Here is a 57,218-nt window from a genome sequence, read left to right on the forward strand (position 1 = left end):
CAGATGCTGGAGACGGGGTATCAACATATCTGGCGTTGATTTTTGGCACGCTGTTGAGTTCTCAAGGAACGGTCGCTTCCTTTGTACTCACCCTCTCGGGCTTTCCTCTGGGCGCTTCCCTTCGGTGTTCCAAACTCTATCAGTGTTTTTCCGACTCCCTGACCGCCTCTCCGCGAACATGCGGAAGCGATCCCGAGAGAGGATCTGACCAGTTTGGTTGCTGCCGGGCTGCGACACTTTCGCGCCGCACCGCCCCAAGCAGGAGTACGACAGTACACGGGGCCTCAGAGGCCATGCAAATCGGCGGTGTTGGTGGTCTAGACCACTTGCTGGTAGGTTCCATACGGAACCGTCACTTCCTTTGGCATACGCTGCTGCTCAGCGCGCCGTTTACGGGACAGGCAGTGACGGCCCCACCCGCAGCTCCACTCCTGGGAGGCTTCCCATGACCACCGTGACGTCCCCTCTCGCCGGTCGGGCCATCGGACTGGCCGAAGTGCCGGATCCCGTCTTCTCCGGGGCCATGGTCGGCCCGGGTACCGCGATCGATCCCGTGCGTGAGCCCTCCGAGGCCGTCGCGCCGGTGGACGGCGTCATCATTTCCCTGCACCCGCACGCCTTCGTCGTGGTCGACGGATCCGGGCACGGTGTGCTCACCCACCTCGGCATCGACACCGTTCAGCTCAACGGCGAGGGTTTCGAGCTGCTCGTCAGCAAGGGCGACACCGTGACGCGTGGGCAGAGCATCGTGCGCTGGGACCCGGCCGCGGTCGAGGCTGCCGGCAAGTCGCCCGTGTGCCCCGTCGTGGCTCTGGAGGCCACCGCCGAGTCCCTCTCCGAACTGCGGGACAGCGGTGACGTGAAGGCCGGCGACAGCCTCTTCTCCTGGAACTGACGGCAGGGCCGCCGTCCGGCGGCGTACTGGAAGACCACCGCGGCGGCGGTCCCGCCGCACTATCGGAGACGGTGAGATGGAGACAACGCTGCGAGGCGTCGGCGTGAGCCACGGTGTGGCGATCGGCGAGGTTCGGCACATGGGAACGGCGGTACTCGAACCGCCTGCCAAGCAGATACCCCCGGACGAGGCGGGTCGCGAGCAGGGACGGGCCCGCCAGGCGGTGGACGCCGTGGCGGCCGATCTGATGGCACGCGGCAATCTGGCCGGCGGCGAGGCCCAGGCGGTGCTCGAGGCGCAGGCCATGATGGCCCAGGACCCCGAGCTGATGGCGGACGTGGAACGGCGGATCGCCGTCGGCAGCACGGCCGAGCGTGCCGTGTACGACGCGTTCGCCGCGTACCGCGAGCTGCTGGCCGGCGCCGGGGAGTATCTCGCCGGGCGGGTGGCCGACCTGGACGACGTCCGGAACCGGATCGTCGCCCGGCTGCTCGGCGTCCCGATGCCGGGAGTCCCGGACAGTGACAGGCCCTATGTACTGGTGGCGCGCGATCTGGCGCCCGCCGACACGGCGTTGCTCGACCCCACACTCGTCCTCGGTTTCGTGACCGAGGAGGGCGGGCCGACCAGCCACAGCGCCATCCTGGCCCGCGCCCTGGGCGTGCCGGCCGTCGTGGCGCTGCCGGGCGCCGGGGAACTCGCCGAGGGGAAGGTGATCGCGGTCGACGGCAGCAGCGGTGACGTCTTCGTCAACCCGAGCGCCGAGAAGAGGGCCGAGCTGGAGTCGGCGGCCGCCGAGCGCAAGGCGGCGCTGGCGGCTTCCACCGGTCCGGGTGCCACGGCCGACGGGCACAAGATGCCGCTGCTGGCCAATGTCGGCGGCCCCGCGGACGTGCCGGCCGCCGTGGAGGCCGGCGCCGAGGGTGTCGGTCTGTTCCGCACGGAGTTCCTGTTCCTGGACGACAGCAAGAACGCGCCGTCCGAGGACAAGCAGGTGGAGGCCTACCGGCAGGTGCTGGAGGCGTTCCCCGAGGGCCGTGTGGTGGTCCGGGTGCTGGACGCGGGCGCGGACAAGCCGCTCGAGTTCCTGACCCCGGCGGACGAGCCGAACCCGGCTCTGGGCGTGCGGGGTCTGCGGACGCTGCTGGACCACCCCGACGTCCTGCGCACCCAGCTCACCGCGCTGGCCAGGGCGGCGGAAGGGCTGCCCGTCTATCTCGAGGTCATGGCGCCCATGGTGGCGGACCGTGCGGACGCCAGGGCGTTCGCGGACGCCTGCCGCGCGGCGGGGCTCCGGGCGAAGTTCGGCGCGATGGTGGAGATCCCGTCCGCCGCGCTGCGGGCGCGTTCGATCCTTCAGGAGGTCGAGTTCCTCTCGCTGGGGACCAATGACCTCGCGCAGTACACCTTCGCCGCTGACCGCCAGGTCGGTGCGGTGTCGCGGCTCCAGGACCCGTGGCAGCCCGCGCTGCTCGACCTGGTGGCGCTGTCCGCCGAGGCGGCCAAGGCCGAGGGCAAGAGCTGCGGCGTGTGCGGCGAGGCGGCGTCCGATCCGCTGCTGGCCTGTGTGCTGACCGGTCTGGGTGTCACCTCCCTGTCCATGGGCGCGGCGTCGATTCCCTACGTCCGGGCGACGCTGGCGAAGTACACGCTGGCGCAGTGCGAGCGGGCCGCCGCCGCGGCGCGGGCGGCTGACAGCGCCGACGAGGCCCGCGGTGCCGCGCAGGCGGTACTGTCCGGGGAGTAGTCGGTCCCGGCTCGTACCGGATGGCCGGTTCAGGGGCGTCCCGCCGTCGGTGGGGCGCCCCTGGCGCGTTCAGTGGCGGTGTTCCGGTGGCGTGTCCTCCTGTCCGAGGTCGGGCGGTGCGCAGTAGTCGACGCCGGGTTCGGGGCTGATGAGGTCGCCGGACTCGGCGTCCGTGCAGTAGGCGTCGAAGACCTCGGCGGCGCTGAGGGCCACGAGGCCGCCGCCGCGCAGTCGCCAGCCGTGCACGCGGTCGGCCGTGCCGGGCGAGCTGACGCGCATGACCAGGCCGCCGGGACTCCTGGTGGCCAGGCCGAGGGCGAGGACACCGATGAATTCGAGGGCTTCCGCCTCGTCGAGTTCGGTGGCGTCCCCGGTGCCCTGGTCGGCGTGGAGGACGGCGACGAGGGTCTCCGCCGGCGCCGAGACGCTGCAGACGAGGTGGCGGTCGCCGGGCGGGGCGGTGTCGAGCATGCGGGCGACGAGGTCGGAGGCCCGGGTGAAGGCGGCGCGGCCGATGTCCTCGCCGCAGGTGGCGCAGGGGCCGAGGCGGGTCAGGAGGATGGTGGCGTACTCCCAGGTGGCCTGTCGTACGGCCTCGTCGACGAGGTCGGGCAGGAGTGCGGTGAGAGGACGGCCGTCGTAGGGGACGGTGGGGCCGGTGGCGGCAAGCCGCGCGGTGAACCGGGCACGGCTGGCGGATGCTTCGGGGTCGAGGCCGGTTTCCGCGCAGAACGCCGCGTAGTCCTCCGGGTCGAACAGGGCCAGCGTGGTGTGGCCGCCCCGGGCCGCGCGGCTTTTCAGCAGGGACTCCACCTGTCGCAGGTAGGTGGAGTGGTCGTCGAAGACGAAGCTGCGGTAGCGCCGCATGACGCTGAAGTCGTGTTCGTCGGTGAGCAGGCCGATGGTGCCGGCGATCTCGCGGTGCAGGACGCGTCGCATCGCCCGCTGGTCGGTGTGCGCCATGTTTCCCCCAAGTGCGCTGTCGATCAATGCTCACTCACAGTAACCGTGGGCACTGACAGCGACCTTCAGGGAGGCGTCGGGCCCCGGACTTCGCCGCCTTGCGGGCGGTCCGGGGCCGGACGCGGGTGCACGCGGGGTCAGGCGCGCTTGCGGGCCAGTTCCTCGTAGAAGCCGAGCAGCGTGAGGTTGTCGATGGAGCCGGGGTTGACGGCCTTCTCCAGGGGGGTGCCCTGCAGCAGGCGCTTGACCGGGACCTCGATGCGCTTGCCGGTGAGGGTGTGCGGGATGCCGGGGACGGCGATGACCTCGTCGGGCACGTGGCGCGGGGAGAGCTGTTCGCGGATGGCCTGCTTGATCCGGGTCAGGAGCGCGTCGTCGAGGACGGCGCCGGGTGCCAGGTGCACGAAGAGCGGCATCCAGTAGCCCCCGTCGGGCTGCTCGATGCCGATGACGAGGGACTCCTTGATCTCGGGCAGCCGTTCCACCACCTCGTAGATGTCGGCCGAGCCCATGCGTACGCCCTGCCGGTTGAGGGTGGAGTCGGAGCGGCCGTGGATGACCACCGATCCGCGCGAGGTGAGGGTGATCCAGTCGCCGTGCCGCCAGACGCCCGGGTAGGTGTCGAAGTAGCTGTCGTGGTAGCGGTTCCCGTCGGGGTCGTTCCAGAAGTGGATCGGCATGGACGGCATGGGGTTGGTGACGACCAGTTCTCCCACCTCGTCGACGAGGGGTTTGCCGCTCGGGTCCCAGGACTGCAGATCGGTGCCGAGACCGGGCGCCTGGAGCTCGCCGGTGTACACCGGCAGGGTCGGTACGGCGCCCGCGAAGCAGGAGCAGACGTCCGTGCCACCGCTGACGGAGGCGATCCACAGGTCGTCGCGGACCTCGTCGTGCAGCCAGCGGAATCCGTCCGGCGGCAGCGGTGAGCCGGTGGTGGCGACGCACTTGACGCGGGAGAGGTCGAAGTCGCGGGAGGGGTGCACGCCCGCCTTGCGGCAGGCCATGACGTAGGCGGCGGAGGTGCCGTAGAGGGTGGCGCCGGTGCGCTCCGCGATGCGCCACTGGGCGCCGGTGTCCGGGTAGCCGGGGCTGCCGTCGTACAGGACGATCGTCGTTCCCGTGAGCAGGCCGGAGACGAGGAAGTTCCACATCATCCAGCCGGTCGAGGTGTACCAGAAGAAGCGGTCCTCGGGGCCGAGGTCGCAGTGCAGGCCGAGCTGTTTGAGGTGCTCCACCAGGATGCCGCCCTGGGACTGGACGATGGCCTTGGGCAGGCCGGTGGTCCCGGAGGAGTACAGGACCCACAGCGGATGGCCGAACGGAACCTGTTCGAAGACGGGCTCGGTGTCGGCGGCCGTCAGGGCCGACCACTCCAGGGCGCCCTCGGGTGCTTCGGTGCCGAGGAGCGGGACGTGGACGACGGCGCGCAGGGTGGGCAGCTCCCGGCGCAGTTCGGCGACGGCCTCGCGGCGGTCGTGCTCCTTGCCGCCGTAGCGGTAGCCGTCGACGGTGAACAGGACGACGGGTTCGACCTGCTGGAAGCGGTCGAGGACGCTGCGGGCGCCGAAGTCGGGGGCGCAGGAGGTCCACACGGCGCCCACGGCGGCCGTGGCGAGGAGGGCGACCACGGCCTCGGGGATGTTCGGGAGGTATCCGCTGACCCGGTCGCCGGGGCGGACGCCGAGGTCGCGGAGTTCGGCGGCGAGGGAGCCGACCTGGCGGCGCAGCTCGGCCCAGGTCACCGGGCGCGGTTCGTGGGTCTCGTCGACGTGGAGAAGCGCCGGCTCGTCGGGGCGGGCGGCCGCGGCGCGCAGGGCGTGCTCCGCGTAGTTGAGGGTGGCGCCTGGGAACCACTCGGCGCCGGGCATCGAACGGTCGCCGAGCACGCGCGTCCAGGGCGTCGAGAATCCGACGTCGAACCAGTCGGTGACGGCTTTCCAGAACGTGTCCAGCTGCTCGACGGACCACTGGTGCAGTGCGGCGTAGCCGCCTTCGGCCGGGGCACCGTGGTGCTCGGCGGCCCATGCCTGGAACTCGGTGATGCGGGCCTGGGCGATCCGCTCGGGATCGGGCTGCCAGAGCGGTTGGGGGTTCGCTGTCGACATGGGGCGGCTCCCGGGCTGTGCGCGTCGTGTGCGTCGGTCCGCGCACGGGCTGGGGTGTGCGCGTGACGCGGCTGACAGGGACGATGCCATGTGATCGACTTCCGCACCAGGGCGGACCCCACATAGTCCGTGTCGTGAAGATGTGGCCGGGGCACGGGTGAACGGCAGTTGAACGACACGCGCGCGCGGGGCGATCAGTGGCAGGGTGAACAGCATGGACGGTCGTGACCTGGTGCGTTCGGTGAGTGCGGGTGGTTCGGGGCGGGCGGCTCAGGGGTTGCGTACCGTGCGGGCGGCGTGGCGCAGACGGCGGATCGACGCCGCCGGGCTGCCCCCGCGGGGGGCCGAGCGCGCTCGGGTCCCGGGCCGGGTGCGGGGGGCGGAGCCGGGGCCGGGGGGCGGTCTGATCCGGTTCAGCCGGTCCGAGCTGCGGATCACCGTGACGGTCAGCGGAGCGGTGTTCTGGGGCTGGGACGGGGCGGCTCCGGAGCCGTCGTACGCCCTTGCCGGGGTGTGCCCGGAGCCCGATCCGCGGGCCGTGCTGGAGCCGGACAAGGACGGCGGCTGGCGGGTGGTGGCCGAGCGGGTGACCGTCGTCGTCTCCCGGCACGGGGCGCTGCAGGTGTGCACCCCGGGCGGTGTCGTGCTGCGGCGGGAGATGCCGCCTCGCTGGTGGGAGCCGGAGGCCGGGGGGCCGGCGCGGTGGACGCAGCGGTCCGAGGTCGCGGCGGACGCTCGGTTCTTCGGTCTGGGCGGGCGCGCGAGCGGCCCGCGGTTGCGCGAAGGCACCTACCGGCTGTGGAACACCGATCCGGGCCGTGCGTTCGGTCCGGGGGACGATCCGCTCTACGTGACCATGCCGGTGCAGCTGGTCGTCGCGGACGCCGCGACCCATCTGATGTTCCACGACACCACGTGGGACGGCACGGTGAGCCTGCGGGAGGGCGAGGAGGGCGCCGGGTCCGGACACGACCGGGCGGGACGCTGTGAGCTGCGCATGGACGGGGGGCCGCTGCGCTGCTGGGTGATGGTGGGCACGCCCGCGCGCGTGCTGCTCACCTGGGCCTCGCTGACCGGAGCGCCCGCCCTGCCGCCCGCTTGGGCGCTCGGCCACCAGCACGCGCGGTGGGGCTTCGGCGATGAGCAGGAGGTGCGCCGGATCGTCGCGGGGTACCAGGAGCGCGATCTGCCGCTGGACGCCGTGCACCTGGACATCGACCACTTGGACGGCCATCGGACGTTCACCGTCGACCAGGAGCGGTTCCCGAAGCTGCCGGTGCTCGCGGAGGAGCTGCGCCGGGGAGGGATCCGGCTGGTGTCGATCGTCGACCCGGCGGTGAAGGCCGTGCCGGGTGGCGCCGTGTACGACAGCGGTTCGGCCCTGGACGCGTTCGTGCGGGACGGCTCGGGGCGGACGGTCCGGGGCGAGGTGTGGGCCGGCGAGTCGGTCTTCCCGGACTTCACGCACGCGCGCGTGCGGAAGTGGTGGGGCGGGCTGTACGAGGAGCGGCTGGCGCAGGGCTTCGCCGGGTTCTGGCACGACATGAACGAGCCGACGTCGTTCAGCGCCTTCGGTGAGACGACGCTGCCCCGTTCGGCGCGGCACGCGGTCGAGGGGCGCGGTGGCGACCATCGCGAGGCGCACAACGTGTACGCCCTCTGCATGGCCAGGGCGGGCTACGAGGGGCTGCGCGAGCTGTCACCCCGCGAGCGGCCGTTCCTTTTCTCCCGGTCCGGCTGGGCGGGCATGCAGCGCTACGGCGGCACCTGGTCCGGGGACGTGGCGACGGGCTGGCCGGGGCTGCGGGCCTCGCTGGCGCTGGTGCTGGGGCTGGGTCTGTGCGGGGTTCCCTACTCGGGGCCGGACGTGGGCGGCTTCGACGGCAGTCCGTCGCCGGAGCTGTATCTGCGCTGGTTCCAGCTGGGCGCGTACCTGCCGCTGTTCCGGACGCACGCCGGTCTGCGCGCGGGGCGCAGGGAGCCGTGGGAGTTCGGTGCCGAGGTGCTGGGGCACGCGCGCGCGGCGCTGCTCGAACGCCGGCGTCTGCTGCCGTACTTCGTGACGCTGGCGCACCTGGCGCGGCGCACCGGCGCGCCCTACGTGCGGCCGGTGTGGTGGGGGGCGCCCGAGGACCGCGCGCTGCGCGACTGCGAGGACGCCTTTCTGCTCGGTGACCAGCTGCTGGTGGCGCCGGTCCTCGATCCCGGTACCGGCCGGCGCGCGGTGCGGCTGCCGCGGGGCCGGTGGTACGACACGGTGACGGAGCAGGCGTACGAGGGTCCGGGGCGGGTCTTCCTGGACACGCCGCTGTCGCGGATACCGGTGCTCGCGCGCGCGGGGGCGGTCGTTCCCGTGCGGGGCGAGGACGGCGGGCTGGGGCTGGAGGTGTGGGCGCCCGTCCACGGGCGGACCGGGGGCGGGCTGGTCGTCCAGGACGCGGGGGACGGCTGGGACGAACCGGTGATCGAGCGCTATACGGCCCGCCGGCAGGGCCGGCGGGTGGCGGTGACCTGGGAGCGGGAGGAGGGCTCGGCGGAGCCGCCCCACCCGGTGCGGGTACGGGGACTCGGCTGAGCGGGCGGCTCAGATGTAGCGGCCCTCGAACCAGCCTCGTACGGCGAGCGTGTGCAGCGGGAAGGCGAGTTCCTCGGGGCGGCGCAGCAGGTGCCAGCCCTCGGTCTCTTCCGTGGCGCCGGACGGCGGGAGTCCTTCGGCCGGGCGTTCGGGCAGGAGCCCGAACAGCAGCAGGTGCCCGTCGGGTGAGCTCATGGCGTCCACGAGGCGGACGTCACGGGCGGCGGCGTCGATGCCCGTCTCCTCCTTGAGTTCGCGCACGACGGCCTGTTTCCAGTCCTCCCGGTCGTCGATGTAGCCACCGGGCAGGGCCGTTCCTCCGCGCGCGGGGGCGATGGTGCGGGTGATGACGACCAGGGCGGTGCCGGTGGTGTCGTAGACGGGCTGGAGCGCGACGGCGACCGGCAGCGGGTTGCGGTAGGCGACGGTGCCGCAGGAGGGGCAGGTGCGCGGCCAGCCCGTCACGCCCTCTCCGTAGGGCGCCCCGCAGCTGGAACAGTGGGATCCAGGCGCGGAGTTGGCGGTTGAATGCTGATTTTCGGACACGCGCGGACTGTATCCGATCAGAGGAGCGACTTCTTCCGGCACTGACGAACAGGCAGCCGACGTGGAACCGGGGAGCCCGGTCGGCAGGTCACGGGCGCGCTCCCACCGCCCGCCCTCCACGCTCCGTGATCGCCCTGGAATGCTGCGTGAACGTCTCATGAACTGGGCCTGGGCGCTTTTCGGCGGCGCCATCATGCTCCCGTGCACTCCTGGACGGATACTCTCCGCTTCGCCTTCCAGCCGGTGGTCAACCTGAGGACCGGCGCGGTCGCCGCACTGGAGGTGCTCGCCCGCCCGGAGACCGGCGACGTGCTGGCCGAGGCTCGCCGGGACCCCGAACTCGACGCCGTGCTGGCCGTGCTGGCGCTGCGCGCGGCGACACGCAAGGAGACGCTGCTGCCGCTGCACCTCAACGTCTTCGCGGCCACCCTCGCCGACCTCGGCGGCCTCGCCCGGCTGCACGACGCCGTCCGCGCGGCGGGCCGGATGCCCTGGGAGGTGACCCTCGACATCGTGCCGCCCTGCACCCATGTGCCGCAGCGGGCGCTGCTGGAGGCGGTGGGCGCGCTGCGCGAGCAGGGGTTCCGGATCAGCGCGGACGGCATCGGGGACGGGGACGTGCCCCTGCGGCTGCTCACCGACCTCTCCCCCGACCTGGTCAAGCTCGACGCCTCGCTGCTGGCCCGGCCGGCCGCCGTGCGGGCGATGCGGACCCTGTGCGAGCAGCTGGGCGCCCTGGTGGCGGTGGAGGGCGTGGAGACCGAACTGCACTGCACGGCCGCGCTGTCGGCCGGTGCGCAACTCGCCCAGGGCCAGCTGTTCGCGCCGCCGGCCCGGATTCCGGCGGCGGACGTGTACGTTCCGCCCCACTCCCCCGCGGCTCCGGCCCGGCAGCGGCCGGGGCCGCCGGTGCGGGAGTTCGTGCGCCCCGCGGCCGTTCTGCCCGTGACGGCTTCGGCGGGGCAGGTCCGCGCGCTGCTGACCGGTACGCCGGAGGTCTCCGGGGTGCTGCTCGTGGACCAGGCCGGGGTGCCGGTCCGTTCGGTGCACCGGTCGCGCTTCCTGCTGTCGATGTCCGGCCGGTACGGGCACGCCCTGTACGCGGACCGGCCCGCGTACAAGCTGGGCGACGCGCCGCGCGCGGTCGGCGTGGACGCCACCGCCTGGGAGGTGCTGGACGTCGTCGCGGTCGGCGGCAGCGACCGCACCTCGGACGACGTGGCCGTCGTCGACCACCGCGGCCGGTGCGTGGGCGTGGTGCGGCTCGCGGACCTCGTCCGGGCGCTGGCCGAGACCCGGGTGGAGGAGGCGGCCGGTCTGAATCCATTGACCCGGCTGCCCGGTTCGGACGCCATCACGGGCGAGGTGGACCGGCGGATCGCCGAGGGACGGGCGTTCGCGCTCAGCTGGCTGGACATCGACCACTTCAAGCAGGTCAACGACGGGGCCGGATTCGCCGCGGGCGACGAGCTGATCCGCTCGGTGGGCCGGGCACTGCAGGAGGCCGCGGCGGGGCACGCGCGCGTGGGCCACATCGGCGGGGACGACTTCCTGGTACTGGCCGAGGAGGAGGCCCTGGAGCCACTGGCCGAGGCCGTGCTCGACGCTCCCTGGTCGGCCGGCGGCCGACCGGTCACGCTGTCCCTCTCGACCGTGGTGTGCCGGCCCGGGAGCGTGTCCGACCACCGGCAGGCCGCCGCTCGTCTGGCGCCGGTGAAGAGGGCCGCGAAGGCACTGGCCGGGACGAGCTGGGTGCTCGCGCGCGCGGGGCTGCCCGGGCAGGAGATCCGGCGCGGCCGCGGCGCGGCACCGGCCCGGGCGGGCCGCGCGACGGCCGAGCCGCTCGGGTGAAATACCCGGCCGTACACGGCCGTTCGAGCCCCGACCTGCGGGAAGGGAGCCGCCGGAACGCACGCCTGGGCGACCGCTGTCACCGTTGCCGTCGGCGACCTTGACGGCCTCCCGGCGCCGGTGAACACTTCCCGGTGTCAGCCGACATCGCCGTACATTCATGGCGTATTCAGGCACTGCGCCACGGGTGTTTTCCCTGCCCACCGGCCTGCCCCTGGAGGCGATACGGCTGCGACGGCACGCTCGTCACGGACGCCGGGCGGGGCGCGGGGCCCTCCCTGCTCTCGGCTGAAGTCGCCAAAGGAACCGTTCCTGCACGGAGGGCCGGGGCTGTTCGCCCCAGGCCGGCGTCAAGGGAGCCGCCATGAGCAACGGAGACATATTCGTCGGCGAAGTCATCGGAACCGCGATCCTGATCCTGTTCGGTGCCGGTGTCTGCGCCGCCGTCACCCTCAGACACTCCAAGGCGCGCGCCTCCGGGTGGGTGGTCATCGCGTTCGGCTGGGGATTCGGCGTGCTGGCCGGCGCCTACACCGCCGCTCCCCTGTCCGGCGGGCAGCTCAATCCCGCGGTCACCATCGGCATCGCCGTGGACACCGGCAAGTGGGACAAGGTCTGGGTCTATCTGCTGGGCCAGATCGTCGGCGCGATGCTCGGCGCCGTCCTCGCCTACCTCGTGTATCTCGCGCAGTTCCAGGCCAATGTCCGCAAGGAGGGCACGACGGAGGGAAGCGGCGACGAACCGGTGCCCACGCTGGGCATCTTCTCGACCATCCCGGAGATCAGGAGTCCGGTCGCCAACCTCGTCACCGAGATCATCGCGACCATGTCGCTCGTGCTGCCCGTCCTCGCCTTCGGGCTCACCAAGGGGCTCGGCGAGTCCGGCACGACGGTGCTGATCGTCTCGCTGCTCGTCGTCGGTATCGGGCTCTCCCTCGGCGGCCCCACCGGATACGCCATCAACCCGGCCCGCGACCTCGGCCCGCGCATCGTGCACGCCTTCCTGCCGATCCCGAACAAGGGCACGTCCGACTGGGGTTACTCCTGGATCCCGGTCGTCGGCCCGCTGATCGGCGGCGCGCTGGCGGGCCTCGTCTACAACGTCGCCTTCTGACCGGGCGACCCGACCGCGCACCGCGCGCGGGGCCCGGCCGTGAAGGCCCGATCCAGCGACCCGACCCAGCGACCCAGGGACACCCATGACGGACACCGCCGAGAAGTACGTCGCCGCCATCGACCAGGGCACCACGTCCAGCCGCTGCATCATCTTCGACCACGATGGCGCGATCGTCGCCGTGGACCAGCGAGAGCACCGTCAGATCTTCCCCAAGCCGGGCTGGGTGGAGCACGACGCCACCGAGATCTGGTCCAAGGTGCAGGCCGTGGTGGCCGGGGCGCTGGCCAAGGCCGGGCTGCGCGCCGACCGGCTCAGCGCGCTCGGCATCACCAACCAGCGGGAGACCACGGTCCTGTGGGACCGGGCCACGGGCAAGCCCGTGCACAACGCGATCGTCTGGCAGGACACCCGTACCGCCGCCCTCTGCCGTGAACTGGGCGGCACCGACGGGCAGGACCGCTTCCGGGAGCCGACCGGGCTCCCGCTGGCCAGCTACTTCTCCGGGCCGAAGGCGGCCTGGCTGCTGGACAACGTGCCGGGGCTCAGGCAGCGCGCCGAGCGCGGTGAGATCGCCTTCGGCACCATCGACTCGTGGCTGATCTGGAACCTCACCGGCGGTCCGGACGGCGGCCGGCACGTCACCGACGTCACCAACGCCGGCCGCACCATGCTGATGAACCTGAACACGCTGCAGTGGGACCCCGCCATCCTCTCGGCGATGAACGTGCCGGAGGCGGTCCTGCCGGAGATCAGGTCGTCCGCCGAGGTGTACGGCACCGCGGTCGGTCCGCTCGCCGGGGTACCGGTCGCCTCGGCGCTCGGCGACCAGCAGGCGGCCGTGTTCGGGCAGGCCTGCTACGACGTCGGCACCGCGAAGAACACCTACGGCACCGGCAGCTTCCTGCTCCTCAACACCGGCGACCGGCCGGTGGCGTCCAAGAGCGGTCTGCTGACGACCATGGGCTACAAGATCGGCGGGGAGGCGCCGGTGTACTGCCTGGAAGGGTCCATCGCGATAACGGGCGCCCTGGTGCAGTGGTTCCGCGACCAGCTCGGCATCATCCGCGACGCCGACGAGATCGAGACCCTCGCGGCGAGCGTCGAGGACAACGGCGGCGCCTACATCGTGCCGGCCTTCTCCGGACTGTTCGCGCCCTACTGGCGCTCCGACGCGCGCGGTGTCGTCACCGGCCTGACCCGCTACGTCACCCGCGCCCACCTCGCGCGCGCGGTGCTGGAGGCGACGAGCTGGCAGACCCGGGAGGTCGTGGACGCCATGTACCAGGACTCCGGGGTGCGGATCACGACCCTGAAGGTCGACGGCGGCATGACGAAGAACAACCTGCTCATGCAGCACCAGGCCGATGTGCTGGGGGTTCCGGTGATCCGGCCGCGGGTCTCCGAGACCACCTGCCTGGGAGCCGCCTACGCGGCCGGTCTGGCGACCGGCGTGTGGAACGACTTCGACGAGCTGAAGTCGCACTGGCAGCGGGACGCCGAATGGATCCCCGCGATGGAGGCACAGGCGCGCGACCGCGAGTACCGCAACTGGCGCAGGGCGGTGGAGAAGAGCTTCGGCTGGCTCGAGGACGACGACGTGTAGGGGCGAGGACACCCGGCACGCGCGCGTACGAGGCGCGTGAGACCCTCACGCGCGTGCCGGGCGTCCGCGGGGACCGCGGCCCGTACCCCTGTCGGCGGGGGTACGGGCCGTGCCGCGGTCCGGGGCGGCATCAGGTGGCGACGGACCGTCGACGACCGGCCGCGTACTCCATCGCGTGCTGGACGACGCCGATGAGCACCTCCTTGACCGACTCCCGGTCGCGTGCGTCGCACAGCACGACCGGCACCTCCTCGTCCAGGTCGAGGGCCTGCCGCACGGTGTCCGCGGGGTAACGGTCCGCGCCCTCGAAGCAGTTGACGCCGACGACGAAGGGGATCGAGCGCCGTTCGAAGTAGTCGACGGCGGCGAAGCAGTCCTCCAGGCGGCGTGTGTCCGCGAGGACCACGGCACCGAGCGCGCCCTCGGACAGCTCGTCCCACATGAACCAGAAGCGTTCCTGTCCGGGTGTCCCGAACAGGTAGAGCACGAGGTCCTCGCGCAGGGTGATGCGGCCGAAGTCCATGGCCACGGTGGTCGTGTGCTTGCCCTCCACGCCGCTGGTGTCGTCGACCGGACGCCCGGCCTCGGTGAGCAGTTCCTCGGTGCGCAGCGGCCTGATCTCGCTGACCGCGCCGACGAGTGTCGTCTTGCCCACGCCGAAGCCGCCGGCCACCAGGATCTTGAGCGTGACGGGCTCGACCGGTGGCTTGCCGCGTTCAGAACGCCCGAAGATCATCCGTCTCTTCTCCTGCTTGATCGTGTTCGGGTGACGGCCGGCCGTAACCGCCGCCACCAGGGGTTTCGATGACGAGAACGTCGCCCGGACCTACGTCCGTCGAGCCGCTCCCACCGAGATCGGTGACCGTGCCGTCAGCCCGTTCCACCCGGTTGGCGCCGAGCGCTCCGGGCTCTCCGCCGGCCATGCCGTACGGCGGTACGCGGCGGTGCTGGGAGAGCGTGGAGACGGTCATGGGCTCCAGGAACCGGATGCGGCGCACGGCACCGTCGCCGCCGCGCCGGCGCCCCGCACCGCCGCTGCCCCGCCGCACGGTGAACTCCTCCAGCCGGACGGGAAGCCGCCACTCCAGCACTTCGGGGTCGGTGAGCCGCGAGTTGGTCATGTGGGTCTGCACGACGTCGGCACCGGGGAAGCCGTCGCCGGCGCCGGATCCGGAGGCCACGGTCTCGTAGTACTGGTGGCGTTCGTTGCCGAAGGTGACGTTGTTCATCGTTCCGGAGCCCTCGGCCTGCACGCCGAGCGCGGCGTAGAGGGCACCGGTGATCGCCTGGGACGTCTCCACGTTGCCGGCGACGACGGCGGCGGGCGGCTCGGGGGCGAGCATCGAGCCGGGCGGTACCACGATGTCCAGCGGGCGCAGACAGCCGTCGTTGAGCGGGATCTCGTCGGCGACCAGCGTGCGGAAGACGTACAGGACGGCCGCGTCGACCACCGAGGAGGGGGCGTTGAAGTTGGTCGCCAGCTGGGCGGAGGTGCCGGTGAAGTCGATGGTCGCGCGCCGCTCTGCGCGGTCGACTCGCACCCGGACGCGGATGACGGCGCCGGAGTCCGTCTCGTAGGCGCACTCCCCGTCGTCCAGGGCGTCGACGACCCGGCGGACCGCCTCCTCCGCGTTGTCCTGGACGTGCCGCATGTAGGCCTGGACGACGTCGAGGCCGAACTCCTCGATCATGCGCCGGACCTCGTCGACGCCCTTGCGGTTGGCGGCGATCTGCGCGCGCAGGTCGGCCAGGTTGGTGCGGACGTTGCGGGAGGGGTGGGGGGCCTCGGTGAGCAGGCGGCGGGTCTCCTCCTCGCGGAAGCGGCCGTCCTGGGCGAGCAGCCAGTTGTCGAAGAGGACGCCCTCCTCGTCGATGGTCCGGCTGTGGGCGGGCATGGAGCCGGGGGCGATGCCGCCGATCTCGGCGTGGTGGCCGCGGGAGGCGACGTAGAAGAGGATCTCGGGCGCACTCCGCGTGACCGTGACGTCCTCGGTGTCGAAGACCGGGGTGATCACGGTGACGTCGGGCAGATGGGTGCCGCCGTGGTACGGGTCGTTGACGGCGTAGGTGTCGCCAGGGCGCATCGAGGTGCCGCAGCGGCGGACGACCTCCTTGACGCTGGTGCCCATGGAGCCCAGGTGGACCGGGATGTGGGGCGCGTTGGCCACCAGGTTCCCGAGGGGGTCGAACAGGGCGCAGGAGAAGTCCAGCCGCTCCTTGATGTTGACGGACTGGGCCGTGGACTCCAGCCGCGCACCCATCTGTTCGGCGATCGACATGAAGAGGTTGTTGAAGACCTCGAGCAGAACGGGGTCCACTTCCGTGTCGGATTCGGAACTCTCCGTGACCGTCGTGCGTTCCATGACCAGATGCCCGTCGTGTCCGGCCGCGGCCCGCCAGCCGTCGTCGACGACGGTCGTCGCGCCGGGCTCGGTGATGATCGCCGGTCCGGTGACGGTCTCGCCGGGCGGGAGGGCCTCCCGGCGGTGGAGCGGTACGTCGTGCCAGGCGCCGCCGGTGTGCAGCCGGACGTCTCGCGGTGCGGCGCGGTGGCCCTCGTAAGGGGCGAGGGAGGAGAGATCGGGGGGTGCGGTGATGCCGGTGGCTTCGACGGAGAGGGCCTCGACGACGACCGGGCGGTCCAGGGTGAAGGAGTACGTGGCGCGATGACGTTCTTCGAAGGCGTGCGTCATGGCGCCGGGTTCGGTCAGCTCGACGGTGAGGGTGGTGTCGGTGCCGTCGTAGCGGAGCTGGGCACGGCGGGTGACCTCGATGCGGTCCTCCGGGACGTCCTCGGCGCGCAGTTCGGCGCGGGCGGCGCGCTCCAGGGCGTCGGCCATCTCACGGACGCCCGGCATCGAGGCGGCTTCCAGGGGGGTCTCGACGGACTGTTCGCGCATGGCCGTGGTGTCGGCGAGGCCGATGCCGAGCGCGGAGAGCACACCGGCCATGGGGGGTACGAGAACGGTGCGGACGCCCAGGGAGTCGGCGACGCGGCACGCGTGCTGGCCGCCCGCGCCCCCGAAGGTGGTCAGGGCGTAGCGGGTGACGTCGTGGCCCTTCTGGACGGAGATCCGCTTGACGGCGTTGGCGATGTTGGCGACGGCGATCCGCAGGTAGCCCTCGGCGACCTGCTCGGGCGTGCGGTCGTCGCCGGTCCGCTCGCGGATCTCGTGCGCGAGGGCGGTGAAGCGGTCGCGTACGACGGCGGCGTCGAGGGGCTGGTCGCCGCCCGGGCCGAACACCGCGGGGAAGTGGGCGGGCGGGATGCGGCCGAGCATCACGTTGGCGTCGGTGACGGTGAGCGGTCCGCCGGCGCGGTAGCAGGCGGGCCCGGGGGCGGCGCCTGCCGAGTCGGGCCCGACGCGGTAGCGGGAGCCGTCGAAGTGGAGCACGGAGCCGCCGCCGGCGGCGACGGTGTGGATGTCCAGCATCGGGGCGCGCAGCCGTACGCCGGCGATCCGACTGGTGAAGACGCGTTCGTACGCGCCGGCGAAGTGCGAGACGTCGGTCGAGGTGCCGCCCATGTCGAAGCCGATGACGCGGTCGAAGCCGGCCCGCTGCGACATGCGGGCCATGCCCACGATGCCGCCGGCCGGTCCGGAGAGGACGGCGTCCTTGCCGCGGAACTGCCCGGCCTCGGTGAGCCCGCCGTTGGACTGCATGAACATCAGCCGCACACCGTGCAGTTCGTCGGCGACGTGACGTACGTAGCGGCGCAGCACCGGGGACAGGTAGGCGTCGACGACGGCGGTGTCACCGCGCGGGACGAGCTTCATCAGCGGGCTGGTCTCGCTGGACAGCGAGATCTGCGGGAATCCGGTGCGGGCGGCGAGGTCGCCGATGGCGCGTTCGTGGGCGGGGTAGAGGTGGCTGTGCAGGCAGACGACGGCCACCGCGCGGATCCCGTCGTCGTACGCCTGCCGGAGCGGTCCGGCGAGCGCGTCGAGGTCGGGGGCGCGCAGCACGGTTCCGTCGGCGGCGACGCGTTCGTCGGCCTCGACGACCCGCTCGTACAGGAGCCCGGGCAGCCGGATGTGGCGGGCGAAGATGGCGGGGCGGTTCTGGTAGGCGATGCGCAGCGCGTCGCGGAAGCCGCGGGTGATCACCAGCAGGGTGCGCTCGCCCTTGCGTTCCAGCAGCGCGTTGGTGGCGACGGTGGTGCCCATGCGCACGGCGTCGACGGGCTCCCGGGAGCCGTGCAGCAGCTCCCGTACGCCCGCGACCGCCGCGTCGGCGTACCGCTCGGGGTTGTCGGACAGCAGTTTGTGCGTGAGCAGCCGGCCGTCCGGGCGTCGCGCGACGATGTCGGTGAAGGTGCCGCCTCGGTCGACCCAGAACTGCCAGCCAGTCACGTCGTCACTCCGCTTCCGCGCCGGTCACAGCGCCCGGAGGCCGTTGATCACATCGCGCAGAATACTCTCGTCCGGCAGCTCGGCCGGGGGCACCGGGCGCGTCACGTGGACGAGTTCCGCGTGCACGAGATCCCCGATCAGGACGCGCACGACGCCGATGGGCAGGTCCAGTTCCGCGGCGATCTCGGCGACGGACTGCGGTGCCCCGGCGCAGAGCCCGACGATCTCCACGTGCTCGGGGGCGAGCGTCGGGTCCGTCTCCGGGTCCTCCGCGCCCGGCTCGGTGACGACCACCGCGATCAGATCGAGGCGGTGCTGTCCCTCGCTCGTGGTGCGGCCGCGCGTCATGGCGTACGGGCGGACGACCGGCCCGGCATCGTCGTCGAACCAGTGGCTGCTTCCCTGACCGTCTCCGCTCATGTCATCCCACTACCCGCCTGCGGGCAGATCGGTGCGCGGTGCGGTGATGAGGTGCACGCCGACCCGCTTGACCAGCAGTGTCATCTCGTAGGCGACCTGTCCGACGTCGGAGTCGGCGTCGGACAGGACGGCGAGGCAGCTGCCGTCCCCGGCGGCGGTGACGAACAGGAAGGCGTCGTCGAGCTCGACCACGGTCTGCCGGACGCTGCCCGCCTCGAAGTGGCGGCCCACGCCCTTGGCGAGGCTGTGGAAGCCGGACGCGACCGCGGCCAGGTGTTCGCTGTCCTCCCGGGTCAGGTCCTTGGAGACCCCCGTGGGCAGGCCGTCGCCGGAGAGCACGACGGCCTTGCGGATGCTGGCGACCCGGTCGACGAGCTCGTCCAGGAGCCAGTTCAGCTCGCCCTTGTTCGGCTCCGTGTGGCCGGTGGCCTTCGGTGCGGTCATCGACCGTCCCCCTTAGTCGTTCCTTGTGCTGTGCCGTTGCGTGTGTCGTCGCCCGAGGTGTTCTCCTCCCGGCCGCGCTGCCAGCCGCGCTGCAGCGACGCCATCCGGTTGCGGACCTCGTCGGCGTCGCGGTCGGCCGGTTCCTCGGCGCGCTCGGGGCGCGGCGTGGGTTCCTGCTTCAGCTGCGGGGCCAGGCTGGCCTGCCGCACGCGCCGGGGCAGTGGCCCGGCACCGCCCGCGGTCTCCGGGCCGGGGCCGTCGCCCGCGGGTGGGGCGCCCCCGCCGGGACCGCGGCCGGAAGCGGCCGGCGCGGGCCGGGGCCGCCGGGGCAGCGCCGGGACCTCGGGGGTCCGCTCCGCCCGGTCACCGGGGAGGACCGTGTATTCGTCCGCGCCCTCGGGGAATGCGGGCGCTCGCCGGGCCGCCGCGCCGCGCCGGCGGGCGGGCAGCGGGGCCGGACCCGCGGCGTCCGTGCGGCGCGGGCCGGGCCCGGGCTGGTCGTCCGGGTCGCCGCGCCGGTCGCGCTGTTCGACGACGGGCCGGCCGTGCGAGCTGACCAGCTTGGGCGTCTGGCGCCGCGGCGGCGGTACGGGGCCGCCGGTGCGGTCGGGGTCCGGGCTGTCGGCGGCGCGCGGCGGGACCGGCTGGTGCGGCTCGTCCGCCAGTGCGATCCGCCGTTCGTCCGCGTGGTCGCGGGTACGGCGGGAGCGGAACAGGCCGCCGCGCTCGCTCTCCTCGTCCGTCAGGGCACCGGGGAAGTCGTCGACGATGGCGTCCAGGTCCACCGGCGCCTCCAGCTCGACCGGGCCGTCCAGCAGCGAGGTCGGCAGGCCGGGGAGCTGTACGGCGGTCTGGGACCGGGCGGGGCCGAGGCCCAGGGCCGGTCCGGCCTCCTTGGCCGGGCGTTCGCGGTCGAGGCGGAAGCCGATGCCGTTGGTGTCCGGCACGTCGTCGGACAGCAGCAGGTCGGGGATGAGGACGACGGCGGTGGTGCCGCCGTAGGGAGAGGGCTGCAGGGAGACCCGGACGTTCTGGCGCTGGGCGAGACGGCTGACCACGAACAGGCCGAGCCGGTCCGTGTCCGAGAGCTCGAACTCGGGTGTCTCGGCGAGCCGGAGGTTGGCGTCCAGCAGCGCCTCGGCGGTCATTCCGAGACCCCGGTCGTGGATCTCCAGGGTGAAGCCGTTGGCGACGCGCTCACCGAGGACCTGTACGGCGGTGTGCGGCGGGGAGAAGACCGTGGCGTTCTCGAGGAGCTCGGCCACCAGATGGGTGACGTCGGCGACGGCCGGGCCGGTGACGGCGACCCGCGGCAGGCGCCGGACCTCGATGCGCTCGTAGTCCTCCACCTCGGCGACGGCGGCGCGGACGATGTCCATGAGCTGCACGGGGCGCCGCCACTGCCGCGACGGTGCAGCGCCGGAGAGGATCACCAGGCCCTCGGCATGGCGGCGCATGCGGGTGGTGAGGTGGTCCAGACGGAAGAGGTCGGCGAGTTCGTCGGTGTCCTCGGTCCTGCGCTCCATGGTGTCGAGCAGGGTGAGCTGCTTGTGCAGCAGGACCTGGCTACGGCGGGCGAGGTTGACGAACACCTCGGAGACGCCGGAGCGCAGTTCGGACTGCTTCACCGCGGCCTCGACGGCGGCGCGCTGGAGGGTGTTGAGGGCCTGGCCGACCTCGCCGATCTCGTTCTTGTCGTACTCCAGCCGCGGTACCTCGGTCTCCACGTCGACGTGCTCACCGGCGGAGAGGCGGCGCATCACGCTGGGCAGCCGCACGCCGGACGCCTCGTGCGCCTCCAGGCGCAGCTTGCGCAGGTCCCGTACGAGGCTGCGGCCGACGCGCACGGAGAGGACCAGGGACAGGAGGAGGGCGACGAGGCCGAGGACGCCCGCGACGGCCGCCTGCACGATCACGCCGACCGCGACGGGCCGCATCCGGTCCTGGAACCGGTCGCCGGCCTGGTCGTCGAGGGTGCCGAGTTCGTCGAGGACGCCCGCCGCGGTGGAGTCCCAGCTCCGGGCGGTGACGCCGCGCGGGGTTCCGGGACCGGTGCCGGTGACGGACTGTTCGGCCGCCAGCAGCGGGGCGGTGGTGGCGTTCTCCCAGAAGCGCTCGTACCGGTCGCGTTCCGGTGCGGGGAGCAGCGGCAGGCTGATGTCGTAGAGCAGGTCGCGCTGGGCGACGAGGTCGGAGATGTCGCGGGCCTCGTCGCGGGAGACCTTGCCCACCACCAGCGCGGAGCCGAGCAACGCGTCCTCACGGGAGAGGAGTTCGCGGGCGCGGGAGAGGTTGACGAGGGCGCGGGCCTGCTCGTTCATCTCGACGCTGTCGATGCCGTCGAGAGAGGCCAGCAGGGTGTAGCAGGGGTCGACGAGGCGGTTGTAGCGGTCGAAGGCCTGGGCGCGGCTGACGGTGCGCGCCTCGACGCCGCGGCGCAGGGAGTCGAGGCCGTCGAAGGCGTCCAGGACCGTGGTCAGACGCTCGCTGTCGTCCCCGTCCATGCCGTCGCGGACGTCCCGCTCCCGGGCGTGGTCGCGGATCTCCGCGAGGGAGCGGTCGGTCGCGGTGCGGGTGCGATTCAGCGCCGAGAGGGCGTCGGCCGCGCGCGGGTCGGCGAGGTAGACGAGGGTCTGACGGCGTTCCTGCTGCAGGCCGCGGGCGGCGTCCTCGGTGGGATAGCCGATGTCCTGCACGATGTCGGACACGGTGAAGAGCCGGGTGACCTCACGACCCGTGAGTACCGTGGCGAAGCCCCAGATGGCGGTCAGGGACACCAGCGGCACGAGAAGCAGCGCCACGATCTTCCGGCGGATCGACTTCCCGCGAAAGCGCATGGCCTCCCCCAGCTCGACCCCCGGCGGTCGGGGGTGCACATGTGCGTCAACAAACGGCGCGAGCCTACTACCGCCGCACGGATAACTCGAAGACGCGTGTGGCGTGCGAACTTCCGCACCGGAGGCGGTAGATGACGAGTTGTCCGGGCATTGCGGGACTTTGCGCCCGGGGTGCGGGGGCCCGCCACCGTACCGGCCGGAGCAGTACGGACAATTGGTTGGCCGGAACTTTTCGCCGAAGGGAATCTTCGCGGCTTGTCACGCGTCTTTCCTCATGGGAAATGGGGGCGGAATCGGACGCAGGAGCCGCATCCCGCATCCCGGCGGCGTAAATGTGCGCATGCCGGGCAGCCAATGGGAGTCGGCGTCTTCGGACATCGGGGCAAGGGGCCCGCCGGCGGTGGGGAGTGACACGGTGATGGGCACGGCGGAGCGGCGCGGAACGACCGTGGAGAGCGTGGCGGAGCGCTCGTCGGCGCGGCGGCACCTGGAAGCACCGGATCGCGACATTCCGGCACAGGAGCGCGCCGAGGAGCACACCGGCGAATTCCGGCAGCGGCAGTTGTGGGTCGACGAGCCGGCGAAGCGACGCCGGCTACCGGATCCGGTGCGTACGGCGGCGGTGCGAGCGGTGCTGATCGCCTCGGTGACGCTGATCCAGGCGGTGGTGGCGTTCCTGTGCACGATGGCCGGCTCGTGGCTGGCCTTCCCGATGGTGATCAGCACTGTGGCCAGCACGATCGTCGCCACGTGGGGCGTCGCCGACGTCTGGGTGACCCGTCAGGTGTGGAACCAGCGGTACGGCGTCGTCTCCGAGCCGAGCAGCACGGCCCGGGCGCTGCGCCGTGAGCGCCGGTCCCGCCGGCGCCAGGAACGGGCCACCCTGCGGGAGCAGGCGCGGATACGCCGGAGGGGCGGCGCCGGGCAGCTGTCCCACTCCTGACGGAGCCGTCGGCCGGTGCGGGGCCGGTCCGGCCCCGCACTTCCGGTCAGGAGCTCGCGGAGGCCGGCCGTTTGAACATGCGGGTGGCCGTGATCTCGCTGTGCACCGCCTCACCGGCCCGCGGCTGCTGCGGCAGACCGGGCCGGAGGTGCTCCTCGACACTGATGTACTTCAGCCCCGCCCTGAGGTCGGCGTCGTTGCGGAGCCGGATGACCAGGGGGAACTCGGCCAGCGCGGTCGTGTCGAACAGGCCGGTGGTGTACAGCAGTTGCACGCCCAGGGCGTCGGACACCGCGCGCTGGAGTTCCAGCAGGTAGGTGGCGTTCGCGCGGCCGATCGGGTTGTCCAGGAACAGCGTCCCCGCGTGCCGGTGCTTGTCCCGCCCCCGGTCGTTGGAGCGCAGGGCGGCCATCGTGCAGTACAGGGCGATGGCGGCGGTGAGGAGCTGCCCGCCGGAGAACACGTCGCCCATCTGACCGACGGGGACGCGTTCGGCGCGCAGTACGGCGTCCGGCTTGAGGATCTCCACGGCCACACCCTTCGGCTGCAGCGCGGCGGCCACTCCGCGCAGCAGCAGCGACATGCCGTCGCGCCGCAGGTCGGAGTTCTTCTTCACGGCGGCGCGGGTGGCCTCGTCGATGACCTCGCCGAGCCGTTCGGTGAGCGTCGCCTGGTCGGGCTCCTCGAAGCGGATGCGCAGGAACTCCTGCCCGGACCACTCGCCGAGTCCTTCCGGGAGACGGGAGAGCCGCTGGGCGGAGCGCAGAGTGGCGAGGGCCGACTCGACCAGTCCCCGGAGCCGGTCGACGATCGAGTCCCGGTTGCGCTCCAGCTGGGCCAGTTCGTCGGTGAGGACACGCAGGCGGGGCGCGAAGGCGTCCGCCCACTTCTGGGCGTGCTCGGGCAGCGCGGAGGCGGGCAGTTCCCGGATCTGCTGCCGGGCCGGGGTGCGGACCTGTTCGTACCGCGTGGAGTTGGCGTGCCGCACGAGCACGTCGCTCGCCTCGCGCACGGCCGTCTCGGCGGCGGACAGGTCGGCGGCGCAGCCGCGCAGGGAGCGCCGGGCCTCGGCGGCCGAGTGCCGGGCTTCCTCGGGGGTGCCGGGGTAGGGCTCCGGCTCCTCCTGGTCCTCGTCGGCGGCGTGCTCGCGCAGCAGGTCGCGGAGCATCGCGGCGATCTCGTCGAAGCCGCCGGCGGCGTCCTCGGCGGCCCGGTGGGCGTCCAGCAGTTCGGCATGCGCGTCCCGGGCCTCGGCCAGCGCCTCGGTGCGGGCGGCGAGTTCGGCCGTGGCGGTGCGCAGCAGGGCCTGGGCGTGCTCGGCGTCGCGCGGCGTGAGCTCCTCGGACAGCTCGGTGTGTGCCTCGCCGTCCTCGGGGGCGTGCCGTTCGGCCTCACCGCGCAGCCGGCCGAGCTGCTCGCTCGCGGTGGACATGCGGGTCTCCAGGAGCTGCACCAGCTCCTCCGCGCGCGCGGCGGCCGCCTGCCGGGAGGGGCCGTCGGAGCCGTCCGGTGACTGGAGCAGCTGCTCGGCGCGGGTGCGGACCTTGTTGCTGAGGCGGTCCAGTTCGGCGCGGGCGGCGCTCTCGTCGCTCTCCGCGCGGGCCTGCTCGGCCCGCAGGTCGGCGCCGACGCCGACCTTCTCGTACACCTGGGAGGCGGCCCGGTAGGCCTCGCGCAGGGCGGGCAGGGAGGCCTTCGGGGCGTCGGTGTCACCGGCCGGGACGTCGTCGGGGGCACCCGCGATCTCGGAGCGCTCGGCGCGCAGCGCACGCGCGGTGCGCCGGGCGTCGTCGGCGGCCCGCTGCGCGGCGCGGCGGTCCTCGTCGGCGGCGCGGGCGCGCTCCAGACAGGCCTGCGCGCGGGCCTCCGACTCGGCGGCCTCGTCGGCCAGTTCGCGGAGCCTGACCTGCCAGCCGGCCCGTTCACGCAGCCGGAAGGCGAGCCCGGCGAGGGCGTCGGCGGCACGGCGGGCCCGCTGCGCCGCCTCCTGCCGCTCGTCGCGGACCTGCGTGGCCTCGGCGGCGGTCTCGTCGGCCTCCGCGCGCGCGGTGCGGGCCTCGGCGAGCTCGGCCTCGCTCTCCTCGGCGAACCCGCGTGCCTCCCGGGCCGCCTCGCCCAGTTCGGTGAGCCGTCCGGCGGGGCAGCCGGTGCGCCAGGAGGTGAGGCGGGCCGCCAGCTCGCGGTCCCGGCCGAGCCGGGCGGCGAGCGCGCGGATCTCCTCGTCGCGCTCGGTGGCCCGCGCGCGCAGGGCCTGCCGCTCCTCGTCCGCGGCGTGCTCGTCGTGCATGGCCGGGTTCGGCGGCACCAGGAAGACGTCGCCGGGGGTGGCGCCGGGTGCCGGGGTCGGGGCCAGCAGGGCCGCCGCAGTGCCGACGGCCACGGCGGAACGGGGCAGCAGGGCGGCGTCGCCGAGCGCCTCGCGGGCACGCGCGTGGGTGCCGGGGTCGGTGATGATCACACCGTCGACCAGTTCGGGTCGGGCGGCGAGCACGCGCGCGTGGTCGGCCGGGTCGACCGCCTGCGCGAGGTAGCGCCATCCGGGCAGCGCGGGGATGCCGTGCTCGCCGAGGAATTCCACGGTGGCCAGCACGTCGGGTCCGGGCGGCAGCAGCCCGCCGTCGCCGAGGGCGCCGAGGATGCGGGAGTCGTCGGCGGCGGCCGTCCGCAGGTCGAACAGGTGCCGTTCGGCGGTCGCGACGGCGTCGTCGAGGAGTTCGCGCAACTCGTCGGCGAAGCGGTCGAGTTCCTCCGGTCCCAGCGGGCCCTCGGCGCGCGAACGGGGGGCCGTGACCGGATCGCCCGTCCGCGCCGACGGGTCGGCGCCCTCGCTCCTGGGCGCCGGCACCCCGGGCCGGGCCGCCCCGGCCGCGGCCGGCAGGCTCAGCAGCTCGGCGAGCCGGTCCTCGGCGGCCAGGGACTCGGCGAGGCGCAGTTCGGCTTCGTGGGCGCGTTCGGCCGCGGTCGCGGCGTCCGCCGCGCGGGCCGCCGTCAGCTCGGCGCGCGCCTCGGCGGAGGCCGCCTCGCGAGCGTGCTCGGTGGCCCTGCGGGCGGCCTCACGGGCCGTGTCCCAGGCGGCGACGGCGGTCTTCTCGGCGTCGCTCGCGGCGAGCGCGGCGCGGGCCGGGTCGGCGTCCGGAGCACTGTCGTCGAGCCACCCCGCGCGCACCGCCTCGGCCGTCTCCTGCTCGACCTCGGCGAGCCGCTGGCGCAGGTGCCCCGCCTCGCTGCGGGCGCGCTGGCCCTCGGTGGCGGCGGCGGTGGAGTCGCGGTAGCCGATCTCACCGACCTCCTGGAGGGCCGCGGAGCGCTCCTCCCCCTCGTTGGCGAGGCTCTCGGCGCTCTCGGCGGCCGCGTGCAGGGCCCGTACGAGGTCCACCGCGGCCTTGGCGCGGGCGGCGAGCGCGGGGGCCGCGTCCCGCTCGGCCTCCTGGATGGCGGCGGACACGCGCGCGACCCGGTCGGCCGCGGCGCGGTGCCGCAGTACGACCTCGGCGGCCTGCCAGGCGGAGTGCAGGGTGCGTGCGTCGGCCAGCTCGCGCTTCTGCGCGGCGGCGGCCTTCTCGGCGGCGGCGAGCGCCAGGGACGCGTGCCGGTAGGCGAGTTCGGCGGCGACGAGCGAGCTGCGCTCGCGCGCCCCCTCGGTGTGCGTGACGGCGTAGGCGGCGGCGGTCACGCGCTGCGCCAGGTCGGCGGCGCGCACGCGTTCCCGCACGGCGCGCCCGGACAGCCGCCGCGCCAGGGTGCGGGTACGGCGTTCGGCGCCGGAGTGGACGTCACGCGCGCGTGCGCGTGTCCCGGCGGCCTCGACGATCCTGCCGAGCAGGTCGACGGAGCCCGCGGTGAAGTCCCGCTCCGCGATCAGTTCGGCTCGCCGGCCGAGTTTGTTGCCGAAGCCGCTGACCAGGTCGGCGAGGCCGTCGGTGTCGCGGGTGTCGGTGACCGCGCGCAGCAGCAGGTCGGTGAAGTCGGAGTCCTTCTTGACCGCGAAGAGGCCCGCCGCCTCGCCTTCGTCGGCGTTCATCTCCCGCTGGTAGCGGAAGAGTTCGGGGTCGAGGCCGAGGTCGCCGAGGTGCTCGATCCAGCGGTCGTGGATCTCCTCCCAGTGCACCTCGAGGTGGGGGTAGGCCTTGCCGGACTCGGTGAGGGCGTCGCGGAACCCCTTCATGGTGCGGCGCCGGCCCTGGGCGCCCGAGCTGCCCTCGACGGGCGGCCGGACCGCGGTGGACTCGGCGACGGGCAGGTTGTCCAGGCTGAGTCCGGGGCCGGGCCGGAAGGAGTACCAGGCCTCGGCGAACTTCCGCGGATCGCTGGAGACCTGACGTCCGCGCCACTCGCTGGCCTTGCCGACGACGACGCACTCGCCGGTCTGCACGTGCTGCCACTCCAGCGCCACGTGCCCGCAGTCGTCGGCGAGCAGGAACTTGCGCAGCACGCCGGAGCTGGCGCCGCCGAGAGTGTTGCGGTGGCCGGGCAGCATCACCGAGAAGATCAGCTTGAGCAGGACGGACTTGCCGCCGCCGTTCTCCAGGAAGAGCACACCGGCGGGCGCGGGCCGGCGCGGCGGGCCGGACGGCTCCTCCGCGAAGAACTCCGCCTGTGTGGGCGCGGGGTCGGGCACGGGCCCGCCCACGCCCCGCAGGTCGAGCACGGTGTCGGCGTAGCGCGCACCGGCCGGCCCGATGGAGTAGAGGCGGATCCGGGACAGCTCGTACATGGCGGACTCTCGTAAGTCTGGTCAGGAATGCGGTGGATCAGGAGTGGAACGGCAGCCCGGCGTCGGCCACCAGGTCCAGGTCTTCGGTGTCCTCTGCGGCGAGCAGGCTGGCCGAGCCGTCGGTGACCGGGACGACGCCCAGCTCCAGCAGCTCGGCCATCGCGGCCCCGCCGGCCAGGTCGCGCACCTGGAGCTGGTAGCGCGCGGTGGTGCGGTAGGTGCCGCCGTGCTCGTCCCCCGTGCGCTGCAGGAAGCCGGATTCGGTGAGGAAGGCCGCGGCCTTGGCGACGATGCCCGTGGTGGAGGCGGCCGGCCGGCGCGCGTCCTTGGTGGCGCCGGTCGCGCTGCGCCGGGCCCAGATCCGCCAGGCGGCCTCCAGGCCGGGCGCGTCGGTGGCCGGGTCGGTGTTCTCGCCGCGCTCCTCGGCCCGTTCCTCCAGCCGGCGGCAGGCCTGCCGGACGAAGGCGTCGACGCCGTTGACGGTGATCCGGCCGATGTAGGCGTCGTCGGCCAGGTCCTCCGGGCGCGGGAACGCCAGGGCGGCGACGGCCAGATGGGCCAGCCCGTGCAGGAAGCGGTCCCCTGAGTCGGCGGTGGTGCGACGCGCGTAGTCGCCCATGCGGACGGCGAACACCGAGTCCTCGGCGGCCGTCACGGCCATCCCCGCGCGCGGGGACACCTCGAGCACGATCAGGCCGAGGCCGGCGGCGACGGCGTCCGCGAGCCGCGCGAACGCCGGTTCCTCGCGGTAGCGGCGCAGCAGGTCGGTGTACTCCTGGTCGCGCGCGGGCTGCAGTCTGGGCTGCAGCCCGAAGGCGACGAGCCGCGCCGCGTCGGCGGCGTCGGCGGGGGTGACGGCGGCGGACGCCGACGGGGCCGGGGCCTCCGTGTCACTCCACTCGACGTGCTCGGTCACGGTCTGGGCTCCTTGTCGCGGTCTCGCTCACTCATGCTGCTTCCGTCCGGTCGGCGGCCATTCCCGCCGCGTCCAGCAGCGCCGTTCCGACGATGAGGTCGGCCCCGCCGAACTCGGGATCGTCCAGTTCCGTCCCGTCGTCGACGGCGAACAGCAGCTTCCGCTCGCCCTGCCGGTAGGCGGTGCCGACCGCGGGGCTGGCCGCGTGCACGGCCAGCAGCGCCACCAGGTAGGGCAGTTCGGGGTCCTGTCCGCGTGCTTGGGCCAGGAGTCCGGACAGCCTGCGCGGGGCGTCCGCCGGCAGGTCCAGCAGTTCCATGGCGGCGGCGAGCTGTTCCTCGCTGAACCGGCTGTCGTCCGGTGTCGCGATCAGGTCGGGCTCGGGCATCTCCGCGCCCAGGTGCTCCCGTTCCACCGGCGGCGTCAGCAGTATGTCCACGAGGTCGCCGACCCGCACCGCCACAGGGGTGCGCAGCCCGGTGGCGCTGGCGAAGAAGGCGTCCGTGACGCGGACCGCCCGCTCCAGCGGCAGCGGCAGCGCGGGCGCGAGGAGGTGGCCGTACAGATCGGTCCCGGAGGTGGACGCCGCCGGGGCGAACGCCTGCCTGTCCTGTTCGGCGCGGAACAGCGGGCCCGCCTCCAGCAGCCGGGACTGCAGTTGGGTGTGCCGGCGGATGCAGTCCTTGACGATGTCCACCAGCTCGGCCGCGCGGCGCTTGTTCCCGGAGTCCTCGGTCTCGTCGCGGGCCTTGCGGATGTTGGTGAGGATCGCGTTCTCGTGCCGGTAGCGGTCGGCCACGTGGTCGAGGGCCTCGGCGATCATGTCGGGCACGGCGTTCAGCCAGTCGACCGCGCGGACGTTGCGCCGGGTGGCCTCCAGGGCGCGGCGCAGGGTCTCCGAGTACTGCACGGTGCGGTAGCGGGCCTGCTCGGCGGCGAGCTGGGCGTCGGCGAGGCGGCCCCGGTTGATCAGCACCTCGAGCTTGACCTCGGCGGCGATCTGCGCACTGGTCACGTCGGTGTCCAGGGCGCCGACGAGGACGTTGACCGCTTCGTCGGTCGTGCGCAGGTAGACCGTGCCGCCGGGGCCGGGGACCTCCTCGATCAGCTTGAAGTCGTAGTCGCGGCGGACGTAGGTGCCGTCCGGCGCGAACGTGCCGTACACCGCGCGGAAGCCGCGGTCCACGCTGCCGACGTTGATCAGGTTCTCCAGGACCCAGCGGGCCACGCGCTCGTGCTCGGCGGCGGGCCGGTGCGGGGCCTGGGCGGCGATCCGCGGGACGAGCCGGGCCACGATCTGCTCGTGGTCGGCGCCCGTGTCGAAGTCCATGTTCAGCGTGACCAGGTCGATGGCGGCCAGGGCCACCTCGGCCATGCCGTACACCGAGTACTCGCCGGCCAGGTTGGCCTTGCGCGCGTCGAGGTCGTGCAGCGGCGCCGTGCAGGCGAGCGCGCGCAGCCGCCGCGCCAGCCCCTCGTCGGCGGCCGGGCCCGGTGCCGGGCGCGGTCCCGCGCTGAGCTGGGCCGGAACGCTGTCCGTCGATGCAGGCGAAGTCACGGTGCACAGACTAGGTCCTCGGTCTGACAACGACCCAAACGACGCAGAAGCGACGGCCGTCACAGACGCTCGACAGATGCCGGGGGCGGGTTCCACGGACGCCGCGGGAGGCGCGGCGGAGCGTGGGCGATCCCGGCGGGGCCCGCGTCCGGGGGGGAGGGGTGCCAGGGGAGGGGTCGGAGCCCGCCGTCAGGACGAGGGGTCCTCGCCGACCCGGCGCCGGTACACCTCCACGACCCGCTCCAGCGAGTCCGCGAGGTAGGTGCTCAGCAGCCGCTCGGCCTCGCGCCGGTCCCCCGCCTGCAGGGCCTGCAGGATCTGGCGGTTACGGGTGAGGTACGGCTCGTGCAGCCGGCGCGGGTGGTCGACGACGTGGAAGGCGAGCCGCAGCTCGGCGAAGACGCTGCGCATCAGCTCGTCGGTGCGCTCACTGCCGGCCAGCGCCACCAGTTCGCGGTGGAAGTGGATGTTGGCCGTGCCCAGCGCTTTCCAGTCGTTCTCGTGGGTGGCGAGCTGCCCCTCGGCGACGGCCGCGGCCAGCCCGTCGAGCGCGTACGGCGGCTCGCCGAGGCCGCGGACCACGGCGCACTCGACCAGGGCGCGGATGCGGTAGATGTCCTCGACGTCCTCCACGGTCAGGACCCGGACGAAGACGCCGCGGTTGAGTTCGTGGACGAGCAGACGCTCGTGGGTGAGCAGCCGGAACGCCTCGCGCAGTGTGTTGCGGGACACTCCGAGCGCGCCGCCGATGGCGTCCTCGGACAGGCGGGTGCCCGGCGGGAAATAGCCCTCGGCGACACGGCTTCGGAGGATGTCGGAGACCCGTTCGGCGGTGCTGGTGCGCCCCAGGAGGGCACGGTCGTCGGCCAGTCCCGTCAGCTGCTCTGCCATGCCCGGAATTCAATCGCAGTCGAGGGGACGAGACAACAGGGGTATTGAAGGATCGTTGAACGATCCTCTACGGTGCTCGGCACGGCACAGCGCCCGCACGGCACTGCTCAATTCCCCGCACCCTCCGTCCCCCCTCTCTGCGAGGTGCCCATGAGCACGACCCCTCCGCCCCGGTCCGCGACACCGGACCTGCGACCGGCACCAGGTGAACGCGCCGCCGAGGACGGCGCGTTCGGCTGGCTGCGCGCGCTCGGCCCGCGCGGCCGCCAGGCGTTCGCCGGAGCTTTCGGCGGATATGCCCTGGATTCCTACGACTACTTCACGCTGCCGCTGAGCATGGTGGCGCTCGCGGCGTACTTCGGTCTGGACAGCGGCCAGACCGGCCTGTTCACCACCGTCACGCTGGTGGTCTCCGCGGTCGGCGGGGCCGTCGCGGGAATCGTCGCGGACCGGCTGGGCCGGGTCCGGGCGCTGATGATCACGGTGGTCACGTACGCCGTCTTCACCGTTGCCTGCGGTTTCGCGCCCAACTACGAGACGCTGCTGGTCTTCCGCGCTCTGCAGGGCCTCGGCTTCGGCGGCGAGTGGGCGGTGGGCGCCATCCTGGTCGCCGAGTACGCGAGCGCCCGGCACCGGGGACGTACCCTCGGCGCGATCCAGAGCTCCTGGGCGGTCGGCTGGGCGCTGGCGGCGGTCGTCTACACGCTGGTCTTCTCCGTCGTCGGCGACGACCTGGCCTGGCGGATCATGTTCTGGACCGGGGCGCTGCCCGCGCTGCTCGTGGTGTGGCTGCGCCGCCGGGTGCACGACGCCCCCCAGGCGACGGCGGCCCGCGAACAGAGCCCGCGGCGCGGCTCGTTCGCGGCCATCTTCCGGCCCGCCTCGGACGGCGATCCGGGGCTGCTGCGCACGACGCTCTTCGCGAGCCTGCTGTCCACGGGCGTGCAGGGCGGCTACTACACGCTGGCGACCTGGGTACCGACGTACCTGAAGAGCGAGCGCGGCCTGTCCGTGGTGGGCACCGGCGGCTACCTTACGTTCCTGATCTCCGGGGCCTTCCTCGGCTACCTGACCGGTGGATACCTCACCGACCGGCTCGGACGGCGCCGCACCATCTGGCTGTTCGCGCTGCTCTCGGCGGTCTGTGTGCTGGCCTACGCCCACATCCCGCACGGCGCCGACACCCTGCTGCTGGTGCTCGGCTTCCCGCTCGGCTTCTGCATGTCGGCGATCTTCAGCGGATTCGGCTCCTACCTCAGCGAGCTGTACCCGACGGCGGTGCGCGGCACCGGTCAGGGCTTCACGTACAACACCGGCCGCGCGGTGGGCGCCGTCTTCCCGACCCTGGTGGGCTTCCTGGCCGACAGTTGGGGCGTGGGCGGCGCGCTGGTCTTCGGCGCGGTCGGCTACGGCCTGGCGGCGCTCGCCCTGCTCGGGCTGCCGGAGACGCGCGGGAAGGAACTGGCGTGACGCGGACGGACCGTACCTCCGACCGGCCCGTGGCCCTCGTCGACGAGCACGCGCACGCGTGGAGCCCGCGGACCGCGCGGGCCCGCTTCCGGGAGGGCCTCTCCGGACCCACGGCGGGTGTGTCGGCCGGGCACACCCAGGCCAACCTGATCTCGGTGCCGGCCGACTGGGCCTACGACATGCTGCTGTTCTGCCAGCGCAACCCCAAGCCCTGCCCCGTGCTGGACGTCACCGACGCGGGTTCCGCCTCGACCGTGCTCGCCCCGGGCGCGGACCTGCGCACCGACCTGCCGCGCTACCGGGTCTGGCGGGACGGCGAACTGGCCGAGGAGCCCACGGACGCGCGCGCGTACTGGCGGGACGACCTGGTGTCGTTCCTGCTGGGCTGCAGCTTCACCTTCGAGTGGGCCCTGGCCGGGGCGGGCGTCCCGATCCGGCACGTCGAGCAGGGCCGCAACGTGCCGATGTACGTGACCGGCAGACAGTGCCGTCCGGCGGGCCGGCTGCGCGGGCCGATGGTGGTGTCCATGCGTCCGGTGCCCCCGCAGCACCTGCGCACCGCGATCCGGGAGAGCGGCCTGCTGCCGGCCGTGCACGGCGGCCCGGTGCACTGCGGCGATCCCTCGGCCCTCGGCATCGAGGACCTCGGCCGGCCCGACTTCGGCGAGCCGGTGGACGCCGCGCCCGACGACATCCCGGTGTTCTGGGCCTGCGGGGTGACCCCGCAGGCGGCGGTGATGGCGTCCCGGCCGCCGTTCGCCATCACCCACGCACCGGGGCAGATGTTCCTGACCGACGCGCGGGACGAGCAGTACCGCGTGGTCGGCGTCGACTGACGCCGGCGAGCGGCACGCCCGGCACGAGGAACCGGGCGGCACCCGACACGAGGACCGGAAGAGCACGAGGGGACCATGACCGCGATCGATCTCAACGCCGACCTGGGTGAGGGCTTCGGCCGCTGGCGGCTGACCGACGACGAGCGACTGCTGTCCGTCGTCACCAGTGCCAACGTGGCCTGCGGGTTCCACGCCGGCGACGCGGCCACCATGCGCCGGGTGTGCGAGCTGGCCGCCGCGCGCGGGGTGACGATCGGCGCGCAGGTCTCCTACCGGGACCTCGCCGGGTTCGGGCGGCGCGCGATGGACGTGCCGCCCGCCGAGCTGGCGGCCGAAGTGGCCTACCAGATCGGCGCCCTGGAGGTGTTCGCCCGGGCCGCGGGCGCGCGCGTGGCGTACGTCAAACCGCACGGCGCGCTCTACAACCGGGTGGTGCACGACGAGGACCAGGCCGCGGCGGTGGTCGACGGCGTGCTGCTGGCCGACGCCTCGCTGCCGGTCCTGGGCCTGCCCGGCTCGCGGCTGCTGGAGCTGGCCGGGAAGGCGGGCCTGCCCGCCGTCCCGGAGGCGTTCGCCGACCGCGCCTACACCGACGCCGGCACGCTGGTGCCGCGCGACCGGGACGGTGCCGTGGTGAGCGATCCGGATACGGTCGTGGAGCGTTCGGTGGGTCTCGCGCGCTCCGGCTCGGTGATCGCGCACTCCGGCGCGCGGATCCAGGTGCGCGCCCGCTCGCTGTGCCTGCACGGCGACACGGCCGGCGCGGTGGACCTGGCCCGCCGGGTGCGGGAGCGGCTGACGGCGGCGGGCGTCCGGGTGGAGGCGTTCGCGTGAGCCGCGTGACGGCCCTCCCCGTCGGCGACGACGCCCTGCTGGTCGAGGCCGATTCCGGCGCGCAGGCACAGGCGCTGCACGCGGAGTTGCTGCGTCGCCGGGCCGAGGGTTCGCTGACCGTCCGCGAGATCGTCCCCGCGGCCCGTACGGTCCTGCTCGACGGCCTAGCCGACCCGGCCCGTCTGGCAGCCGAACTGACCTCCTGCGAAGCACCCGACGCTCCCCCGCACACGCGGGAGCGGGTCGAACTCCTCGTGCGCTACGACGGCCCGGACCTCGCGGAGGTCGCCGCCCACTGGGGCGTGCCCGTGAGCGAGGTGGTCCGCATCCACGCGGACACCGAGTTCACGGTGGCCTTCTGCGGGTTCGCGCCCGGCTTCGGCTATCTCACCGGGCTGCCCGCCCGCTACGACGTCCCGCGCCGGGCCACCCCGCGCACGGCGGTACCGGCCGGCGCCGTGGCGCTGGCGGGGCCGTACACGGGTGTCTACCCGCGTTCCTCGCCGGGTGGCTGGCAGCTGATCGGCACCACGGAGGCGGTGCTGTGGGACCACACACGCGTACCGGCCGCGTTGCTCTCACCGGGCACGCGGGTGCGCTTCACACCGGTGGAGGACGCGTGACGGCGTACGCGCGCGTGTGCCCGGCACCCGGGGAGGACGCATGACCGACCGAGCGCTCGTGGTGGTGCGGGCAGGGGCGCTGACCACCGTGCAGGACCACGGGCGACCCGGGTACGCCCACCTCGGCGTGCCCCGCTCCGGGGCACTGGACCCGCGCGCGGCGGCCCTGGTCAACCGGCTGGCCGGCAATCCGGCGGACGCGGCCGTCCTGGAGACCACGGTCAACGGCTGTGCGCTGCGCCCGCGTTCGGCGGTGACCGTCGCCGTCGGCGGTGCGCCGTGCCCGGTCACGGTGGACGGCCGGCCGGCCGCCTGGGGCGCCCCGGTCACCGTGCCCGCCGGTGCGCTGCTGGAGGTGGGCACGGCCGTGGCCGGCCTGCGCTCCTATGTGGCCGTGTCCGGCGGCATCGCCGTGGAGCCCGTCCTCGGCAGCCGCTCCCGTGACCTGCTGTCCGGCCTCGGTCCGGCGCCCCTCACGGACGGCGCGGTGCTGCCGCTGGGCGCCCCGGCCGGCCCTCCCGCGCGCGTGGACGCCGTCCCGCAGCCGGGGCCGCCGGCCGAACTGGTGCTCCGCGTGACGACGGGCCCGCGCGACGACTGGTTCACGGCCGGCGCCCTGCGGGCGCTGACCACGCGCGCGTACCGGGTGTCCCCCGCGAGCAACCGCATCGGGCTGCGCACCGAGGGGCCCGCCCTTGAGCGGGCCCGCGGCGGCGAACTCCCCAGCGAGGGCATGGTGCTGGGCGCGGTCCAGGTGCCGCCGGACGGCCGCCCGGTGGTGTTCCTGGCCGACCATCCGACCACCGGGGGCTATCCGGTGATCGCCGTGGTGCGCGCGGCCGACTTGCCGGCGGCCGCGCAGGCGGTCCCGGGCACCCCGGTGCGGTTCGTCGCGGTACGGCGCCGCTGATCCCCGGCGGCGGTCCGGCCGCCCTCGCCCCGCCGGGGTGCGGGCGGCCGGCGCCTGTGACACCGCGGCGGACGCGCGCGGGTCGCGGCCCGGGTCCTCGGTGAGGGCGGCGGCCGGCCGGGCGGTCCGGCCTCGCCAGGCCTACCCAGCGGATCGCCCGCGCTCTCCGTCAGCGCGTCGCCCAGCCCACGAAGCGGGACGGGTCTCACGCCGCGCCCTCCCGGGTGGCGGGACGGGCCGGAGCGTCCGCACGCCCGAGCACCTCCGCGTCGTGCGCGGCGAGGAACGCCTCCACGGCCGCGCCCCAGCCGAAGCACTCCGCACGCGCGCGTGCCGCCTCCCGCCGCTCGGGCTCGGGGCGGGCCAGCAGCAGTTCCACGGCGTCCGCGAAGGCCCCGCCGCGGTCGGCCGCCGCCGCGCCGGCGGACCCGAGCACCTCGGGCAGCGCCGAGGACGCGCTCGCCACCACGGGCGTCCCGCACGCCATGGCCTCCAGGGCGGCCAGTCCGAAGGTCTCCGCGGGCCCGGGCGCCAGGCACACGTCGGCGGACGCCTGGAGCGCGCCGAGGTCCGTGCGGTCCGCGACATGGCCCAGGAAGGTCACCGGCAGTCCGCGTTCGCGGGCCCGGTGCTCCAGCCGCGTCCTCAGCGGCCCGTCCCCGGCCACCACCAGCACCGCCGGCCGGCCGCGCCGCAGCAGCGCCTCCAGGGCGTCCAGCGCGGTTCCGGGCCGCTTCTCCACGGACAGCCGCGAGCACATGACGAGCAGCGCCTCGTCGCCGCGCGCGTGGAGAGCCCGCAGCCCGGGGTCCCGCAGGACCGGGTGCCGCTCCGTCAGGTCGACCCCCAGCGGGGCGCGTACGACGTTGCGCGCGCCGATGCGCACGAACTCGCGCTCGGCGAACTCCGTGGTGCAGAGCACGCGCGCGTAGACGTGCGCGGTGCGGGTGTTGAGGGCGTCGGCGGTCCGCCGGGCGAGGTGCTCCGGCAGGCCCCAGGTGCGCAGCACGCCGTCGGCGGTCTCGTGGGAGACCATGACGGCGGGCACGCGCACGCGGCGCGCCCAGCGGCCGGTCCAGCGCAGGGTGGTGCGGTCGGAGACCTCCAGGCGGTCCGGGGCCAGTCGCTCGAGGAGTGCGGCCAGGCGCCGCCGGTCGGCCAGGACGCGGTAGCCGCCCGTGCCGGGCAGCACCGGTCCGGGCAGGGTGATGACCCGGCCCTGCTCCGTGTCGCGGTCGGTGTGCCGCTCGCCCGGCACCACCAGCACCGGTTCGTGGCCCGCCGCCCGGAACCCCTTGCCCAGCTCCCGCAGGGCGGTGCGCAGGCCCCCGGAGGCCGGGGTGACGAAATTGGCGAGCCGGACGATGCGCAGGGGCGTGCCGGTCATGCCGCCACCGCCGTCCTCCGGGTGGCGAGCACGTCCTCGTAGTGCGCGATCAACCGGTCGCCGACGGCGGCCCAGGTGCGTCCCTCGACAGTCGCCCGCCCGGCGGCGCCGTACGAGGCCCGCAGACCCGCGTCGGCGCCCAGGGTGCGCACGGCCTCCCGAACGGCGGCGTCGTCGCACGGCGGGACGAGCAGCCCGGTGCGCCCGTGGGCGACCAGGTCGAGCGGCCCGCCGGCGGCGGGAGCCACCACGGGCACGCCGCTGGCCATGGCCTCCTGGACGGTCTGGCAGAACGTCTCGAAGGGGCCGGTGTGCGCGAACACGTCAAGCGAGGCGAAGATCCGGGCCAGTTCGTCGCCGGTGCGCCGGCCCAGGAAGACCGCGCCCGGCAGGGCCTCGGTCAGGTGTGCGCGGCTGGGCCCGTCGCCGACGACCACGACCCGCACGCCCTCCAGCCCGCAGACACCGGCCAGGAGGCCGACCTGCTTCTCGGGGGCGAGCCGGCCGACGTAGCCGACGATCAGCTCACCGTTCGGGGCGAGTTCACGGCGCAGCGCCTCGTCCCGGTGGGCCGGCCGGAAACGGACGGTGTCCACGCCGCGCGGCCACAGCCGGACCCGGGGCACACCGTGTGCCTCGAGGTCGCGCAGGGCGGCGCTGGACGGGGCGAGCGTGCGGTCCGCGGCGGTGTGCACGGAGCGGATCCGGCGCCAGGCGGCCGCCTCGCCCGCACCCATGTAGGTACGGGCGTATCCGGCCAGATCGGTCTGGTAGACGGCGACCGCGGGTATGCCGAGCCGGGCGGCGGCCGCCATGCCCCGGACACCGAGGACGAAGGGGCCGGCCAGGTGGACCAGGTCGGCACGGTGGCCGGTGAGCGCGGCGGCGAGCCGCCGGCTGGGCAGGGCAACGCGGACCTGCGGGTAGCCGGGCAGCGGGAGGGAGGGGACACGGACGACGGGACACGGCTCCGCCAGGGCGTCGGCACCGGTGCCGGGTGCGGTGGCCGGAGCGACGACGAGCGGGTGGTGACCGCGGTCCACGAGGTGGCGGGCGGTCTGGAGCGCGCAGTGGGCGACGCCGTTCACGTCGGGGGGAAAGGATTCGGTCACGATGACGACACGCATACGGGTGTTGTCGCCGTGCCGGACGTGGCCGCGTCAACGTCGATCTGTCCGGCCGGGGAACGTCCCGTGAGCGTTGGACCGCGCACCCGCGCGGGTCGGACGGCCGCCATGCCCGCCTGTCCCGCGGGTCACCCGGTGTTCACACGTGGGCGGTCTCCCGCCCGTGCGGCGGCGTGCGGGCGGCGGCCGGCGAGGACCGGCCCCGGGTGTCCCGCGCGCCCGTCGGGCGCCTGCCGGAGCCCGTGGCCCCGGCGCGGGCAGCTGGGTCACACCCGCTGTGCCCCGGCGTGAACGGCCCAGGTCACATGCTCCGCGCCCCGGCGTGAACGGCCCGGGTCACATGCTCCGCACCCCGGCGTGAACGGCCAGGGTCACATGCTCTGCGCGTCCGGTCCGAAGCGGCTGCGGACCGCCGTCTGCACCTCGTCCTCCTCGGCCGGGTCGGCGGCGAGGCGGCGGAGCCGCTCGACGACGCGGATGTCGCCGGTCTCGGCGTGCCGGGCGGCGATCTCCCGGGTGGTCTCCTCGCAGTCCCACAGGCATTCGACGGCGAAGCCGGTGGCGAAAGAGGGATCGGTGGCGGCCAGGGCGCGGGCCGCGCGGCCGCGCAGATGGGAGGAGGCCGTCTCGCGGTAGATGTGGCGCAGCACCGGGGCCGCGCAGGCGATGCCGAGGCGTCCGGCGCCGTCGACCAGGGTCCACAGGGTGGGCGCGTCGGGCCCCTCGCCGCGCACGGCCTCGCGCAGGGCGCGGAGGACGAGGTCGCTGTCCTGGGCCCCGCCGCGGCAGGCGAGCATGCGGCCGGCGGCGGCCCCGAGGACGTCGGGGCGCTGGGTCCAGCCACGGGCGCGCTGGACGGCGGCGATACTGCGCATCCGTTCGAAGGCGTCCACGGCTGCCTCCACGACGACCGGCGTTCCGTCGGCGACCGCGGCCTCGATCAGACCGAGGACGTCCGGGTCGTTGCTGTCGGCCAGGTAGCGCAGGGCCGTGCAACGGGCTCCGTCGGTGCCGGTCCGGGCGGCCTGGAGGATCTCCGCCCGGTCGTCGGGACCGGCCACGGCGACCAGGCAGCGGGCGGCCGGCACATGGAGGGCGGCGCCGCGCTCGATACCCAGCTGGGCCCATTCGAAGACGGCTCGCACGCTCCAGCCCGGCCGGGGTCCGGTGGGCCGCATCTGGCGCTGCCAGCGGTCGAAACAGCCGGTCTCCTGGGCGGCACGCACGCGCGTGGCGATCGACGCGCGCGGATCCTCGGCCCACAGCCGCCAGGGCCTCGGCTCGAAGGCGTCACGGACGGCGGCGGCCAGCTCGGCCTCGCCCTCCGCGTCGGTGGCGAAGCGGGCCAGGACCGGGGCGGCGAGGGCGCGCAGGCCCGCGTCGTCGTCCCGGAGGGCCAGCTCGTCCAGGGCCCAGGCCCAGTTGGAGCCCTGGGCGGCGTACCTGCGCAGCAGTTCGAGCGCGTCGCGCCTGCCGTAGGAGGCGAGGTGCCCGAGCACGGCGAGGGCGAGGCCGGTACGGCAGTCCTCGGTGTCGAGGACGTCCTCGGCGCCGAAGAGGTGCGACTCGACGGCGTCCAGTTCGCCGTCGAGGTCGAGATAGAGCCGGGCGTAGTAGAGGGAGCGGTTCTCCACCTGCCAGTCGTGGCGGGGGTCGCGCAGCACACAGTGGTTCAGGGCCGCGAGCGCCTCGGCGCGCGGGGCGGTGAGCGCGTGAAGCGTGCCGTCGCCGCGGCCCCGCTGAAGCAGGCCGAGCAGCGTACCGCTGGGCGCTATGACCGGATCGAACATGGGAAACAGCCTCACATCAAGCGTCGATGCAACCGGGAAACACGCATTACCTGGCCGCGTGACACAACGTCGGAGCTCCCGCCGTCTCTTGCTTGCTGTAGACCATCTCTCTCTGCCTCTCGTCGGTGGCCCATGCGGACCGCGTCACGGTCCGCGCGGTGCGGCAACACCTGCCCAGCCCTCGCGTCCGTGAATCACGTCGTCATGATGACCCGCGCTGTGAGCTGCCGCGACCGTATTTCCGGCGGCCTCGTACCGCCTCCCCCGTTGTCTGTGTCGTGCCTGGTCAGAACGATCGCGTCAGTGCGCGCCGAACAGCTCCAGGAGTTCCGCCTTGTCGAACATGCGTGCCGTGTCGACGGCCGAGGGGGTGCCCGCGGCCGGGTCGGCGCCGCCCTCCAGGAGGGCTCGGATCACTTCCGTCTCACCCTTGAACACGGCCCCCGCGAGCGGGGTCTGGCCCCGGTCGTTGATGCGGTCGGCCTCGGCGCCGCGGGCGAGCAGGGCGCGCACCGCGTCGGCGTGACCGTGGTACGCGGCGAGCATCACCAGGGAGTCGCCGCGGTCGTTGGTGAGGTTGGCGGGCACGCCGGCGTCGACATACGCCACGAGCTCTTCGGTCCGCCCCTGCCGGGCCAGATCGAAGATCTTGGTCGCCAGCTCCACGACCTCGGGGTCGGGAACGTCAGTCATCGGCGTGACCGCCTCTCGTTACAACCGTTCAGGTGAACCGCAAGGGTACTGGCTCGCGCCTCACATGACCGGAAGTGCCCGAGGTAAAGATCACCCCAGGCCCCGGCAGACGCAAGCGCCCTGTTCACGTGGCCCGTCGACGGCTCCGCCAGTCGAGGGAAAAGAACCGTAATTCACCCAGTTGCACCTTTTATCGTATAGATACATCCTGTGATCCTGGAAGTACTCACGGTGACTGTCCCCCTCGACACCAGGAGGTCTCAAATGATCCTCTCCATGTCCGGCGTCGTCCTGCTCGGCATCGTCGTCTTCCTCTTCTTCCGCAAGGACGGGCTCAAGGGCTCACACGCCTGCGTCTCGGCCCTGTTCGGCTTCTACCTCTCCAGCACGGCCATCGCCCCCAGCATCAAGGCGGGCGGCGAGAGCCTGGCGAGCCTCCTAGGCGGCATCAAGTTCTGACGCCTGAACACCCCGCCCGTACGCACCAACAGGAGACAGCAGTGGCCCGGCGCCCACTTCCCCGCATTCTGAGCAAAGACAGCGCGCAGATCGCCCGGACGCAGATCGCCCGGAGCCGGGAACTGGCCCGGACGGCGGCCGACGGCGCCACCGATGTCCTCCACCCGCTGATCACGATCTCGCGCGGGCTGCGCCGGCTGGCCTCGGCCGGGCGGCGCAGGTGGGCCGAGACGCCCAAGGACAAACGCGGGCCGCTGCTGTTCCTGGCGGCCTCGGTGGTCCTGGTCGTGGCGCTGATGCCGTACGGACCGCTGCTCGCCGTCATCACCGTGATGGCGGCGGCGGCCCGGCAGGGCCGCGACCGCACCCCGCCGGAACCCGAAGGGCCGGACGAGACCCAGGCCGAGCGCCTCCAGGCGCTCTACGAGGCCCTCGTGCCGTACTTCTCCACCGCCGAGGACCCGGCACCGCTGTACGCGCACGGCGGGGAATGGGCGAGGGCCTTCGAGGCACACGAGTTCGACGACGACGGGCGCTTCGCCCACCTCGTCATCCGCTACCCCGCGTACTTCCCGGACGGCGAGGCCACGGCCCGCGCGCGGATCGAGCACCTGCTCGCCGCGAAGGCCGGACGGGGCCGCGAGTACCACTTCGGCTGGGACGAGGAGGGCAACCGGCTCACGGTGTCCGTGCTCGCGCCCCTGCCCGCGGGCATCGCCGCCCAGCGGTTCGTCACCGCACCCGGCGAGACGGTCCTCGGGTTCACCGACCCGAGCGAGGTCCAGCGCACGCTGCCGCTCTCGTACGAGGAGGAGCAGCGGGACGTGCCGCCGGTCGTGTGGCGCACCGGCATCCGCTCCACCGAGCCGCACTTGCTGGCCATGGGGCACCCCGGCAGCGGCACCTCGACCCTGCTGCGCTCGATCGCGCTGCAGGCCCTCCAGTACGGCGACGTGCTCGTCGTCGACGGCGGCGGCACCGGCGAGTACGCGTGCATGATCGGCCGGGACGGCGTCCTGGCCGTGGAGTGCGCGCCGGCCGGGGCGCTGGCCAGCCTGGAGTGGGCCGCGCAGGAGACCGAGCGGCGGCTCACCGCCGTCAACCGCGCCCGGCAGGCGGGCGACCCACCGCCCGAGGACACCCGGCGCCCGCTGTGGCTCCTGCTGGACCGGCCGACCGTCTTCACCCACCTCGCGGAGGCGGACCACCGCCGGGATCCGCAGACGTTCCTGCAGGTGCCGCTGCGGCACGGGCGCGCCGCGAACGTGACCGTGGTGGTGGCCGAGCAGTTCGACAGCGCGGAGTCGCTGAGCGAGGCCGTACGGCAGCACGCACGCGCGCGTGTCGTGCTGGGGCCCGCGGCGCCGCAGCAGGTGGAGGCTGTGCTGGGGATGCCGCCGCACACCAGTCCGCCGGCCCGGATGCCGCCGGGGCGCGGGTACGCGCGGCTGGGGACGGGGCCGGTGCACCGGCTTCAGGTGCCCGCGACGCCGGACCCCTACGACGACGCGACGAGCGACGCCGACCGGCAGGCGGTGCTGGGGCTGCTGCCGCCTCGCACCACGCCCGTGGACGCGGAGACGGCCGAGACCGCCGAGGCGGCCGAGGCGCTCGAAGCGGGCGAGGCGGAACCGGTGGCCGCGAAGGCCGTCGCCGTCGACAGTCCGTGAAGCACGGTCGGCCGGGGCCGGGTGTGCCGGAGGGGCACGCACGCCCGCGGCCACGGCGGTGTCACGCCACGAAGGTCCGGGGGGACTCCGCGTCGCCCGTCGCACCCGTCCTCACCAGGCGGGACGCGGCTGCCAGGCGGGTCGCCGCCTCGTCCGCCACCGCTCCGCCCACCGTGAACGGAAGGCGTACGTAGCCCTCGAAGGCGCCGTCGACGCCGAAGCGGGGTCCGGAGGGGACGCGGACACCGACCCGCTCCCCCGCCTCGGCCAGCCTCGAACCGGAGAGACCTCCGGCGCGGACCCACAGGGTCAGGCCGCCCTTCGGGACCTCGAACTCCCAGTCGGGGAGTTCCCGGCGCAGCGCGGTCACGAGGGCGTCGCGGTTCTCGCGCGCCTGGGCCCGGCGCAGCGCGACGGCCTGTTCCCAGCCGCCGGTGCCGAACAGCCAGTTCACCGCGAGCTGTTCCAGCACCGGAGTGCCGAGGTCGGCGTACGCGCGCGCGGCGACCAGGCTGCGGATGACGTCCGGGGCAGCGCGCACCCAGCCGATGCGCATACCCGCCCAGAAGGCCTTGCTGGCCGAGCCGACCGTGATGACGGTGGAGCCCGCCGGGTCGAAGCCGCAGACCGGGCGCGGCATCCCGCCGTCGTACTCCTCGTCGAGCCACAGCTCCGTCATCGTCTCGTCGGCGACGAGGACGGTGCCCGCCGAGCGCGCCGCGTCCACCAGCCGGCGCCGCTGGTCCTCGTCGGCGAGCGCGCCGGTGGGGTTGTGGAAGTCGGCGACGACGTAGGCGAGCCGGGGCGCGGCCTCGCGCAGGACCTGCCGCCAGCGGTCCATGTCCCAGCCGGCCAGCCCCTCGGCCATGGCCACGGGTACGAGCCGCGCGCCCGCCTCCCGCATGAGCTGGAGGATGTTGGCGTACGACGGCGACTCGACGGCGATGCGCTCGCCGCGGCCCGCGAACAGATGGCAGATCGCGTCCATGGCGCCCATCGCGCCGGTCGTCACCATGATCTGCTCGGGCATGGTGGGGATCCCGCGCGCGGTGTAGCGCTCGGCGATCATCGAGCGCAGGGCGGGCAGCCCGGCCGGGTAGTCGCCGTGCGTGTGGGCGTAGGGCGGCAGTTCCTCCAGGGCGCCCTGGACGGCGCGCGTGAGCCACGGCTCCGGGGCCGGGAGCGAGGCGCAGCCCAGGTCGATGACGGAGCCGAGGGCCTCGGGCGGCAGGGGCTCCAGTCCCCGGGCGGGCAGCGGGTTGCCGGCGGGCACCGCCGTCCAGCTGCCGGCTCCGCGCCGGGACTCGAGGAAGCCCTCGGCGCGCAGCGCCTCGTAGGCGGCGGCGACCGTGGTGCGGCTGACGGTGAGGGCGAGGGCCAGTTCACGCTCGGCGGGGAGGCGGGCGGCGACGGGGACCCGGCCCTCGAGGACCAGCAGCCGGATGCCGTCGGCGAGGGCCCGGTAGGCGGGCGGACGGCGGCTGCCGGGGCCCGCGGGGCGGTCCTGCTGTGACGTCAGCAGCCGGGCGAGCTGCGCGGCACCCACCGCAGAGGTCCAATGCGCCATGCCGATCAGTCCACCTTCCCCGAATTGGCCATGGATGGGATGTCCTCCCAGGCTTCAGAGTGACATGCGTCAGTCCACCGCCACCACCCAGGGGGGTATGTCGTGTCCACCGCCGGCCGTCTCGGAAGACGGCTGATCCAGTTGTACGCGGGCCTCGCGCTCTACGGCGCGAGTTCGGCGCTGCTCGTGGCGGCGGGGCTGGGCCTCGAGCCCTGGAACGTGCTGCACCAGGGGCTCGCCGAACTCACCGGGCTGACCATCGGCGTGGTGTCGATCGCCGTCGGGGCGGTGGTGCTGCTGCTGTGGATCCCGCTGCGCCAGCGGCCCGGCCTCGGGACGGTCTCCAACGTCTTCGTGGTCGGTCTGGCCATGGACGGCACCCTCGCGCTCCTGCCGGACGTGCACGCCCTCGCCGTACGCGTTCCGTTGCTGGTGGCGGGCATCGTGCTCAACGGGGCGGCGACCGGCCTGTACATCGCGGCGAGCTTCGGGCCGGGCCCGCGCGACGGGCTGATGACGGGGCTGCACCGGCGCACCGGCCGCTCGATCCGGCTGATGCGGACGGCGGTCGAGGTCACCGTAGTGGTCTCCGGGTTCGCCCTGGGCGGCACCATCGGGATCGGGACCGTGCTCTACGCGGTGTCCATCGGCCCGCTGGCGCAGCTCTTCCTGAAGGTGTTCGCCGCCCCGCCGGCACCGGGCGGCAGTACCGCCGTTGCCGCGGTGACACCCGATGGGGCGATACTGCGTCCGTGACCCTGACGACGCCGCCCCTGCGCCACCCCTACCTGGACCATCCGGGCCCGATCGCCTTCGCCCACCGCGGCGGGGCGGCCGACGGGCTGGAGAACACCGTGGCCCAGTTCCGGCGCGCCGTCGAGCTGGGCTACCGGTACATCGAGACCGATGTCCACGCGACGGCGGACGGCAGGCTCGTCGCCTTCCACGACGCGACGCTGGACCGGGTCACGGACGGCGCGGGCCGTATCGCCGACCTGCCGTGGCAGGAGGTACGGCACGCGCGCGTGGCGGGGCGGGAGCCGGTGCCGCTCTTCGAGGAACTGCTGGAGACGTTCCCCGAGGCCCGCTGGAACGTCGACGTCAAGGCGGAACCGGCGCTGCGGCCCCTGCTGGAGCTGATCGAGCGCACGAACGCCTGGGACCGGGTGTGCGTGGGCTCGTTCTCCGAGGCGCGGGTGCTGCGGGCGCAGCGGCTGGCCGGGCCCCGCCTGGCCACCTCGTTCGGTACGCGCGGGGTGCTCAGCCTGCGGCTGCGCTCCTGGGGCCTGCCGGCCGCGGTGCGCCGGTCGGCGGTCGCCGCCCAGGTGCCCGAGGCCCAGTCGGGCGTCCCGGTGGTGGACCACCGCTTCGTGCGCGCAGCCCACGCGCGCGGGCTGCAGGTGCACGTGTGGACGGTCAACGAGCCGGAGCGGATGCACCGGCTGCTGGACCTCGGCGTCGATGGCATCATGACCGATCACATCGACACGTTGCGCAAGGTCATGGAGGACCGCGGCGTCTGGGTCTGAGCGACCCGGCACCCGGGTCCCGGCCTTCGCACGGCACTGCGGCGGGGAAGCGAGGGCACGGGTGGGCACCGACACCGTGCGGGCGGGGACGGCCGGCGAAGCCGCGGGCAGGCGGCGCGAGCAGCGCGGCTGGTACTTCTACGACTGGGCGTGCTCGGTCTACTCGACCAGCGTCCTGACCGTGTTCCTCGGTCCGTACCTCACCTCGGTCGCCCGGAACGCGGCCGACTCCGACGGCTATGTGCATCCGCTGGGCATCCCGGTCCGGGCGGGCTCCTTCTTCGCCTACTCGGTGTCCCTGTCGGTGATCCTCGCGGTCGTGGTGATGCCCCTGGTGGGCGCCGCGGGGGACCGCACGGGCCGCAAGAAACCGCTGCTGGGGGCTGCGGCCTACACCGGGGCCGCCGCCACCACCGGCATGTTCTTCCTCGACGGCGACCGGTATCTGCTCGGCGGGGCGCTCCTCGTCGTGGCGAACGCGGCGCAGTCCGTCGCGATGATGCTCTACAACTCCTACCTGCCGCAGATCGCGCCGCCCGGGGAGCGCGACGCGGTCTCCTCCCGCGGCTGGGCCTTCGGCTACGCGGCCGGATCCCTGATGCTCGTCGCGAACCTGGTCCTGTACTCGGCGCACGCCTCCTTCGGCCTGACGGAGACCGCCGCCGTCCGCGTCTGCCTGGCCTCGGCCGGGCTGTGGTGGGGCCTCTTCACCCTCGTACCGCTGCGGCGGCTGCGCGACCGGCACACTCGCGTGGAGGGCGCCTCCGCCCCGGGCCTGCGGCAGCTCGCGGCGACGCTCCGGGACATGCGCCGGCATCCGCTGACGCTGGCCTTCCTGCTGGCGTACCTCGTCTACAACGACGGCATTCAGACGGTGATCTCCCAGGCCTCCGTCTACGGCTCCGAGGAGCTGGGGCTCGGGCAGTCCACGCTGATCACGGCCGTGCTGCTGGTGCAGGTGCTGGCCGTGGCGGGCGCGCTCGCGATGGGGCGGCTGGCACGGCGCCACGGGGCCAAACGGACCGTCCTCGGGTCACTGGTCGCCTGGACGGCCACGCTGGCGGCCGGGTACTTCCTGCCGGCCGGGGCCCCGGTGTGGTTCTTCGTGCTGGCCGCCGGGATCGGCCTGGTGCTCGGCGGCAGCCAGGCCCTGTCCCGGTCGCTCTTCTCCCATCTGGTGCCGGCCGGCAAGGAGGCGGAGTACTTCTCCGCGTACGAGATGAGCGACCGCGGGATGAGCTGGCTCGGCCCGCTGCTGTTCGGCGTCACCTACCAGCTCAGCGGGAGCTACCGCTCGGCGATCGTCTCGCTGGTGGCCTTCTTCGTCATCGGGTTCGTCCTGCTCGCGCGGGTGCCGGTGCGGCGTGCGATCGAGGATGCGGGCAACCCGGTTCCTGACACGATTTAGCACTCGACACGAAAGGGCGGTAGTGTACGCGTTTGGCCTGCCAGGCGTACCGTTACTGCGCGTCAAAGATGCCGAAACGGTGGGTGACATCTGCTAGCAGATGTGACAAACCGGGCGCCTGTGGGTAGAACAAGGGGCGGCTACGACGGCGACGCATGACCCGGAACGGGAATCTTTACCGCCGACCGGACGTTGACCGGATGACGACGACAGCGACACCTGTCCTGTGGGCGACAAGCCCGGGAGGCACGATTCATGAGTGAGCGAGCTCTTCGCGGTACGCGCCTCGTAGTGACCAGCTACGAGACGGACCGCGGTATCGACCTGGCTCCGCGCCAGGCCGTGGAGTACGCATGCGAGAAGGGGCACCGGTTCGAGATGCCCTTCTCGGTCGAGGCGGAGATCCCGCCGGAGTGGGAGTGCAAGGTCTGCGGGGCCCAGGCACTCCTGGTGGACGGCGACGGCCCTGAAGAGAAGAAGGCCAAGCCCGCGCGTACCCATTGGGACATGCTGATGGAGCGGCGCACCCGTGAGGAACTCGAAGAGGTCCTCGAGGAGCGTCTGGCGGTTCTGCGCTCGGGGGCGATGAACATCGCGGTTCACCCCAGGGACAGCCGCAAGAGCGCGTAACGCGCGAGAACACGGAATACCGCGGGCGCCGTACGTGATCCACGTACGGCGCCCGCGGTTTCGTGCTGTCCCGGGACAGCCGCGCGAGGCGGCCGCGCCCCGGGCCTCAGCGGGTCAGCGGCGGGCGCTGCCCGCTGGGCTCGGCGGTGTCCTCCCTGATGACCTCGCCCTGCACCACCTTGCCGTCGGGGCGGTGCATGCGGGCCTGCTGGAAGGCGTCACCGAGGCTGCCCGGGGCGACGCTGCGGAGCCTGCGGTCGAGAGTGCGCTCGGTCCAGCGGCTCACGGCCCGCTGGACCGGCGGGAGCAGCAGGAGGAGTCCGGCCGCGTCGGAGATCAGGCCCGGGATCATCAGCAGCAGACCGCCGAGCATCAGCAGCCCGTTGCCGCCGCCGCGGGCCGGCGAACCGCCTCGCTGAAGTGCTTCGTTGAGGTTCCGGAAGGCGCGGCGCCCCGCCCTCTTGATGATCACCGAGCCGGCGACGACGCCCGCGACCAGGAGCAGGAACACGGTGGGGCCGCCCGCCGCGCCCGCGACCCGCGTCAGCAGCCACACCTCCAGCGCCAGCCACACGGCGATGCCCAGCGGCAGGTACCTGCGCAGCCGGGATCGGCGGGGCCGGGTGGCGGAAGGGGAGGTGGGAGCGCCAGTCGTCATGCTCCCAGTGTGCCTGGGCGCGGCTCAGGACGGGATAAGCGGGGCGGCGGGACGGTCAGCGGGCGCCGTGCGGCCGGGTCCGGTCCTGCCCCGCCTTGCCGGTGACCTTGCCGACGCGGTCCCCGACACCCCAGGCGGTGACCCGCCACAGCGCCTCGACCACGATGTTGCGGCTCATCTTGGAGTCGCCGAGTTCGCGCTCCACGAAGGTGATGGGCACCTCGACCACGTGGTACCCGGCCTTCACCGCGCGCCGGGCCAGGTCGACCTGGAAGCAGTAGCCCTGGGAGGCGACGTCGTCCAGGCCCAGGCCCTCGAGGGTCTCGCGACGGAAGGCGCGGTAGCCGCCGGTGATGTCCCGCAGCGGCAGGTCGAGCGCGAGGCGGGAGTAGAGGCTGCCGCCTCGGGAGATGAACTCGCGGGACTTGGGCCAGTTCACCACGCGGCCGCCGGGCACCCAGCGCGAGCCGAGCACCAGGTCGGCGCCCTTGAGCGCGGTGAGCAGCCGGGGCAGTTCCTCGGGCTGGTGGGAGCCGTCGGCGTCCATCTCGACCAGGACGCCGTAGCCGTTCTCCATGCCCCAGCGGAAGCCCGCCAGATAGGCGGCGCCCAGGCCCTCCTTGCCCTTGCGGTGCAGCACCTGGACGTGGTCGTCCTCGGCGGCCAGTTCGTCGGCCAGCTTGCCCGTGCCGTCGGGGCTGTTGTCGTCCGCCACCAGCACGTGCGCGTCGGGGACGGCCTTGCGCACCCGGCCGACGATGGACTTGATGTTCTCCGCCTCGTTGTAGGTCGGGATGATCACCAAGGCCGTGCCGAGCGGACCGAACTGCCTCCCCTGGGCCTTGGCCGCGAGGGTCCCGTCGCCGTCGTTCACTGCTGCCCCTTCATGTCGTACGCAGGCGTCCACCATAGTGCTCGCGGCCTGCGATGACGCGACGGCACGGTCGTACGGCGGTGTTGTTTCCTCAAGCGTGGGGTAAGAATGTGTTTTTCGGCATCCGCGTTCCACTGCGGATGGGGGCCCGGCACCCTTCGGGCCGACCTGGGACCCGCTGGCTGCGGGTCGACCGAAAGCCGTTGTCTACTGAGCAACCGGGCCCCACCCGGGTCACACCTTGCCGACCGGCCGGAGCGTTCCCCCGTCGGCGCGGGCGCTGAGCCTGGCTGCCAGCGACGGTGCCCGGTGCGGCACACCGTCCCTGACCCAGCGGCGCTGCGACGAGTGCGCGAACACTCCACGGTCGGGCGTCCGGTGGTGGACTCCGCCGAACCTACCGGCCCTCGGCCGCGGCCTGTCAACAGCCTCCTGACCTGCATGGACGTACCACCTGCCACGCCGGACCCGGAGGATGCGCAGGTAGGGCGAGGCCGCGGCGCCCCAGGAGCGCCGTCGCGCCACCCCGGGAGATCACTCGCCCGGCCGTACGAACACCGTCCGTCCGCCGACCACGGTGCGCAGGCAGCGGGGCAGCTCGCCGCCGGGGCTCAGATCGGGCAGGCCGGGGGTGCCCGAGCGCGGGTCGGTGGACCAGCGGGCCACCCGGTCGTCGGGGGCCTGGACGACCAGCTCACCGGTCTGCCAGACGGCGTAGTCGGCGGGTGCGCCGGGCACCAGGACGCCGGCGTCGTCGCGGCCGATGGCGCGCCAGCCGCCGCGGGTGTGGGCGGTGAACGCGGCACGGACGGACACCCGGTGCTCGGGCGTGTGGTGGAACGCGGCGGCGCGGACCGTGCCCCAGGGGTCGAGCGGGGTGACCGGGCTGTCGGAGCCGAACGCCAGGGGGACCCCGGCCCGCAGCAGCGCGGCGAACGGATTGAGGGCGCGGGCCCGCTCGGCGCCCAGACGCCGGGCGTACATGCCGTCCTCGCCGCCCCAGAGCGCGTCGAAGGCGGGCTGCACGGATGCGATCAGGCCCAGCTCGGCGAAGGCGGCGACGGCCTCGGGGGTGAGCATCTCGGCGTGCTCGACACGGTGGCGGGCCGCCCGGACCCGGGCTAGACCGGTCTTCTCGGCGGCCACGCGCACACCCTCCACGACCGCGGTCACGGCCGCGTCGCCGATGGCGTGGAAGCCGGCCTGGAGCCCCGCCTCGGTACAGGCGACGACATGGGCGGCGACGGCGTCGGCGTCCAGGTAGGCGGTACCGGTGTGGCCGGCGTCGGTGTACGGCTGGTGCAGACAGGCGGTGTGCGAGCCGAGGGCGCCGTCCACGAACAGGTCACCGGCGGCGCCGAGCGCGCCCAGCTCGCGGGCCTTGTCCACGTTCTGCTCGGCCCAGTAGCCGATCACGCGCGGTCCGGGCACCTCGGCGGCGAGCCGCAGCAGGGCGGTGAAGTCGTCCTCGGAGGAGATCTGCGGGCCGCCGCACTCGTGCACCGAGCCGATGCCGAGGGAGGCGGCGTGGGCGAGGGCGGTGCGCTGCGCCTCGGCGCGCTGGTCCGGGGTGACGGCGGCGAGGGCGGCCTCGCGCACGGCGTGGTGGGCGTCCGCGGTGAGCGGCGCGTCCTCGCGGGTGACGTCACCGGCGACCAGGTCCAGCAGGGCGGTGGTGACGACCGCCGAGTGCACGTCGATGCGGGAGAGGTAGAGCGGGCGGCCGCCGGTGGCGGCGTCCAGTTCCGCGCGGGCCGGCGGCCGGCCGCCGGGCCAGCGGGCGGCGTCCCAGCCGTGGCCGAGCAGCACCCGGTCGCCGGGCCGGGCCGCGGCGAAGTCGCGGACCAGGGCGAGAGCCGCCTCCAGGGAAGGCGCGTCGGAGAGGTCGAGGCCGGTCAGCGCGAGGCCCGTGGCGGTGGTGTGCACATGGGCGTCGGTGAAGGCGGGGGTGACCAGGGCGCCGTCGAGGTCGACCACCTCGTCAACGCCGTCGGCGAAGGCGTCGGCGGCACCCTCGGAGCCGACCCAGGCGACCTGTCCGCGCTCCACCACCATGGCGGTGGCGAAGGGGTCGGCGGGGCTGTGGACCTCTCCGCGGCGCAGGAGGACGGTCTTGGGGTCGGCGGACTGCTCACTCATGCCCCACAGTCTCTCGCGCGCGTGGGGCACGCGGGGCACCGGGGCGGCCGGTTCAGATCCGCGGGGGGCGCGCCTCGTACGGGGTGGACAGCACGACGGTGGTCCGCGTGGAGACCCCCGCCAGGCTGCGCAGCCGGGCCAGCAGCTCCTCCAGTTCGTGCGGGGTGGCCACCCGCACCTTGAGGATGTAGTTCTCGTCGCCGGCGACGCTGTGGCAGGCCTCGATCTCGGGGACGCCGGCGAGGCGGTCCGCGATGTCGTCGGGGGCGCTGGGGTCGAACGGTTTCACCGAGATGAAAGCGGTCATCGGCAGCCCGACGGCCTCGGGGTCGACGACCGCGGCGTAGCCGCGGATGACGCCACGCTGTTCGAGCCGGCGCACCCGCTGGTGCACGGCCGACGTGGACAGGCCCGTGGCCTTGCCCAGGTCTGTGTAGCTCATCCGCCCGTCCTTGACGAGCAGCTGCACGATCTGACGGTCCAGCTCCTCCATGGCGCCAAAACCTACAGTGCGCGTGATCTCCTCGGATACCTGGGCAACGCTGGTCATGCCCGGTTTGCGAGGTGCGGGCGGACCGCGGCCCAGGCGCGGGGGTGCGGAGCGGGCGGACGACGGGGGACAAAAGCGCCGCACCGGTACACCCGCGCAAGGCATGTGACGAAGACCACAGCGGACGGGCGCCCTCCGTGATGGTCTCGTGATTACCCCCCGGACGTGGCGGGAAGTGCTTGCTGTGGTCGAGGCCGCAGTGCCTTCACGGCCCAGCCTTAGGGGGAGAATCCCATGCAGAGTGTCAAGCGCCCTGGTCGATCCGCGTCCAAGCGGCAGCAGCAGGTCGTCGAGCCCGAGCCGGAGGGCGTCGAACCCGACGCCGACCAGGCCGACGAACTCGACGCATACGACACCTTCGAGATGTACCGGGTGCTCTGCCCGGACTGCGCGCAGCCCATCGCGCTGCTGGCGGACGAGGAGTTCCTGCCGGAGCACGCGCTGTGCGCCTCGCCGTGGAACCCGTTCGGCCTCACGGTGTGCGCGGGCACGGGCCGCGCCGCGACCGAGGCCCGCCCCGCGGACGAGTCCTTCGCCCCGCAGGAGCAGGACACCGCCCTGCTGCTGACGCTCCCCCAGGGTCTTGACTGGCGGACGCAGCCCTTCTCGCACGTCGGCGGCCCGGGCTCGCGCCCGATGCGCGTGCGGGCGATGGGCGGCCAGGCGGCCTGAGCCACACCCCGTACGGACGCACCGCTCCGCGCCACGGCCGCGCCGGCCGCCGTGGTGCGGGACGGACACGTCCGGAAACGGCGGGAGCGGTCGTTCGCGGGCGGTGCCGATACGGCGGTTCCGGCGGTACGCGGGGCGGACGCCGGTGAACTGAAGCGCGATTCGGCCGGGCGGTGACCCGTCCGGCCCACGCCGCGTTCTTCCTGGCATGACCGCCTTGCACACGGCCACCGGGCGTCAGCGCCGGATCTTCGTACCCCGCCCCGCAGGATCGGTTCCGCCGCCCGCGCCGCAGGACCCGCCCATCTACCTCGCCCTCATGCGCGCGTGGGCCGACGGGGGCCGCACCCTGCCGGGCCGCCACGACCCCGAGTGGATCAGGCTGGCGGCCCCGACGGTGCGCAGCGGCGAGTTCAGCGACCCTCCGGTCCCGCCACGTGACGGGCGATGACCATCCGCTGGATCTGGTTCGTGCCCTCGACGATCTGCAGGACCTTGGCCTCGCGCATGTAGCGCTCGGCCGGGAAGTCGGCGGTGTAGCCGTAGCCGCCGAGTATCTGCACGGCGTCCGTGGTGACCTTCATGGCCGTGTCGGTGCAGTGCAGCTTGGCCATGGCGGCCTGCTTGGCGAACGGCCTGCCCGCGTCGCGCAGCCGGGCCGCGGCGAGGTAGAGCGCCCGGCCGGCCTCGATCTGGGTCGCCATGTCGGCGATCATGAAGCGCAGGCCCTGGAAGTCCCCGATGGGCCGTCCGAACTGCCGGCGCTGGGCGGCGTAGCCGACCGCCTCGTCCAGCGCCGCCTGGGCCAGGCCGATGGCGCAGGCCGCGATGCCGAGCCGGCCGGAGTCCAGGGCGGACAGGGCGATGGCGAAGCCCTGCCCCTCCTCGCCGAGGCGCCGGCTGTCGGGAACGCGTACGCCGTCGAGGTGGACCTGGGCGGTCGGGCTGCCCTTCATGCCCATCTTCTTCTCGGGCAGGGCGCCGCTCAGCCCCTCGGCGTCGCCGGGCACCAGGAAGGCGGTGATCCCGCGCGGGCCGTCCTCCCCGGTGCGGGCCATCACGGTGTAGAAGTCGGCGATGCCGCCGTGCGTGATCCAGGCCTTGGTGCCGGTGATCACCCAGTCGTCGCCCTCACGTACGGCCTTGGTGCGCAGGGAGGCCGCGTCGGAGCCGGAGGACGGCTCGGAGAGGCAGTAGGCGCCCAGCAGGCCGCCGCCGAGCATGGCGGGCAGGTGCTCGACCTGCTGCTGCTTGGTGCCGTAGGCGGCGAGCCCGTAGGAGGCGAGGGTGTGCACGCTGACGCCCAGGCCGACGGTCAGGCGGGCCGCGGCCAGTTCCTCCAGGACCTGGAGGTAGACCTCGTAGGGCTGGTCGCCGCCGCCGTACTCGGAGTCGTACGGCAGGCCCAGCAGGCCCGTCTCCGAGAGCAGGGTGAAGACCTCGCGCGGGAAACGACCCGCGTCCTCCTCCTCGGCCGCCTTCGGCGCGATCTCGCGCTGCGCCAGCTCACGGACGAGCGCGAGCAGATCCCTCGCCTCTTCCGTCGGCAGTTGACGCTCCACCGGCTGCGGGTCGCGGTCGGACATGGCGTCGGTCTCCTCCCTGTTCGGGCACACGGGGCGGATGTGCGCCTTGGGTGGGGCGGCTCCGCCTGATCGTTCCGGTTCCGGCCGAGGCACCCGCTTCCGGGTCTCGGAAGCTGCTGACCAGCGGCTGTGTGCCGTGAGTATGCCCGATCGGCGACCTCCCGTCACCAGTTAACGACCGCTTACTCCAAGAATCCAGCCGAAGCGTTATCCGCCCTCGAGATTGGTCCGAACCATTGACCTATTGGTCTAGTCCTCCTACTGTGCATGACCAACGCTTTACCGCGTTCATGCCAATCGGCGCGCGTTCCCCTCTCCCCCACGAGGAGCAACCCCGATGCACACTCCCCACCGCCCCCGCGCCCGGTTCCGGGCGCTCGTCGCCGCCGCGTGTTCCGCCGTCCTCGGCGCCGGGCTGCTGGCCGGCGCGGGCACCGCGACCGCCGCCGCCCCGGACACTCCGGCGGCCGCGCAGGTCAAGGCCGGTTCTAAGGTCGTCGGCTACTTCACCGAATGGGGCACCTACGACCGCAAGTACTACGTCAAGAACATCGAGACCTCGGGCTCCGCGGCGAAACTGACCCACATCAACTACGCCTTCGGCAACGTCACCGGCGGCAAGTGCGCGATGGGCGACTCCTACGCGGCGACCGACCGCGCCTACACGGCCGCCGAGTCCGTCGACGGTGCGGCCGACACCTGGGACCAGCCGCTGCGCGGCAACTTCAACCAGTTGCTGAAGCTGAAGAAGAAGCACCCGGGCCTGAAGGTGCTGTGGTCGTTCGGCGGCTGGACCTGGTCCGGCGGCTTCGGCGAGGCGGCCAGGAACCCGGCCGCCTTCGCCCAGTCCTGCTACGACCTGGTGAAGAACTCCAAGTGGTCGGGCGTCTTCGACGGCATCGACATCGACTGGGAGTACCCGAACGCCTGCGGCAACACCTGCGACACCAGCGGCCGGGAGGCCTTCAAGAACGTGATGGCGGCCCTGCGGTCGAAGTTCGGCTCCGGCAGCCTGGTCACCGCGGCGATCACCGCGGACGCCACCAGCGGCGGCAAGATCGACGCGGCGAACTACGCGGGCGCGGCGCAGTACGTCGACTGGTACAACCCGATGACCTACGACTACTTCGGCGCCTGGGACGCGGCCGGCCCGACCGCCCCGCACTCCCCGCTGAACTCCTACGCCGGCATCCCGAAGGCCGGATTCCACACCTCGGCGACCATCGCCAAGCTCAGGGGCCTCGGCGTCCCCGCCTCCAAGCTGCTGCTCGGCATCGGCTTCTACGGCCGCGGCTGGACCGGTGTCACCCAGACGGCGCCCGGCGGTACGGCGACCGGCCCGGCGGCGGGCACGTACGAGCAGGGCATCGACGACTACAAGGTGCTGAAGACCAAGTGCCCGGCGACCGGCACCGTGGGCGGCACGGCGTACGCCAAGTGCGGCAGCGACTGGTGGAGTTACGACACCCCGGCGACCATCGGCACGAAGATGGCGTACAAGAACCAGCAGGGCCTCGGCGGCACGTTCTTCTGGGAGCTGAGCGGCGACACCGCGAACGGCGAGCTGATCAAGGCGATCAACTGACCCTCGGGAAGGTGACGTTCGGGCGTGGGCCGGAGGAGCGCGAGCCTCCGGCCCACGCCCGCTACGCGTCGCGGCGCGCCGGCTGCGGCGCCGGGTAGGAGGGCTCCAGTTCCTCCACGGCGCGCAGCGCCCCGCCGAGGGTCTTCACCAGCAGGTCGCGCATGGTGTCCCGGGACAGTTCGGGGCGGTCGATCCAGTCGAGGGTGGCGCCCTCCACGCTGCACACCCAGGAGAGCAGCCCCATACGGGCCAGCGGGGCGATGTCCCGGCGGCCGTAGGCTCCTTCGGCGATCGTGGCGACGATGGCCTCACGGACGCCGTCCCGGATGGCGTGCACCTCGGTGTCGAAGCCGACACCGCCGCTGACGATGGCGCGGTAGGCGGCCTGGTGGTGCTCGGCGAAGCGCAGATAGGTGTCGATGGTGCGGTGGACCCGGTCCACGGCGGGCAGTTCGACACCGCTCGCGGCGAAGTCGACCAGGTCGGCGACGGAGGCGTGGATGATCGCCAGGTAGTAGCCGCGCTTGGACTGGAAGTAGTAGTAGATCAGGCCCTTGGCGACGTGCGCCTGCCGGGCGATGTCGTCCATGGACAGTGCGTCGTAGGACGTGTCGGCGAACAACTTCCGTCCGATGGCGATGAGTTCGGCGCGGCGCGCCTCGGAACGCTCGGTGCCGCGCGTCCGGGGACGGACGGCGGCACGCTGTGGACGCATATTCACTTTCGACCCTGGTCTAGGAGGTCGGCGGGACATCCGCAGTATGTCAGAACATGCCGGCCCGGCGCCGGGCCGGGCCTGTTCAGAGCAGGCCCAGCCGGGTCACCAGCATCGCGACCACGACGACGAGCACCCAGCCCATGATGTGCTCGAGGATCTCCGGGCCGTCTTCCTTGGGGCCGCCGGTACCGACGCGGGTGACGGTGGCCGGGTGTGCGGTCATGGTGTTCTCACAGACGTCGGACGTACGAAGTGGAATCCCCCCACCCATTTGTCCACCTTGCCACCCGGGACGGCGTTCGCGGCGGAGACGTTGCTCACACGGTCCGGATCAGCACACCCCCACCGCCGCGAGCGCCTTGCGCTGCCGCGCGGTCGGACGGGCCGGGAAGCAGAGGTAGCAGACCCCGCCCGTGCCGCTTCTGACCTTCGTCACAGCACGACAACAAGGTTCAGGCCACAACCACATGTGGCTTACCGTGTTCCGCCTGTAACAGCACCACCATGGGGGGATCCATGCGTCGCCATGTCATCAGCGCCGTCCTGCTTTGCGCCGCGAGCGCGGGGGCCGTCGCTTGCCAGCCGACGGACACGGCCAAGCCGAGCGGCAGTGCCCCGCCGGCCAGGAGCACCACCGTCTCGCCGACGAAGGACGACAAGCCGGCCACCGAGTCAAAAGCGGTGCCGAGCTTCGTCGGCATGGGCCTCCAGTCCGCACAGGACGCCGCTCAGAAGCAGGGCTTCTACATTCTCAGGAGTCACGACTCGCTGGGGCGGGCCCGCCACCAGATTCTCGACCGGGACTGGAAGGTCTGTTCGCAGAGCATCAAGGCGGGCAGGACCGTGTCCACGACGACGGAGCTCGACTTCGGCGCGGTCAAGCTCACCGAGACCTGCCCGGCCCATGATGAGGCCGCGCCCTCGGCGGCTGGCGGGACCATGCCGAACTTCCGCGGCAAGAGCGTGAAGGCTGCACGGCAGGCCCTCGACAGCAACACGTCGATCACCGTGAATGACGCTACG

The 57,218-nt window shown here is 73.4% G+C and carries 45 protein-coding genes (1 of these 45 running past the window's edge); 21 read left to right on the top strand and 24 right to left on the bottom strand.

Features of this window, described 5'->3' with window-relative positions; translation table 11 throughout:
* Positions 1-445: 445 nt before the first annotated feature.
* Both ACWCPN_RS09550 and ptsP read left to right on the top strand, forming a co-directional pair.
* A complete protein-coding gene (locus tag ACWCPN_RS09550; protein ID WP_199209734.1) occupies positions 446-895 on the top strand; it encodes a PTS sugar transporter subunit IIA in 450 nt (149 codons plus the stop codon).
* A gap of 76 nt (positions 896-971) precedes the next feature.
* Positions 972-2,642, top strand: coding sequence for a phosphoenolpyruvate--protein phosphotransferase (gene ptsP, locus ACWCPN_RS09555; RefSeq protein WP_365123051.1), 1,671 nt, complete (start codon positions 972-974; stop codon positions 2,640-2,642).
* A gap of 69 nt (positions 2,643-2,711) precedes the next feature.
* On the opposite strand, the gene ACWCPN_RS09560 is transcribed toward ptsP, so the two are convergent.
* Positions 2,712-3,605, bottom strand: a complete 894-nt coding sequence (locus ACWCPN_RS09560; RefSeq protein ID WP_451203839.1) for a hypothetical protein — start codon at positions 3,603-3,605, stop codon at positions 2,712-2,714.
* A gap of 137 nt (positions 3,606-3,742) precedes the next feature.
* A complete protein-coding gene (locus ACWCPN_RS09565) occupies positions 3,743-5,710 on the bottom strand; it encodes an acetoacetate--CoA ligase (RefSeq protein ID WP_451203841.1) in 1,968 nt (655 codons plus the stop codon).
* A 214-nt stretch (positions 5,711-5,924) separates the two neighbouring features.
* Here ACWCPN_RS09565 and ACWCPN_RS09570 point away from each other — a divergent pair, with 214 nt between their 5' ends.
* The gene (locus ACWCPN_RS09570) at positions 5,925-8,285 is read left to right on the top strand and encodes a glycoside hydrolase family 31 protein (protein WP_451203843.1); all 2,361 of its coding nucleotides are present in this window, start codon (positions 5,925-5,927) and stop codon (positions 8,283-8,285) included.
* A gap of 9 nt (positions 8,286-8,294) precedes the next feature.
* Here the strand turns inward: ACWCPN_RS09570 and ACWCPN_RS09575 are convergent, their stop codons facing one another.
* The gene (locus ACWCPN_RS09575) at positions 8,295-8,831 is read right to left on the bottom strand and encodes an NUDIX domain-containing protein (RefSeq protein ID WP_451203845.1); all 537 of its coding nucleotides are present in this window, start codon (positions 8,829-8,831) and stop codon (positions 8,295-8,297) included.
* 201 nt (positions 8,832-9,032) lie between these two features.
* Here ACWCPN_RS09575 and ACWCPN_RS09580 point away from each other — a divergent pair, with 201 nt between their 5' ends.
* From ACWCPN_RS09580 to glpK, 3 genes are all read left to right on the top strand, one after another.
* Positions 9,033-10,682 (top strand): EAL domain-containing protein, encoded by a 1,650-nt coding sequence (locus ACWCPN_RS09580; protein WP_451203847.1) that lies wholly within the window; start codon positions 9,033-9,035, stop codon positions 10,680-10,682.
* A 364-nt stretch (positions 10,683-11,046) separates the two neighbouring features.
* Positions 11,047-11,796 (top strand): MIP/aquaporin family protein, encoded by a 750-nt coding sequence (locus tag ACWCPN_RS09585; protein WP_451203849.1) that lies wholly within the window; start codon positions 11,047-11,049, stop codon positions 11,794-11,796.
* An 85-nt stretch (positions 11,797-11,881) separates the two neighbouring features.
* Positions 11,882-13,402: a glycerol kinase GlpK gene (glpK, locus tag ACWCPN_RS09590; protein ID WP_451203851.1), complete on the top strand. Its 1,521-nt coding sequence runs from the start codon at positions 11,882-11,884 to the stop codon at positions 13,400-13,402.
* A gap of 130 nt (positions 13,403-13,532) precedes the next feature.
* Here glpK and ACWCPN_RS09595 read toward each other — a convergent pair whose 3' ends face one another.
* The 5 genes from ACWCPN_RS09595 to ACWCPN_RS09615 are packed head-to-tail and all read right to left on the bottom strand — an operon-like array spanning position 13,533 to position 21,458.
* Positions 13,533-14,138, bottom strand: a complete 606-nt coding sequence (locus tag ACWCPN_RS09595; RefSeq protein ID WP_365123032.1) for a GTP-binding protein — start codon at positions 14,136-14,138, stop codon at positions 13,533-13,535.
* Positions 14,119-17,757 (bottom strand): hydantoinase B/oxoprolinase family protein, encoded by a 3,639-nt coding sequence (locus ACWCPN_RS09600; RefSeq protein WP_451203853.1) that lies wholly within the window; start codon positions 17,755-17,757, stop codon positions 14,119-14,121. Before ACWCPN_RS09600 ends, ACWCPN_RS09595 begins: the two co-directional genes overlap by 20 nt.
* Before the next feature lie 24 nt (positions 17,758-17,781).
* Positions 17,782-18,177 carry a DUF742 domain-containing protein gene (locus ACWCPN_RS09605; protein WP_199209741.1) on the bottom strand — a complete coding sequence of 132 codons (396 nt, stop codon included), beginning with the start codon at positions 18,175-18,177 and terminating at the stop codon, positions 17,782-17,784.
* Between the two features lie 9 nt (positions 18,178-18,186).
* Positions 18,187-18,621 (bottom strand): roadblock/LC7 domain-containing protein, encoded by a 435-nt coding sequence (locus ACWCPN_RS09610; RefSeq protein ID WP_365123026.1) that lies wholly within the window; start codon positions 18,619-18,621, stop codon positions 18,187-18,189.
* Complete coding sequence (locus tag ACWCPN_RS09615; RefSeq protein WP_451203856.1) at positions 18,618-21,458, bottom strand: nitrate- and nitrite sensing domain-containing protein; 2,841 nt, start codon at positions 21,456-21,458, stop codon at positions 18,618-18,620. Before ACWCPN_RS09615 ends, ACWCPN_RS09610 begins: the two co-directional genes overlap by 4 nt.
* Positions 21,459-21,876: 418 nt before the next feature.
* Here ACWCPN_RS09615 and ACWCPN_RS09620 point away from each other — a divergent pair, with 418 nt between their 5' ends.
* Complete coding sequence (locus ACWCPN_RS09620) at positions 21,877-22,401, top strand: hypothetical protein (RefSeq protein ID WP_451204527.1); 525 nt, start codon at positions 21,877-21,879, stop codon at positions 22,399-22,401.
* Between the two features lie 46 nt (positions 22,402-22,447).
* On the opposite strand, the gene ACWCPN_RS09625 is transcribed toward ACWCPN_RS09620, so the two are convergent.
* The 4 genes from ACWCPN_RS09625 to ACWCPN_RS09640 form a co-directional block, all read right to left on the bottom strand.
* Positions 22,448-27,115 carry a hypothetical protein gene (locus ACWCPN_RS09625; RefSeq protein ID WP_451203858.1) on the bottom strand — a complete coding sequence of 1,556 codons (4,668 nt, stop codon included), beginning with the start codon at positions 27,113-27,115 and terminating at the stop codon, positions 22,448-22,450.
* Between the two features lie 37 nt (positions 27,116-27,152).
* Positions 27,153-28,031, bottom strand: a complete 879-nt coding sequence (locus ACWCPN_RS09630; RefSeq protein ID WP_451203860.1) for a hypothetical protein — start codon at positions 28,029-28,031, stop codon at positions 27,153-27,155.
* A 31-nt stretch (positions 28,032-28,062) separates the two neighbouring features.
* Positions 28,063-29,589, bottom strand: coding sequence for a hypothetical protein (locus ACWCPN_RS09635; protein WP_451203862.1), 1,527 nt, complete (start codon positions 29,587-29,589; stop codon positions 28,063-28,065).
* A gap of 189 nt (positions 29,590-29,778) precedes the next feature.
* Positions 29,779-30,480, bottom strand: a complete 702-nt coding sequence (locus ACWCPN_RS09640) for a GntR family transcriptional regulator (RefSeq protein WP_451203864.1) — start codon at positions 30,478-30,480, stop codon at positions 29,779-29,781.
* A 150-nt stretch (positions 30,481-30,630) separates the two neighbouring features.
* Here ACWCPN_RS09640 and ACWCPN_RS09645 point away from each other — a divergent pair, with 150 nt between their 5' ends.
* The 5 genes from ACWCPN_RS09645 (at position 30,631) to ACWCPN_RS09665 (ending at position 35,153) form a co-directional block, all read left to right on the top strand.
* The gene (locus tag ACWCPN_RS09645; protein WP_451203866.1) at positions 30,631-31,950 is read left to right on the top strand and encodes an MFS transporter; all 1,320 of its coding nucleotides are present in this window, start codon (positions 30,631-30,633) and stop codon (positions 31,948-31,950) included.
* The gene (locus ACWCPN_RS09650) at positions 31,947-32,786 is read left to right on the top strand and encodes a putative hydro-lyase (protein WP_451203868.1); all 840 of its coding nucleotides are present in this window, start codon (positions 31,947-31,949) and stop codon (positions 32,784-32,786) included. Before ACWCPN_RS09645 ends, ACWCPN_RS09650 begins: the two co-directional genes overlap by 4 nt.
* 75 nt (positions 32,787-32,861) lie before the next feature.
* A complete protein-coding gene (locus tag ACWCPN_RS09655; RefSeq protein WP_451203870.1) occupies positions 32,862-33,620 on the top strand; it encodes a LamB/YcsF family protein in 759 nt (252 codons plus the stop codon).
* A gap of 5 nt (positions 33,621-33,625) precedes the next feature.
* On the top strand, positions 33,626-34,243 hold the full coding sequence (locus tag ACWCPN_RS09660) for a 5-oxoprolinase subunit B family protein (protein WP_451204529.1): 618 nt from the start codon (positions 33,626-33,628) through the stop codon (positions 34,241-34,243).
* Between the two features lie 40 nt (positions 34,244-34,283).
* Positions 34,284-35,153 carry a 5-oxoprolinase subunit C family protein gene (locus tag ACWCPN_RS09665; protein WP_451203872.1) on the top strand — a complete coding sequence of 290 codons (870 nt, stop codon included), beginning with the start codon at positions 34,284-34,286 and terminating at the stop codon, positions 35,151-35,153.
* Positions 35,154-35,358: 205 nt separating this feature from the next.
* Here the strand turns inward: ACWCPN_RS09665 and ACWCPN_RS09670 are convergent, their stop codons facing one another.
* The 4 genes from ACWCPN_RS09670 to ACWCPN_RS09685 form a co-directional block, all read right to left on the bottom strand.
* Positions 35,359-36,540 (bottom strand): glycosyltransferase, encoded by a 1,182-nt coding sequence (locus ACWCPN_RS09670; RefSeq protein WP_451203874.1) that lies wholly within the window; start codon positions 36,538-36,540, stop codon positions 35,359-35,361.
* Positions 36,537-37,667, bottom strand: coding sequence for a glycosyltransferase family 4 protein (locus tag ACWCPN_RS09675; protein WP_451203876.1), 1,131 nt, complete (start codon positions 37,665-37,667; stop codon positions 36,537-36,539). The genes ACWCPN_RS09670 and ACWCPN_RS09675 overlap by 4 nt, the downstream gene beginning before the upstream one ends.
* 371 nt (positions 37,668-38,038) lie before the next feature.
* A complete protein-coding gene (locus ACWCPN_RS09680) occupies positions 38,039-39,457 on the bottom strand; it encodes a HEAT repeat domain-containing protein (RefSeq protein WP_451203878.1) in 1,419 nt (472 codons plus the stop codon).
* Between the two features lie 300 nt (positions 39,458-39,757).
* A complete protein-coding gene (locus ACWCPN_RS09685) occupies positions 39,758-40,150 on the bottom strand; it encodes an ankyrin repeat domain-containing protein (protein ID WP_451203880.1) in 393 nt (130 codons plus the stop codon).
* A 264-nt stretch (positions 40,151-40,414) separates the two neighbouring features.
* Between ACWCPN_RS09685 and ACWCPN_RS09690 the strand changes: the two genes are divergently transcribed.
* Both ACWCPN_RS09690 and ACWCPN_RS09695 read left to right on the top strand, forming a co-directional pair.
* Positions 40,415-40,609: a hypothetical protein gene (locus ACWCPN_RS09690; RefSeq protein WP_199209749.1), complete on the top strand. Its 195-nt coding sequence runs from the start codon at positions 40,415-40,417 to the stop codon at positions 40,607-40,609.
* 41 nt (positions 40,610-40,650) lie between these two features.
* Positions 40,651-42,279, top strand: a complete 1,629-nt coding sequence (locus tag ACWCPN_RS09695) for a hypothetical protein (RefSeq protein WP_451203882.1) — start codon at positions 40,651-40,653, stop codon at positions 42,277-42,279.
* A gap of 61 nt (positions 42,280-42,340) precedes the next feature.
* Here ACWCPN_RS09695 and ACWCPN_RS09700 read toward each other — a convergent pair whose 3' ends face one another.
* Positions 42,341-43,846, bottom strand: coding sequence for an SCO1417 family MocR-like transcription factor (locus tag ACWCPN_RS09700; RefSeq protein WP_451203884.1), 1,506 nt, complete (start codon positions 43,844-43,846; stop codon positions 42,341-42,343).
* 102 nt (positions 43,847-43,948) lie between these two features.
* Here ACWCPN_RS09700 and yczE point away from each other — a divergent pair, with 102 nt between their 5' ends.
* From yczE to ACWCPN_RS09720, 4 genes are all read left to right on the top strand, one after another.
* Positions 43,949-44,602, top strand: a complete 654-nt coding sequence (yczE, locus tag ACWCPN_RS09705; protein ID WP_451203886.1) for a membrane protein YczE — start codon at positions 43,949-43,951, stop codon at positions 44,600-44,602.
* Complete coding sequence (locus ACWCPN_RS09710) at positions 44,599-45,375, top strand: glycerophosphodiester phosphodiesterase (RefSeq protein WP_365122993.1); 777 nt, start codon at positions 44,599-44,601, stop codon at positions 45,373-45,375. The genes yczE and ACWCPN_RS09710 overlap by 4 nt, the downstream gene beginning before the upstream one ends.
* Before the next feature lie 61 nt (positions 45,376-45,436).
* Positions 45,437-46,783 carry an MFS transporter gene (locus ACWCPN_RS09715; RefSeq protein WP_451203888.1) on the top strand — a complete coding sequence of 449 codons (1,347 nt, stop codon included), beginning with the start codon at positions 45,437-45,439 and terminating at the stop codon, positions 46,781-46,783.
* A gap of 255 nt (positions 46,784-47,038) precedes the next feature.
* Positions 47,039-47,413 (top strand): RNA polymerase-binding protein RbpA, encoded by a 375-nt coding sequence (locus ACWCPN_RS09720; protein WP_003977404.1) that lies wholly within the window; start codon positions 47,039-47,041, stop codon positions 47,411-47,413.
* Between the two features lie 106 nt (positions 47,414-47,519).
* Here ACWCPN_RS09720 and fxsA read toward each other — a convergent pair whose 3' ends face one another.
* From fxsA to ACWCPN_RS09740, 4 genes are all read right to left on the bottom strand, one after another.
* Complete coding sequence (gene fxsA, locus ACWCPN_RS09725; protein ID WP_451203891.1) at positions 47,520-48,071, bottom strand: FxsA family membrane protein; 552 nt, start codon at positions 48,069-48,071, stop codon at positions 47,520-47,522.
* Between the two features lie 55 nt (positions 48,072-48,126).
* On the bottom strand, positions 48,127-48,945 hold the full coding sequence (locus ACWCPN_RS09730) for a polyprenol monophosphomannose synthase (RefSeq protein ID WP_365122987.1): 819 nt from the start codon (positions 48,943-48,945) through the stop codon (positions 48,127-48,129).
* Between the two features lie 534 nt (positions 48,946-49,479).
* Complete coding sequence (locus ACWCPN_RS09735; protein ID WP_451203893.1) at positions 49,480-51,084, bottom strand: amidohydrolase; 1,605 nt, start codon at positions 51,082-51,084, stop codon at positions 49,480-49,482.
* 52 nt (positions 51,085-51,136) lie between these two features.
* Entirely contained in the window at positions 51,137-51,577 is a 441-nt protein-coding gene (locus tag ACWCPN_RS09740) for an Lrp/AsnC family transcriptional regulator (RefSeq protein ID WP_004002750.1), read from the bottom strand.
* 291 nt (positions 51,578-51,868) lie between these two features.
* Between ACWCPN_RS09740 and ACWCPN_RS09745 the strand changes: the two genes are divergently transcribed.
* The gene (locus ACWCPN_RS09745; RefSeq protein ID WP_451203895.1) at positions 51,869-52,306 is read left to right on the top strand and encodes a hypothetical protein; all 438 of its coding nucleotides are present in this window, start codon (positions 51,869-51,871) and stop codon (positions 52,304-52,306) included.
* A gap of 413 nt (positions 52,307-52,719) precedes the next feature.
* Here the strand turns inward: ACWCPN_RS09745 and ACWCPN_RS09750 are convergent, their stop codons facing one another.
* Entirely contained in the window at positions 52,720-53,892 is a 1,173-nt protein-coding gene (locus ACWCPN_RS09750) for an acyl-CoA dehydrogenase (protein ID WP_365122978.1), read from the bottom strand.
* A 337-nt stretch (positions 53,893-54,229) separates the two neighbouring features.
* Between ACWCPN_RS09750 and ACWCPN_RS09755 the strand changes: the two genes are divergently transcribed.
* Positions 54,230-55,477 carry a glycoside hydrolase family 18 protein gene (locus ACWCPN_RS09755; RefSeq protein WP_451203897.1) on the top strand — a complete coding sequence of 416 codons (1,248 nt, stop codon included), beginning with the start codon at positions 54,230-54,232 and terminating at the stop codon, positions 55,475-55,477.
* Positions 55,478-55,538: 61 nt separating this feature from the next.
* Here the strand turns inward: ACWCPN_RS09755 and ACWCPN_RS09760 are convergent, their stop codons facing one another.
* Both ACWCPN_RS09760 and ACWCPN_RS09765 read right to left on the bottom strand, forming a co-directional pair.
* Positions 55,539-56,192, bottom strand: a complete 654-nt coding sequence (locus tag ACWCPN_RS09760) for a TetR/AcrR family transcriptional regulator (RefSeq protein ID WP_451203899.1) — start codon at positions 56,190-56,192, stop codon at positions 55,539-55,541.
* Positions 56,193-56,277: 85 nt separating this feature from the next.
* On the bottom strand, positions 56,278-56,418 hold the full coding sequence (locus tag ACWCPN_RS09765) for an SCO1431 family membrane protein (RefSeq protein WP_451203901.1): 141 nt from the start codon (positions 56,416-56,418) through the stop codon (positions 56,278-56,280).
* A 293-nt stretch (positions 56,419-56,711) separates the two neighbouring features.
* On the opposite strand from ACWCPN_RS09765, the gene ACWCPN_RS09770 reads away from it, so the two are divergent.
* Positions 56,712-57,218, top strand: the 5' portion of a protein-coding gene (locus ACWCPN_RS09770) for a hypothetical protein (RefSeq protein ID WP_451203903.1). Its footprint extends 129 nt past the window's final position; the window shows 507 of its 636 coding nt (coding positions 1-507); the start codon lies at positions 56,712-56,714; its stop codon lies off the right edge, out of view.

This window comes from Streptomyces sp. NPDC002386, assembly GCF_053593175.1.

What these genes read in the sequence shown, in the direction of transcription:
- ACWCPN_RS09550 (WP_199209734.1), top strand. Translation starts at nt 446, where the DNA reads ATGACCACCGTGACGTCCCCTCTCGCCGGTCGGGCCATCGGACTGGCC.
- ptsP (WP_365123051.1), top strand. Translation starts at nt 972, where the DNA reads ATGGAGACAACGCTGCGAGGCGTCGGCGTGAGCCACGGTGTGGCGATC.
- ACWCPN_RS09560 (WP_451203839.1), bottom strand. Translation starts at nt 3,605, where the DNA reads ATGGCGCACACCGACCAGCGGGCGATGCGACGCGTCCTGCACCGCGAG.
- ACWCPN_RS09565 (WP_451203841.1), bottom strand. Translation starts at nt 5,710, where the DNA reads ATGTCGACAGCGAACCCCCAACCGCTCTGGCAGCCCGATCCCGAGCGG.
- ACWCPN_RS09570 (WP_451203843.1), top strand. Translation starts at nt 5,925, where the DNA reads ATGGACGGTCGTGACCTGGTGCGTTCGGTGAGTGCGGGTGGTTCGGGG.
- ACWCPN_RS09585 (WP_451203849.1), top strand. Translation starts at nt 11,047, where the DNA reads ATGAGCAACGGAGACATATTCGTCGGCGAAGTCATCGGAACCGCGATC.
- glpK (WP_451203851.1), top strand. Translation starts at nt 11,882, where the DNA reads ATGACGGACACCGCCGAGAAGTACGTCGCCGCCATCGACCAGGGCACC.
- ACWCPN_RS09595 (WP_365123032.1), bottom strand. Translation starts at nt 14,138, where the DNA reads ATGATCTTCGGGCGTTCTGAACGCGGCAAGCCACCGGTCGAGCCCGTC.
- ACWCPN_RS09605 (WP_199209741.1), bottom strand. Translation starts at nt 18,177, where the DNA reads ATGAGCGGAGACGGTCAGGGAAGCAGCCACTGGTTCGACGACGATGCC.
- ACWCPN_RS09610 (WP_365123026.1), bottom strand. Translation starts at nt 18,621, where the DNA reads ATGACCGCACCGAAGGCCACCGGCCACACGGAGCCGAACAAGGGCGAG.
- ACWCPN_RS09615 (WP_451203856.1), bottom strand. Translation starts at nt 21,458, where the DNA reads ATGCGCTTTCGCGGGAAGTCGATCCGCCGGAAGATCGTGGCGCTGCTT.
- ACWCPN_RS09620 (WP_451204527.1), top strand. Translation starts at nt 21,877, where the DNA reads ATGGGCACGGCGGAGCGGCGCGGAACGACCGTGGAGAGCGTGGCGGAG.
- ACWCPN_RS09625 (WP_451203858.1), bottom strand. Translation starts at nt 27,115, where the DNA reads ATGTACGAGCTGTCCCGGATCCGCCTCTACTCCATCGGGCCGGCCGGT.
- ACWCPN_RS09640 (WP_451203864.1), bottom strand. Translation starts at nt 30,480, where the DNA reads ATGGCAGAGCAGCTGACGGGACTGGCCGACGACCGTGCCCTCCTGGGG.
- ACWCPN_RS09645 (WP_451203866.1), top strand. Translation starts at nt 30,631, where the DNA reads ATGAGCACGACCCCTCCGCCCCGGTCCGCGACACCGGACCTGCGACCG.
- ACWCPN_RS09655 (WP_451203870.1), top strand. Translation starts at nt 32,862, where the DNA reads ATGACCGCGATCGATCTCAACGCCGACCTGGGTGAGGGCTTCGGCCGC.
- ACWCPN_RS09665 (WP_451203872.1), top strand. Translation starts at nt 34,284, where the DNA reads ATGACCGACCGAGCGCTCGTGGTGGTGCGGGCAGGGGCGCTGACCACC.
- ACWCPN_RS09670 (WP_451203874.1), bottom strand. Translation starts at nt 36,540, where the DNA reads ATGACCGGCACGCCCCTGCGCATCGTCCGGCTCGCCAATTTCGTCACC.
- ACWCPN_RS09675 (WP_451203876.1), bottom strand. Translation starts at nt 37,667, where the DNA reads ATGCGTGTCGTCATCGTGACCGAATCCTTTCCCCCCGACGTGAACGGC.
- ACWCPN_RS09680 (WP_451203878.1), bottom strand. Translation starts at nt 39,457, where the DNA reads ATGTTCGATCCGGTCATAGCGCCCAGCGGTACGCTGCTCGGCCTGCTT.
- ACWCPN_RS09685 (WP_451203880.1), bottom strand. Translation starts at nt 40,150, where the DNA reads ATGACTGACGTTCCCGACCCCGAGGTCGTGGAGCTGGCGACCAAGATC.
- ACWCPN_RS09690 (WP_199209749.1), top strand. Translation starts at nt 40,415, where the DNA reads ATGATCCTCTCCATGTCCGGCGTCGTCCTGCTCGGCATCGTCGTCTTC.
- ACWCPN_RS09700 (WP_451203884.1), bottom strand. Translation starts at nt 43,846, where the DNA reads ATGGCGCATTGGACCTCTGCGGTGGGTGCCGCGCAGCTCGCCCGGCTG.
- ACWCPN_RS09720 (WP_003977404.1), top strand. Translation starts at nt 47,039, where the DNA reads ATGAGTGAGCGAGCTCTTCGCGGTACGCGCCTCGTAGTGACCAGCTAC.
- fxsA (WP_451203891.1), bottom strand. Translation starts at nt 48,071, where the DNA reads ATGACGACTGGCGCTCCCACCTCCCCTTCCGCCACCCGGCCCCGCCGA.
- ACWCPN_RS09735 (WP_451203893.1), bottom strand. Translation starts at nt 51,084, where the DNA reads ATGAGTGAGCAGTCCGCCGACCCCAAGACCGTCCTCCTGCGCCGCGGA.
- ACWCPN_RS09740 (WP_004002750.1), bottom strand. Translation starts at nt 51,577, where the DNA reads ATGGAGGAGCTGGACCGTCAGATCGTGCAGCTGCTCGTCAAGGACGGG.
- ACWCPN_RS09745 (WP_451203895.1), top strand. Translation starts at nt 51,869, where the DNA reads ATGCAGAGTGTCAAGCGCCCTGGTCGATCCGCGTCCAAGCGGCAGCAG.
- ACWCPN_RS09750 (WP_365122978.1), bottom strand. Translation starts at nt 53,892, where the DNA reads ATGTCCGACCGCGACCCGCAGCCGGTGGAGCGTCAACTGCCGACGGAA.
- ACWCPN_RS09755 (WP_451203897.1), top strand. Translation starts at nt 54,230, where the DNA reads ATGCACACTCCCCACCGCCCCCGCGCCCGGTTCCGGGCGCTCGTCGCC.
- ACWCPN_RS09760 (WP_451203899.1), bottom strand. Translation starts at nt 56,192, where the DNA reads ATGCGTCCACAGCGTGCCGCCGTCCGTCCCCGGACGCGCGGCACCGAG.
- ACWCPN_RS09765 (WP_451203901.1), bottom strand. Translation starts at nt 56,418, where the DNA reads ATGACCGCACACCCGGCCACCGTCACCCGCGTCGGTACCGGCGGCCCC.